The sequence below is a fragment of the Ruminococcus flavefaciens genome (genome assembly GCF_900116855.1).
GTDB lineage: Bacteria > Bacillota > Clostridia > Oscillospirales > Ruminococcaceae > Ruminococcus > Ruminococcus flavefaciens_R.
Genome location: NZ_UETD01000007.1, coordinates 1 through 57,671, shown reverse-complemented (window position 1 = coordinate 57,671; position 57,671 = coordinate 1). Strand labels below are relative to the sequence as shown.

General features: G+C 49.6%; 49 protein-coding genes (1 of these 49 running past the window's edge). 17 read left to right on the top strand and 32 right to left on the bottom strand.

Features of this window, described 5'->3' with window-relative positions; all coding sequences use genetic code 11:
* Positions 1–2,049, bottom strand: partial view of a cellulase family glycosylhydrolase gene (locus tag DSZ37_RS08285; protein WP_109726445.1) — the 5' portion only. 12 nt of this gene lie to the left of the window's left edge; only the first 2,049 of its 2,061 coding nucleotides appear in the window; it begins with the start codon at positions 2,047–2,049; its stop codon lies beyond the left edge, outside the window.
* Between the two features lie 353 nt (positions 2,050–2,402).
* Between DSZ37_RS08285 and DSZ37_RS08280 the strand changes: the two genes are divergently transcribed.
* Together DSZ37_RS08280 and cysK are read left to right on the top strand one after the other, a co-directional pair.
* Positions 2,403–3,326 (top strand): hypothetical protein, encoded by a 924-nt coding sequence (locus tag DSZ37_RS08280; RefSeq protein ID WP_109726444.1) that lies wholly within the window; start codon positions 2,403–2,405, stop codon positions 3,324–3,326.
* Between the two features lie 298 nt (positions 3,327–3,624).
* Complete coding sequence (gene cysK, locus DSZ37_RS08275) at positions 3,625–4,551, top strand: cysteine synthase A (protein ID WP_109726443.1); 927 nt, start codon at positions 3,625–3,627, stop codon at positions 4,549–4,551.
* A 116-nt stretch (positions 4,552–4,667) separates the two neighbouring features.
* Here the strand turns inward: cysK and DSZ37_RS08270 are convergent, their stop codons facing one another.
* A complete protein-coding gene (locus DSZ37_RS08270; RefSeq protein WP_109726442.1) occupies positions 4,668–5,102 on the bottom strand; it encodes an RrF2 family transcriptional regulator in 435 nt (144 codons plus the stop codon).
* Positions 5,103–5,292: 190 nt separating this feature from the next.
* On the opposite strand from DSZ37_RS08270, the gene DSZ37_RS08265 reads away from it, so the two are divergent.
* Positions 5,293–5,937: a DUF4352 domain-containing protein gene (locus DSZ37_RS08265; RefSeq protein ID WP_109726441.1), complete on the top strand. Its 645-nt coding sequence runs from the start codon at positions 5,293–5,295 to the stop codon at positions 5,935–5,937.
* A gap of 120 nt (positions 5,938–6,057) precedes the next feature.
* Here DSZ37_RS08265 and DSZ37_RS08260 read toward each other — a convergent pair whose 3' ends face one another.
* On the bottom strand, positions 6,058–7,701 hold the full coding sequence (locus tag DSZ37_RS08260) for a polysaccharide biosynthesis C-terminal domain-containing protein (protein ID WP_242978593.1): 1,644 nt from the start codon (positions 7,699–7,701) through the stop codon (positions 6,058–6,060).
* Between the two features lie 142 nt (positions 7,702–7,843).
* Here DSZ37_RS08260 and DSZ37_RS08255 point away from each other — a divergent pair, with 142 nt between their 5' ends.
* The 6 genes from DSZ37_RS08255 to DSZ37_RS08230 all read left to right on the top strand — a co-directional run bounded on the left by DSZ37_RS08255 (position 7,844) and on the right by DSZ37_RS08230 (position 12,213).
* Positions 7,844–9,037 (top strand): PLP-dependent aminotransferase family protein, encoded by a 1,194-nt coding sequence (locus DSZ37_RS08255; protein ID WP_109726439.1) that lies wholly within the window; start codon positions 7,844–7,846, stop codon positions 9,035–9,037.
* A gap of 35 nt (positions 9,038–9,072) precedes the next feature.
* Positions 9,073–9,597 (top strand): hypothetical protein, encoded by a 525-nt coding sequence (locus DSZ37_RS08250; RefSeq protein WP_109726438.1) that lies wholly within the window; start codon positions 9,073–9,075, stop codon positions 9,595–9,597.
* Between the two features lie 15 nt (positions 9,598–9,612).
* The gene (gene trpS, locus DSZ37_RS08245; protein WP_109726437.1) at positions 9,613–10,608 is read left to right on the top strand and encodes a tryptophan--tRNA ligase; all 996 of its coding nucleotides are present in this window, start codon (positions 9,613–9,615) and stop codon (positions 10,606–10,608) included.
* 188 nt (positions 10,609–10,796) lie between these two features.
* Positions 10,797–11,621: a nucleoside triphosphate pyrophosphohydrolase gene (gene mazG / locus DSZ37_RS08240; protein WP_109726436.1), complete on the top strand. Its 825-nt coding sequence runs from the start codon at positions 10,797–10,799 to the stop codon at positions 11,619–11,621.
* Positions 11,614–11,913: an HU family DNA-binding protein gene (locus DSZ37_RS08235; RefSeq protein ID WP_109726435.1), complete on the top strand. Its 300-nt coding sequence runs from the start codon at positions 11,614–11,616 to the stop codon at positions 11,911–11,913. The genes mazG and DSZ37_RS08235 overlap by 8 nt, the downstream gene beginning before the upstream one ends.
* A gap of 57 nt (positions 11,914–11,970) precedes the next feature.
* Positions 11,971–12,213 (top strand): RNA-binding S4 domain-containing protein, encoded by a 243-nt coding sequence (locus DSZ37_RS08230; protein WP_109726434.1) that lies wholly within the window; start codon positions 11,971–11,973, stop codon positions 12,211–12,213.
* A gap of 156 nt (positions 12,214–12,369) precedes the next feature.
* Here the strand turns inward: DSZ37_RS08230 and DSZ37_RS08225 are convergent, their stop codons facing one another.
* The 6 genes from DSZ37_RS08225 to DSZ37_RS08200 form a co-directional block, all read right to left on the bottom strand.
* Complete coding sequence (locus DSZ37_RS08225; RefSeq protein WP_242978592.1) at positions 12,370–13,332, bottom strand: NAD-dependent epimerase/dehydratase family protein; 963 nt, start codon at positions 13,330–13,332, stop codon at positions 12,370–12,372.
* A gap of 132 nt (positions 13,333–13,464) precedes the next feature.
* On the bottom strand, positions 13,465–14,868 hold the full coding sequence (locus DSZ37_RS08220; protein ID WP_109726432.1) for an ABC transporter substrate-binding protein: 1,404 nt from the start codon (positions 14,866–14,868) through the stop codon (positions 13,465–13,467).
* 175 nt (positions 14,869–15,043) lie between these two features.
* A complete protein-coding gene (locus DSZ37_RS08215; protein ID WP_242978591.1) occupies positions 15,044–15,676 on the bottom strand; it encodes a vitamin B12 dependent-methionine synthase activation domain-containing protein in 633 nt (210 codons plus the stop codon).
* 41 nt (positions 15,677–15,717) lie between these two features.
* Entirely contained in the window at positions 15,718–16,578 is an 861-nt protein-coding gene (gene metF / locus DSZ37_RS08210; protein ID WP_109726430.1) for a methylenetetrahydrofolate reductase [NAD(P)H], read from the bottom strand.
* An 11-nt stretch (positions 16,579–16,589) separates the two neighbouring features.
* Entirely contained in the window at positions 16,590–17,261 is a 672-nt protein-coding gene (locus tag DSZ37_RS08205; RefSeq protein ID WP_109726429.1) for a uracil-DNA glycosylase, read from the bottom strand.
* A gap of 48 nt (positions 17,262–17,309) precedes the next feature.
* Entirely contained in the window at positions 17,310–17,873 is a 564-nt protein-coding gene (locus DSZ37_RS08200) for a hypothetical protein (RefSeq protein ID WP_109726428.1), read from the bottom strand.
* Positions 17,874–18,006: 133 nt separating this feature from the next.
* Between DSZ37_RS08200 and DSZ37_RS08195 the strand changes: the two genes are divergently transcribed.
* On the top strand, positions 18,007–18,753 hold the full coding sequence (locus DSZ37_RS08195; RefSeq protein WP_109726427.1) for a tRNA 2-thiocytidine biosynthesis TtcA family protein: 747 nt from the start codon (positions 18,007–18,009) through the stop codon (positions 18,751–18,753).
* A gap of 61 nt (positions 18,754–18,814) precedes the next feature.
* Here the strand turns inward: DSZ37_RS08195 and DSZ37_RS17485 are convergent, their stop codons facing one another.
* The 9 genes from DSZ37_RS17485 to DSZ37_RS08150 all read right to left on the bottom strand — a co-directional run bounded on the left by DSZ37_RS17485 (position 18,815) and on the right by DSZ37_RS08150 (position 34,784).
* Positions 18,815–19,741: an NPXTG-anchored protein gene (locus DSZ37_RS17485; RefSeq protein ID WP_146198169.1), complete on the bottom strand. Its 927-nt coding sequence runs from the start codon at positions 19,739–19,741 to the stop codon at positions 18,815–18,817.
* Positions 19,742–19,832: 91 nt separating this feature from the next.
* Positions 19,833–21,980 carry a cellulose-binding protein CttA-related protein gene (locus tag DSZ37_RS17690; RefSeq protein ID WP_181380281.1) on the bottom strand — a complete coding sequence of 716 codons (2,148 nt, stop codon included), beginning with the start codon at positions 21,978–21,980 and terminating at the stop codon, positions 19,833–19,835.
* Positions 21,981–22,392: 412 nt separating this feature from the next.
* The gene (locus DSZ37_RS08180; protein ID WP_109726425.1) at positions 22,393–27,024 is read right to left on the bottom strand and encodes a cohesin domain-containing protein; all 4,632 of its coding nucleotides are present in this window, start codon (positions 27,022–27,024) and stop codon (positions 22,393–22,395) included.
* A gap of 59 nt (positions 27,025–27,083) precedes the next feature.
* Complete coding sequence (locus DSZ37_RS08175) at positions 27,084–29,267, bottom strand: dockerin type I repeat-containing protein (RefSeq protein ID WP_109726424.1); 2,184 nt, start codon at positions 29,265–29,267, stop codon at positions 27,084–27,086.
* A 97-nt stretch (positions 29,268–29,364) separates the two neighbouring features.
* Positions 29,365–30,216 (bottom strand): cohesin domain-containing protein, encoded by an 852-nt coding sequence (locus tag DSZ37_RS08170; protein ID WP_109726423.1) that lies wholly within the window; start codon positions 30,214–30,216, stop codon positions 29,365–29,367.
* Positions 30,217–30,755: 539 nt separating this feature from the next.
* Complete coding sequence (locus DSZ37_RS08165) at positions 30,756–32,021, bottom strand: CapA family protein (protein ID WP_109726422.1); 1,266 nt, start codon at positions 32,019–32,021, stop codon at positions 30,756–30,758.
* Between the two features lie 292 nt (positions 32,022–32,313).
* Positions 32,314–33,318 carry a tRNA dihydrouridine synthase DusB gene (dusB, locus tag DSZ37_RS08160; RefSeq protein WP_109726421.1) on the bottom strand — a complete coding sequence of 335 codons (1,005 nt, stop codon included), beginning with the start codon at positions 33,316–33,318 and terminating at the stop codon, positions 32,314–32,316.
* The gene (locus DSZ37_RS08155; RefSeq protein WP_242978590.1) at positions 33,311–33,880 is read right to left on the bottom strand and encodes a GtrA family protein; all 570 of its coding nucleotides are present in this window, start codon (positions 33,878–33,880) and stop codon (positions 33,311–33,313) included. The genes dusB and DSZ37_RS08155 overlap by 8 nt, the downstream gene beginning before the upstream one ends.
* A 430-nt stretch (positions 33,881–34,310) precedes the next feature.
* Positions 34,311–34,784, bottom strand: a complete 474-nt coding sequence (locus DSZ37_RS08150) for a pyridoxamine 5'-phosphate oxidase family protein (protein WP_109726598.1) — start codon at positions 34,782–34,784, stop codon at positions 34,311–34,313.
* A 154-nt stretch (positions 34,785–34,938) separates the two neighbouring features.
* Here DSZ37_RS08150 and DSZ37_RS08145 point away from each other — a divergent pair, with 154 nt between their 5' ends.
* Positions 34,939–35,631 carry a hypothetical protein gene (locus DSZ37_RS08145; protein WP_109726420.1) on the top strand — a complete coding sequence of 231 codons (693 nt, stop codon included), beginning with the start codon at positions 34,939–34,941 and terminating at the stop codon, positions 35,629–35,631.
* A gap of 51 nt (positions 35,632–35,682) precedes the next feature.
* Here DSZ37_RS08145 and DSZ37_RS08140 read toward each other — a convergent pair whose 3' ends face one another.
* Positions 35,683–37,500 carry a phosphoenolpyruvate carboxykinase (GTP) gene (locus DSZ37_RS08140; RefSeq protein WP_173369664.1) on the bottom strand — a complete coding sequence of 606 codons (1,818 nt, stop codon included), beginning with the start codon at positions 37,498–37,500 and terminating at the stop codon, positions 35,683–35,685.
* Positions 37,501–38,003: 503 nt separating this feature from the next.
* Between DSZ37_RS08140 and polA the strand changes: the two genes are divergently transcribed.
* The 4 genes from polA to DSZ37_RS08120 all read left to right on the top strand — a co-directional run bounded on the left by polA (position 38,004) and on the right by DSZ37_RS08120 (position 42,435).
* A complete protein-coding gene (polA, locus tag DSZ37_RS08135) occupies positions 38,004–40,541 on the top strand; it encodes a DNA polymerase I (RefSeq protein WP_109726419.1) in 2,538 nt (845 codons plus the stop codon).
* Between the two features lie 64 nt (positions 40,542–40,605).
* Positions 40,606–41,058 carry a ribosomal protein S18-alanine N-acetyltransferase gene (gene rimI, locus DSZ37_RS08130; RefSeq protein WP_109726418.1) on the top strand — a complete coding sequence of 151 codons (453 nt, stop codon included), beginning with the start codon at positions 40,606–40,608 and terminating at the stop codon, positions 41,056–41,058.
* Between the two features lie 154 nt (positions 41,059–41,212).
* Positions 41,213–42,223 (top strand): tRNA (adenosine(37)-N6)-threonylcarbamoyltransferase complex transferase subunit TsaD, encoded by a 1,011-nt coding sequence (gene tsaD / locus DSZ37_RS08125; RefSeq protein WP_109726417.1) that lies wholly within the window; start codon positions 41,213–41,215, stop codon positions 42,221–42,223.
* Positions 42,224–42,246: 23 nt separating this feature from the next.
* Entirely contained in the window at positions 42,247–42,435 is a 189-nt protein-coding gene (locus tag DSZ37_RS08120) for a DUF6472 family protein (RefSeq protein ID WP_109726416.1), read from the top strand.
* Here the strand turns inward: DSZ37_RS08120 and DSZ37_RS08115 are convergent.
* Positions 42,432–42,965 (bottom strand): hypothetical protein, encoded by a 534-nt coding sequence (locus DSZ37_RS08115; protein WP_146198168.1) that lies wholly within the window; start codon positions 42,963–42,965, stop codon positions 42,432–42,434. The two genes, DSZ37_RS08120 and DSZ37_RS08115, sit on opposite strands and share 4 nt — an antisense overlap.
* A gap of 121 nt (positions 42,966–43,086) precedes the next feature.
* On the opposite strand from DSZ37_RS08115, the gene DSZ37_RS08110 reads away from it, so the two are divergent.
* Complete coding sequence (locus DSZ37_RS08110) at positions 43,087–44,250, top strand: CPBP family intramembrane glutamic endopeptidase (protein ID WP_109726414.1); 1,164 nt, start codon at positions 43,087–43,089, stop codon at positions 44,248–44,250.
* An 8-nt stretch (positions 44,251–44,258) separates the two neighbouring features.
* Positions 44,259–44,726, top strand: coding sequence for a nucleoside deaminase (locus tag DSZ37_RS08105; RefSeq protein WP_109726413.1), 468 nt, complete (start codon positions 44,259–44,261; stop codon positions 44,724–44,726).
* 5 nt (positions 44,727–44,731) lie between these two features.
* Here the strand turns inward: DSZ37_RS08105 and DSZ37_RS08100 are convergent, their stop codons facing one another.
* The 12 genes from DSZ37_RS08100 to DSZ37_RS17680 all read right to left on the bottom strand — a co-directional run.
* Positions 44,732–45,721, bottom strand: a complete 990-nt coding sequence (locus tag DSZ37_RS08100) for a hypothetical protein (RefSeq protein WP_109726412.1) — start codon at positions 45,719–45,721, stop codon at positions 44,732–44,734.
* On the bottom strand, positions 45,714–47,156 hold the full coding sequence (locus tag DSZ37_RS08095) for a spore germination protein (protein ID WP_109726411.1): 1,443 nt from the start codon (positions 47,154–47,156) through the stop codon (positions 45,714–45,716). The genes DSZ37_RS08100 and DSZ37_RS08095 overlap by 8 nt, the downstream gene beginning before the upstream one ends.
* 159 nt (positions 47,157–47,315) lie before the next feature.
* Positions 47,316–47,726 (bottom strand): HIT family protein, encoded by a 411-nt coding sequence (locus DSZ37_RS08090; RefSeq protein ID WP_278298517.1) that lies wholly within the window; start codon positions 47,724–47,726, stop codon positions 47,316–47,318.
* Positions 47,727–47,743: 17 nt separating this feature from the next.
* Positions 47,744–48,526, bottom strand: coding sequence for an HAD family hydrolase (locus tag DSZ37_RS08085; RefSeq protein ID WP_109726409.1), 783 nt, complete (start codon positions 48,524–48,526; stop codon positions 47,744–47,746).
* 41 nt (positions 48,527–48,567) lie between these two features.
* Positions 48,568–49,407, bottom strand: a complete 840-nt coding sequence (gene nadC, locus DSZ37_RS08080; RefSeq protein ID WP_109726408.1) for a carboxylating nicotinate-nucleotide diphosphorylase — start codon at positions 49,405–49,407, stop codon at positions 48,568–48,570.
* 191 nt (positions 49,408–49,598) lie between these two features.
* The gene (locus DSZ37_RS17685; protein WP_181380280.1) at positions 49,599–50,939 is read right to left on the bottom strand and encodes a D-alanyl-D-alanine carboxypeptidase family protein; all 1,341 of its coding nucleotides are present in this window, start codon (positions 50,937–50,939) and stop codon (positions 49,599–49,601) included.
* Positions 50,940–51,056: 117 nt separating this feature from the next.
* The gene (locus DSZ37_RS08070) at positions 51,057–52,514 is read right to left on the bottom strand and encodes an L-aspartate oxidase (RefSeq protein ID WP_109726407.1); all 1,458 of its coding nucleotides are present in this window, start codon (positions 52,512–52,514) and stop codon (positions 51,057–51,059) included.
* 445 nt (positions 52,515–52,959) lie between these two features.
* Positions 52,960–53,472 carry a helix-turn-helix domain-containing protein gene (locus tag DSZ37_RS08065; protein ID WP_109726406.1) on the bottom strand — a complete coding sequence of 171 codons (513 nt, stop codon included), beginning with the start codon at positions 53,470–53,472 and terminating at the stop codon, positions 52,960–52,962.
* A gap of 186 nt (positions 53,473–53,658) precedes the next feature.
* Positions 53,659–54,591, bottom strand: a complete 933-nt coding sequence (locus tag DSZ37_RS08060) for a magnesium transporter CorA family protein (RefSeq protein WP_109726595.1) — start codon at positions 54,589–54,591, stop codon at positions 53,659–53,661.
* A 355-nt stretch (positions 54,592–54,946) separates the two neighbouring features.
* Positions 54,947–55,852 (bottom strand): hypothetical protein, encoded by a 906-nt coding sequence (locus tag DSZ37_RS08055; protein WP_109726405.1) that lies wholly within the window; start codon positions 55,850–55,852, stop codon positions 54,947–54,949.
* Positions 55,845–56,399: an RNA polymerase sigma factor gene (locus DSZ37_RS08050; protein WP_109726404.1), complete on the bottom strand. Its 555-nt coding sequence runs from the start codon at positions 56,397–56,399 to the stop codon at positions 55,845–55,847. Before DSZ37_RS08050 ends, DSZ37_RS08055 begins: the two co-directional genes overlap by 8 nt.
* A 162-nt stretch (positions 56,400–56,561) precedes the next feature.
* A partial coding sequence (locus DSZ37_RS17680; protein WP_207655908.1) for a SpaA isopeptide-forming pilin-related protein occupies positions 56,562–57,671 on the bottom strand: 1,110 nt, incomplete at its 5' end.

Below are 57,671 nucleotides of genomic sequence, written 5' to 3'. Positions count from 1 at the left end.
CTCCATGATAGCCTTCAGGAGTGTGTCGTTCCATGTGAGCTTGCTTCTGTTAAAGAGTCCGAAGCTGGAATCGCCGTTCATCTTGCCGTTGTCCCATACGAAGCACTTTATTCCCTGCTCCTTGGCATGGCTTATGTAATACTCATAATAAGCACTGCGCTCTGACTCTGCGGCTGAGTTGACACAGCCGAACTCGTCGATGATAACGGGTATCCTCTTGTCTATGAACTTGCGCTTGAGCTCCTTGAACTTCTCGTCTATCTCGCTCTTTCCGCTGTCGGTAAAGGTCTTTTCCGAGCCGTCAGAGAACTTCCACGGTGCATAGTAGTGAACGGAAAGAATGATATTTCCGCCTGCGGGAACTCCCATATCGTTAAGTGCAACGGTATCTGCGGAGGCTGCATAGGTGGTCACTATCAGCGTTCTTGCCGCATTTTTGCCGCCGCTCTCTCTTACTGTGGAAACAAAGTCCTGTGCATAGCGGTTTATAACAGCTCTCTCTGAGGCAGTTCCGCCCATCCACTCCATTGATGAACCTACTGTTCTGGGCTCGTTCATGCCCTCGAATATGAGCCTGTCGCCGTAGTCAGCAAAGCGTGCGGCTATCTGCTGCCATATGCTCTTGAGACGGGCACTGTCATCAGCGTAGGATGCGTCCTTGGGGTCGAACCAGATATAGTCGTCATGGTGCATATCGAGGATAACGAAAAGTCCCTCATTATACGCATAGTCAACGACCTCCTGCACGCGGTTCATCCATGCTGCCTGTATGGTTGTGTTGTCCATGTGCTCTGCCCACGTTACAGGTATTCTTACGGCATTGAAGCCTGCCTTCTTGACGTTCTGTATTATTTCCTTTGTGGTCTTTGGATTGCCCCAGCCTGTCTCGGTATCCGTTCCTGCTCTGCCTGTGTTGTAGCTGTCAAGGCTGTTGCCCAGATTCCAGCCCACCTTTATCTCTGAGACTATCTCCTGTGCGGAGCGGAAACCTGCACTTGCTGCGGCTGCAGTGGTAGTAGTCTCTGCGGCAGCGGCTGCGGCGGCTGTTGTAGTAACAGGCGGCACATAGCCAAGCTGCTGGCTGTACTTGACGCTTACCTTGTTGAGGGTGACTGTGGGGCGCTCGCTCCACCAGTAGCCGAGTATAAGCTCATTGTTCTGTGCCATGTAAGCCTTTGCGGCATTGGGCACGAACCATGTGAGCTCCAGCTCGGAGCTGTCGGTGAATACGGCTGTATCTATGGACTGATATGAGCCTGCCGATGAATTGATACCGAAGGCACCCGTGTACTTGCCGAAGCTGCCGTCTGAGCTGATGTTGAACGTTACCACCTCGGGGACTGTTCCCTCGGGTATGAAGTCAAGAGGCACGCTGATGATATTGTTCTCATCGGCATAGCTGACGCTCTTGCCAACATCGGCGTCTGCGGTGCCGTCAACGGGGACGTTCCTCGTCCTGTCAAAGCGGCATACCACATTCTCTATCCTGATCTTTTCGGCATTTCCCCACCAGTAGCCGAACAATACCTCGCCGTTGGCGCCGATATAGTCGGTGAGCTCCTCGGGGACGTTCCATGTTATCTCGCCGTAGCTTCCCTGTGTCGGGAAGGTCATATCCGGCGACTGATACCAGTAATCGTTTGTCTTTGCAGGGCATTCGTCCGCCACGGATATTCCGAAGCCGCCCTTGAATTCTCCGATATCCCCCCCGTTATCGGAATAAATGGTAAAGGTGAATGATCTTATCTTATCGCCTTCCTCAATGAGGTCGGCAAGCGGGAATTTTGTCGTATTACTGCCCGCTGCTTTTCCGATAGTCCTGTCCGCAGTCAGCTGTGAGCCAAGAGTCGCCGAAACGGTCTCAACTGGGCTAATATGCTCGGTCGCCATCTCTGTAGTTTCCTCCTCGGTTTTTGCAGTCGTGATGCTCGTGGCTGACGTTTCTTTTTCTTTTTCCGACACAGCCGAAGAACCACCCTTCTTCGCACATGACACCGCAGTCAGCAGCATTGCCGCCGCAGTGAAAAGCGCTATTGTTTTTTTCTTCATTTTTTATGTCCTTTCCTCATCGTCTGATCATAGGATCAGAAAAACATAATTCAAAACACTATTTATAATTATACCACGCCTGAGCAATATTTGCAATACATGATTTTTACCAATATAGGTGCCGTCCCTGCGATCATATTTATTAATATGCCGATAATACAGCCTATCGCACTGTAAAAATGACAGAACAGTGAAATTAGGTGGTGAAAATGTGTAGTTTTGTAAAAGAATTGATTACATTTCCCGCTTCTGCTTGACAAAACATTTCCGCTTGTGTATAATAAGTATAAGCTGAGCGAAGAGCACTGCTTCGCATTTTTATAAAATGGTTATATATGAAAGGACGCAAAACTATGAGCAATTTCAGAAAAAAAGCTATCGCGCTGGCTTCAGTAGCCTGTGTAGCGCTTACATCATTCGCATCATGTATGGATTCAAAGTCAAGCAGCAGCAGCAATGCAGGTTCAAAGGCTGACTCAAATGTCAGCGAGAATGCTACCGACGCTGACGGAAATACTGTTGCCAACGCCAACAACGGCAACGGCAGCAGCGGAAACGGCAGCAGCGGCGGCGATGTCGACTTTGAGAATATCGTAAACGATCAGGGTCAGGTAGTTGTTACCCCCTTCCAGTCAGGTTCATCCGATGATTTCGGTATACCTGCTCCCGAAGTTGACCTTGATTCCGATGACCCCGTTGCCAAGGAGCCTGCTACCGAGATAGTTGAGGTGACCGAGGCAAACGGTGAAAAAGCAACCGACAGCGCAGGCAATGTCGTTACTCAGATCGTTACAAAGCCTGCTGACAGTTCTTCCGAAAACTACAAGAGCAAGACCGAGAGCAAATACTGCTTCTGGATCGATATTTCCAAGGATTCGGACTATGTCTTCAATGATCAGTTCATCAAGGTAACATTCAACCTCAAGGACAATATCCCCAACAGAGATTACCCCGTAAGATTCAATCCCGATCTCTCCAGCGTTGCAGGAAAGACCATAACTCCCGATAAGGTAGTACAGGGTACTATCAGAGTCGGCGGCGATATCGACGCACAGAACGTTTCCTCCGAGTCAGGCTTCGTTGTATACGGCGACAATGTTTCCGCAAAGGCAGGAGATACCGTTGATTACTACCTGAATATCAAGAACAACCCCGGTCTGGCTGGCATCCTCGTCTGGGTATACTACGATGCAAACGCTATGGAGGTAGAGTCCATCAGACCCGCAGGCGAGTTCGCTAATTTCGCAAAGACAAAGGTAGGCTCCAAGCCCGAATAAGCCGGCAGCAGCCCTGCATAACAGAAACACCACCGAGCCCTTTTTACGGGCTCGGTTTTTTATGCCGCACGCAGCTCCCTTACGGGAGCTTTTTCGTTTTGCGGAGATTTTTTTCAAAAAGGGGTTGACAAATGTAAATATAGCTGATATAATATAATCATACCAAACATATAGGAAATATAGTAGAAACTTGAGAGGTGTCATTATGGACTATCTTTTCTCTAAACGATGTTGACTGCGGTCAGTATCATTTTTCAGTTTTTAAGAATATTATTTTTTCAGTAAAGGAGATATTATCATGAAAGTTTTTAAGAAGATCACAGACCTCATCGGAGGCACTCCCCTCCTCGAACTCACAAGCCTTGAGGAGAAGAACGAACTGGGCGCAAAGGTGCTCGCTAAACTTGAATACTTCAACCCCGCAGGAAGCGTAAAGGACAGGATCGCCAAGGCTATGATCGACGACGCCGAGGCTAAGGGCCTCCTCAAGGAAGGCAGCGTTATTATCGAGCCCACCAGCGGAAATACCGGTATCGGTCTGGCTTCCGTTGCTGCTGCAAGAGGATACAGACTTATCATCACCATGCCCGAGACCATGAGCATCGAGCGCCGCAACCTTATGAAGGCTTACGGTGCAGAGCTGGTACTCACCGAGGGCTCAAAGGGCATGAAGGGCGCTATCGCCAAGGCTGAGGAGCTGGCTCAGGAGATCAAGGGAAGCTTTATCCCCTCTCAGTTCACAAACCCTGCTAACCCTGCTGTTCACGAGAAGACCACAGGCGTCGAGATCTGGAACGATACCGACGGCAAGGTGGATATCTTCGTTGCAGGCGTAGGCACGGGCGGTACTCTCAGCGGTGTCGGAGCTTACCTCAAGTCTCAGAACCCCGATGTTAAGATCGTTGCTGTTGAGCCCAAGAGCTCTCCCGTTCTCTCAGAAGGAACAGCAGGTCCTCACAAGATACAGGGTATCGGTGCAGGCTTCGTTCCCGATACTCTCAATACAGATATCTATGACGAGATCATCCCCGTTACCAACGAGGACGCTTTCGAGACAGGCAGAGCCATCGTGAGAAACGAGGGCGTTCTGGTAGGTATCTCATCCGGCGCAGCTGTATGGGCTGCTATCCAGCTTGCTAAGCGTCCCGAGAACAAGGGCAAGACCATCGTTGCTCTCCTCCCCGACACAGGCGAGCGCTATCTGTCAACTCCTATGTTTGAATAATACCTCAATTATGCCATATACAACAACGGTCAGCCGCTGCACTTGCAGCGGCTGATTTGCGTAAGGACATGAAAAAAGGCGGCTGACGCCGCCGTTTCTGTAATGATGTGCTGCAATTATATGCAGTAATCGCCGCCCATTGACGAGTTTCTTTCGATGATATCCTGAATGGATATACCGTCAAGATAATCGGTAATGGCAGAGTAAAGCCCCTCCCACACAAAAAGTGTGGAGCAGTCACCTGCCCTCGGGCACTCGTTGGGCTCGAACTCCAGACAGGCTACGGGCGCAAGGCTGCCCTCGGTGGCTCTGAGTATGTCTCCCACCGATATCTCCGATGCCTTTCCAGCAAGCATATATCCGCCCTTGTTGCCGCGGTTGGTCCTCAGAAGCCCCGTCTTGTTAAGAAGCGGCACTATCTGCTCAAGATACTTCTTGGATATGTTCTGCCTCTCCGCAACGTCCTTCAGGGAAATATACCCCTCCTCCTGATGTATAGCAAGATCATATAACATTCTGAGCGCATACCTGCCCTTTGTTGATATCTTCATCATTTCACGTCCTTTCAAGCAGGTGATAGGTACTGACATTGAATATAATTATACCATAGGTTTAGTATGTTTTGCAAGTCTTTTCTGTTTTTTTATTGCATCTTGACATTTAGCCCCCATCTGTGCTATACTATATTTGCTTATATAAAAACGCCGTATATCGGCTTGAAATTATCCGGAGGATAGAAAAATGAAAACTTCTAAGCTTTTTGCATTCACTCTTGCGGCAGTCCTCACTGCTTCTGCCGCAGCAGGATGTCTCGATAAAAAATCAAGCAGCTCCAAAGACGTTAATATCAGCGTGGACGCTACCGAACCCGATAACGGTCCTGCTCTCCAGCCTCAGGAAAACGTGAAACACGGTCCTGTCGGTGAGAACAAGGTGGAAGCCGAGATCGGCAAGGAGGAGACCGCAAACGATACGGGCTTCACTCTCAATGCTGTTATCGACGGCGGTCACAGCGATGACGGTCAGAAGTTCCTTTTCTTCGATATCACACTGAAGAACGCTACTGCTGACGCTTATACCCTCAGCACTCTCAACAACTTCTATATCCTCACAAACGACGGCGAGGAGATATACTCCGATGTTCGTTCCCAGCTCTACGCAAACAAGTATTTCAACACCGAGAAATACTACGCAGACCCCTTTGATATCCCCTCAAACGGACAGTTCAGCGGCATTATCGGCGGCTATACCGTTGACGAAGACCTCAACGACTTCACGCTCTGCTTCTTCCCCACAGGCAGCGACCCGCTTGCAAAGGAGACTGTGTTCAACTACAAGATAACTGCCGACGATATCAAGGAGGCTGACAGCTCGCTCATGAAGTGAGAGATGTCACGAATATGAAGATAAATGCCCGAAAGCAGGCGCTGAAAGCTGCTTTCGGGCTTTTTTGTCCCTTTTCCTTCCGAAGCTCCTTGCCGGTGGGCTGCCGCAGCACCGTCCCTGCTATGCAGAGACGGTGTATCTCCGCCTCAGACGCAGCAAAAGTCCGCGTATAAAAAACACATATACTGCCCCTCCGCTTATCACTGAGGCGGAGAGGGCCGCGGCGGGCGAAGCTCCGCCGCGGTCTGCGGCAGCCCCGACAAGGTATGCGGCCCCGCCGCACATGGCTCCCGAGTAGAGTATCTTGCAAAAAGGCGCAAGTTGCAGACGAAGTCCCGTAACTTTCAGATAGGTGCGGACTGCAAAAAGAAGTATCAATGCATAGCAGAGCGAGGTAGACACCGCTGCACCCGAGACTCCCATAAAGGGGATCAGCAGAAGATTGCCAAGAAGCTTTACCGCTGTGCCGAGAAGCATTATCTTCAGCGGCGCAGAGGGCTTCCCCACTGCCTGAAGCATACTGAAAAGCGGATAGGATACGCAAAGGCACACCATTCCTGCCATGAGCCACCGCAGAGGCGCAATGCAGACCGTCACCTCGTCGGACTGGGCAGGATACAGCACCCCGAGCACCTCGGGCGCCATTACCCCAAGCCCTACGGCTGAGGGAACCGATATCGCCGCCGAGGTCAGCAGAGCCTGCATAGTGCCGCGCTCCATGGCAGCACGGTCTCCGCTCTCGCAGGCGGAGGTGATGCAGGTCAGGGCACCCTTGCCAAGCATATTCGTCACCGATGGCACAAGATTGAACACCGTAAGAGCTATGCCTGCAAATGATCCGTAAATGAAGCCCGGAAGCTCCGACGCGGATACTCCTGCGGGGGCTTTGCCCACATAGCCGAAAACAGCTATGCAGCCAATGACCGTCCACATATCGATGAGGGCAGTAAGGTTCGTCACAACGGCTCCTGCTCCCACAGGAAGTGCCGTAGATAAGAGCCGTTTCGCTATCTCGCGGCGGCTCTGAACACAGCGCTCGCCGCCCTTGGGAGCCCTGTCAAAAAGCCGCAGGAATGCAAAAAATACCGCCGCCCCCAGCGTGGACAGGGTAACTCCCGTAATGCCTGCGGCGGCAGCGGCTCCGCGGATATCGGTAATAAAGGGGAAAAGTCCCATCACTGTTCGCGGATGGCTTGTCACATAGCTGCACAGCATAAGTCCTGCCCCTGCCTTTACGGCTCCCTCCGCAAGCTGGGACAGCGCCGTGGGATACATATTGCTCATGCCCTCATAGTGACCGCGCTCCACAGCGGTAATGCAGCCGAACAGCACCGCAGGCGCTATCATCGCTACCGCTGCCGCTCCGTCGGTGTTTCCCACGGTGTATACACTGAAAGGCACCGCCATCAGCAGTATCAGCAGGCTCCCCACCAGTCCTGCCGCCGAAAACAAAAGCATAGCGGTCCGTCTTATCCTGCGGACATTCTCATACATCCCCAGTGCAGCGCTCTGAGCCGTCATCCTCGCCACCGCTGCACTCAGTCCCGTCACCGTCAGCGAGTAGACAGGCATGAATATGCTGTATGCACAGCTGAAATAGCTCATGCCCACACCGCCAAGCATATTTGTCAGCGGTATCTTGAATACCGCCCCCAGCACCTTTGCCGCAGCTGCCGATACCATAAGTATTATGGACCCTTTGATGAAGTTCTGCTTTTTCAGCTCTATCCCCTCCGACCTTATAATAAAAAATACCTTTTTCACAAAAATATATGTTGCGGAAATCATAATTATGTGTTATAATATATGATAGACTGATTATATACTCTGCACTGTATCCGCTTTGGTAAGGGCGGTGCAAAACAAAGTACAATAATATCAAACAGACGAAAGGCTGGTTTTTATCATGGATTATAAATTCTCAGACAAGGTAAGCAAGCTTCAGGCTTCTGCCATAAGAGAAATACTGAAATTTACTGCCGACCCCGAGGTCATCTCCTTCGCAGCAGGCAACCCTGCTCCCGAGGCTTTCCCCAAGGAGAGGATAGCCGAGATCTCTGCCGAGCTTCTCAGAGACGACCCCATCCTCGCTCTCCAGTACAGCGTTACCGAGGGCTATACTCCCCTCCGCGACCTGCTCAAGGGCTGGATGACTGAAAAGGGCTGCTTCCACAAGGAGTTCGATGACCTTATCATCACTTCCGGCGGTCAGCAGGCTAACGAGCTTTCATGCAAGGTGCTCCTCAACGAGGGCGATACACTTCTCTGTGAGTCACCCAGCTTCATCGGCTCACTCAACGCTTTCCGCTCTTACAATGTCCACCTCAAAGGCATCGAGATGGAGGAGGACGGCATCGACCTTGGCAAGCTTGAGAACGCTCTCAAGACCGAGAAGAACGTAAAGCTCCTCTATGTTATCCCCAACTTCCAGAACCCCACAGGAAAGACCATGTCTCTTGCAAAGCGCAAGGCTGTTTACGAGCTTGCCTGCAAGTACGACTTCATAATACTCGAGGATGACCCCTACGGCGAGCTCCGCTTCGCAGGCGAGAACGTTCCCTGCATCAAGAGCTTCGATACCGAGGGCAGAGTCATCTATTCCAGCACCTTCTCAAAGATAATCTCGTCGGGCTTCAGAACAGGCTACTGCTCCGCTCCCGCTCCCATTATCCAGAAAATGGTTGTCTGCAAGCAGGTTGCAGATGTTCACTCCAATATGTGGGCTCAGGTGGTTTCCTACAGATTCATGTCAACTGTTGACAGAGAGGCTCACTTCAAGAAGCTCCGCGCTATCTATAAGGAAAAGTGCGACCTCATGTGCGGCTATATCGACAATGAGTTCTCAAAGAAGATAAACTACACCAAGCCTCAGGGCGGTCTCTTCGTATGGTGCGACCTCCCCGAAAACTGCGATATGAACGACTTCTGCCGCAAGGCTGTTCAGGATTACAAGATCGCCGTAGTCCCCGGAAACTCGTTCAACATCGAGGAGGGAGAGGTAAGCCACTCCTTCAGACTCAATTACTCTACACCTACAAACGAGCAGATAAAGAAGGGCATGGATATCCTCGCCCGCATGACAAGAGAAATGCTCGATTGATATAAGAAAAAACTACTTTGAAAGGATAATTCATTATGCCAAACAGAATGACCGACAGATTCAATGTCACACAGAAATATCTCATGACCAGAGGACAGGCTTTAAACTTCCCCTATCAGCCTTTCGCTCAGTTCATCAAGAACAAGAACGACGTTTACGGCGTTGTCATCGACATCCCTATGTCCGCTGATGTGCTCACCACTATGGTCTGCTTCATCAACGGCGCTGCAAATATCTACTTCAACAACGGCGGCGAGTACACAGGCGCTGCTCAGAAGTACAGAAACTTAGTTCAGGCTTCACATACCCTCGTTGCCAACGCAGGTCAGCTCCTTCCCAAATGTAAGAAGACAAAGCAGTTCGACCTCCCCAAGGGCAGGACCAACAACATCTTCCTCCTGACAAGAAGCGGCGTTTACGCTGCTCAGATACAGGCAGGCGCTATCCCCGAGGAGGAGCAGGAGCTCAGAAGCATCTACGTTCTCTATCAGCGCGTTCTCAACGAGATCAGGACCTGCCAGCTCAAGGACGAGGCTGACAGAAGAAACGCTGCCAAGTAAGGAGTATACCGTACAATGGACGATAAAAAGCTTATTTTCAGCGCTATCCAGCCCACAGGCACTTTTACTCTCGGCAACTATATAGGCGCTGTCCGTAACTGGGCTCCCTTACAGGATGAGTATAACTGCATCTACTGTGTTGCCGATATGCACGCTATAACCGTAAAGCAGGAGCCTGCAAAGCTCAGACAGAATACCCTCAATTCATATGCCCTGCTTATGGCCTGCGGAATTGATCCTCAGAAATCTATCCTCTTTATCCAGAGCCATGCTCCTACACACGCGGAGCTCAACTGGATACTCTGCTGCAATACTCAGTTCGGTGAGCTCTCCCGTATGACTCAGTTCAAGGACAAGAGCCAGAAGCACCCCGACGATGTCAATGCAGGTCTGTTTACATATCCGTCACTTATGGCTGCGGATATCCTCGCATATAACGCTGATCTGGTGCCCGTGGGCGTTGACCAGAAGCAGCATCTGGAGCTGGCAAGAAATATCGCTCAGCGCTTCAATCAGCGCTACGGCGACTTCTTCACTCAGCCCGAGCCCTACATCATAGATGTGGGCGCTAAGGTAATGTCACTTCAGGACCCTACCAAGAAGATGTCAAAGTCCGACGAAAATCCCAACGCCTGCATCCTCATACTGGACGACAAGGATACCATCATCCGCAAGTTCAAGAGAGCTGTCACCGACAGCGAGGCTGAGGTCTGCTACCGCGAGGGCAAGGACGGCATAAATAACCTCATGACCATCTACTCCTGTGTTACAGGCAAGGACTTCAAGGCTATCGAGTCCGAGTTTGCAGGAAAGGGCTACGGCGACTTCAAGCTCGCTGTGGGCGAGGCAGTTGCCGATCATCTTGAGCCTGTCCGCACAGAGTTTGCAAGACTCAGCAGCGACAAGGCGTTCCTGAAACAGTGCTACACCGAGGGCGCTCAGAAGGCTCTGAGATACTCGGGCAGGATCGTTTCAAAAGCTTTTCATAAGGTCGGTTTCGTTGATAGGTAGTACCAATAGATGCCGAAAAACCGTTTGAGCAGTATAACCGATAGTAATTATATGGCAAAAATATACAAACCGTGAGTTTTACAAACTTAATATTCTACGATATTAACAAACTTGTCAAAAAACAGTTGCAATTTCTCGAAATTTAGGGTATTATATAACATAGCCCGTCTTTAAGGGAGTGTTTTCCAATGGTTGAATATCAGCAGAAGGAGTTCTATCGTATCGGCGATCTCGTCGATATAGTAAGACTTCTCAGAGGCGAGGGCGGCTGCCCGTGGGACAGAGAACAGACCCACAAATCCATTAAAAGCGATCTCATCGAGGAGACCTGCGAAGTCATCGAGGCCATCGATCTCGAGGACAAGGCTCTGCTTCGTGAGGAGCTGGGAGATGTTCTGCTCCAGGTGGTCTTTCATTGCAGGATCGAGGAGGAAACAGAGTCGTTCAATTTCGACGACGTCTGTGATGAGATCTGCAAGAAACTCATTATCCGCCACCCTCACGTTTTCGGCGACGTCACAGCCAATACCACCGATCAGGTGCTGAAAAACTGGGACGCCATAAAGATGGAGACCAAGGGTCAGGAAAAATATACAGACACCCTGACCAGCGTTGCAAAGTCCCTTCCCGCTCTTATGAGAGCACAGAAGGTCGGCAAAAGAGCTATGCGTGCAGGTATGGATTTCCGCTGTGCCGAGGACGCCGTGGCTTGTATCTCAAACGAGAAAGCCGAGCTTGATGCCGCTATTGCAAACGGAGACAAGGCTAATATCGAGGAGGAGATCGGTGATCTTCTGTTTTCCTGCGTCAATGCCGCCCGTCATTTAGGTGTGGACGCTGAGCAGGCTCTCAAGGACGCCACAGAGAAGTTTATCAAGCGCTTTTCTGTTACGGAGGAGCTTGTTTCCGCAGAAAAAATCGATATGAAGGAGCTCCCTATCGAAGAGCTTGACACATATTGGGACAAGGCAAAATCAATTATTTGTAAAACGGAGGAACGTAAAAATGACTAAGACCGAACTTATCAATTCTATTGCTGAAAAGGCTAATTGCACAAAGAAGGACGCTGCTGCAGCTCTGGAGGCTACACTTTCTTCTATCCAGGAGACTCTTGAGGGCGGCGAGAAGGTTTCTATCACTGGCTTCGGTACATTCGAGGTTCGTGAGAGAGGCGAAAAGACTTGCATCAACCCCAAGACAAAGACCAAGATGGTATGCCCTCCCTGCAAGGCTCCCGCTTTCAAGGCAGGCAGAGGTCTGAAGGAAGCTGTTAACGCTCCTAAGAAGAAGAGCAAGAAGAAGTAATTAATCAGGGGGGGGACAGGCTTCTGTCTCCCCCGTTTTGTTATAGAAGGAGATAATATGAGACTGGATAAGTACCTGAAGGTAACAAGGCTCATCAAGCGCCGCACCGTGGCTAATGAAGCCTGCGACGCCGAGAAGATTGTCGTCAACGGCAAGGCTCAGAGAGCTTCCTATGACGTCAAGGTGGGCGATATAATCGAGATAAATATGGGTACACGCCCTTTAAAAGTCAAGGTCCTCAGCGTGACGGAACACGCCACAAAGGAAAATGCTGCGGACAATTATACCGTTATAAGCTGAAAAACGCCGAAGTGGTCAATACTCACTTCGGCGTTTTTGTTATAGGGGGCGGCGTTCCGCCGTCCGTCAGGGAGTGTCCGACGTAATCAAGGGGCGGAGCCCCTTTGTGATCCCTTTCATAAAAAAGCGCCATAGCATTTGCTATGGCGCCTGTCTTTACTTGGTGTTGTGGATATCCCAGCGGAAGTTTACAAACTTCGCAGCCTTGGTATTGTCCAGCATATTGTTGTTTTCCATCTTGCTCAGGTCAAGATAGCGGTAATTGGTCTTTTCATCCTTGCTGACGCCGCCGAAAAGTCCCTTGAGCTTGGATATCGCTCCGCCCGAGGACCTCTGCACTACTGCGCCGAGACGATGCTTATCACGCATGAATGAGATTATATCCGCAGCCGTGGTAAGCAGCTTGTCGCTTACGTTGTAAATGCCCGAATTTGAAGGGCTCTCTGCTATCTTCAGGAAGCACAGTATGAAGTCCACAAGGTTATGAACGCAGCAGAACTGGAAACCGTACTGTCCCTGTCCGTAAACGAACAGTGTTCCGTCCTTTGGGTCTGTGATCTTCGATACAAGATTATCCGTAAAATTCAGTGTATATACAGGTGAGAAACGTGCGATGCAGGCGATGATCTCCTTGTGGTGCTGCATCTCGCTTACCATTGCCTTTTCCGACTTGTACTTCATGACAGCGTAGTTGCTGATGGGCTTCAGGTCACTGTCCTCACGGATAGGCTCACGGGTCTTTGGGAACTGATATACCTGATCCGTGCTGAGCATGACGAACTTCTTGATATTCTCCGTCATTGCGTATCTGAATATGAACTTATCCACCGATGCGCTGTCACTCATCTGCTTCTCGGTGACGATAGGTCCCATGTCGTTGTCAACGGTGCAGGCTGCGTGAATAACTATATCAAATTTATTCTGCTCAAACAGCTCTGCGATTGTGTTTTTATCTGTAGGTGAACATTCAACAGATGAATAATGAAGCTTTCCCACATTGTAGCCTGATTCCTCTATGTCGACAGCTATGACCTCATAGCCTTTTTTCAGGAGTCCGGAGCAGATGTGACGGCCTATAAGACCGCAGCCGCCTGTTACAAGAACCTTCTCCACGATCATAGCCTCCTTTCTAAAGCTTAAATAATATCAATATTATATCCTCTGATTTTTTTATTATAACATATGTTTTTCTTTTTTGCAACAGCTTTTCATCGTGTAAGCATACTGCAACCGGTGATCTCTATGGTAATTTTATTCTATGTCCGCTGACTTGGGGTCTGTATTTATCTTGTCAAGATATTTCTCTACTGCGGCACTCATAGCGTCATAGGTCTCGTTCCACGGAACACCTCTCGCTGTAAGGCGCAGGTCGTCGTTTATAAGGTCACCACAGTCCTTGGAAACGCCTCTGGATATGTCGATAACAGGATTCTCCTCTGCAAGCTCCTGCATACTGTCCTTCATATCTATCATTTCCTGAGTCCAGCCGTAGTCCTCCATGAACTGCTTGTCAGCCATTGCCTTTGTATCCTCGTCCAGACGGGCAAAGCGCTTGCAGTCAAGATACTTCGCAACGCCCTCGGGGTTTGAACCGCCGCTGACGAACATATATGACTCAAAGCCTGTGGGTATGTAGTACTCGTCAGCCTCGGGGTCTCTGGGCATGGGTACGAAGAATGCGTCCTCGCCGTATTTTGCCTGCCACTGAGACTTCTCGGTATAGAAGTCGTAGAGACCGATAGGATAGAACAGTGTCTTGCCCTCGCCCACATATGCCGGCTTTGTCTCCCAGCCGAAATCGCCTACACCGATGGCTATACAGCCCTTCTGATAGAGATCGTAAATCCAGTTCTGCACTCTTTCCATTGATGGGTCGGAGAGATTGCTGACCAGCTTGTTATTTTCAAGGCTTATCGCAGGAACTCCCGTGGTATTGATGAGTCCGAACTCGAACCACCAGCCGTCTATGCCGTACTTCTGGTTATCAGCGTCAACATAGCTCTCCAGCATTTCCTGGAAGGTATCCCATGTCCACTCGCCGTTCTCATAGAGCACAGCGGGATCCTCAAGACCTGCCTCGGCAACGGTCTTTCTGTTGTAGACCACTGCTACGGCGTCGCCTGTTGCCTGAACGCCTGCCATGTAGTGCTTGCCGTTCCAGATGAACTGGTCGTTTACGTCCTTTACGTCCTCCCAGAGCGGAGAATCGAAGTCGATATAATCATCTACGGGCACGAACATCTCCTTGATAGCTCCTCTTGGAAAGGCGTCAAGGTTGCCCCCGTAGAAAAAGTCTATGCCCTCATCGGAGCTGATATACTCGGTGAGCTTGTCATAGCGCTCGTTGTATGTGCATGGGTAGTACTTGACCGTACCGCCGTAGCGCTCCTGAAAGACCGCAAGGTCGGTGGGTACGTTCTTACCCGTACCGTCGGGATTGATATCCCAGTCAGACAGCCACTTTATCTCGCCGTTTTCCAGCTTATCCCCCGTAAGGAGGTCAGACTCGGCGGCATTCTGGTGTATTTCCTCTCTTACAGCGGAATCCAGCTCCTTGCCGGACACTGAACTCTTGTCCTTGCTGCTGCATGAAAGAAGTGACATTGACATTGCTGTAAGGAGCAATGCTGAAATAAAAGTTCTTGCTTTTTTCATCCTCAAACTCCTTTAATATCGCCCTATTGTCCGTATATTCGTATATCTGCGCTTTTCTTAATTATATCACGGGACTGCTATTTATGTCAATATAAATATTACATAGAATTTAGCTGGGTTTATGGTTAGTTTATTACATATAATGTGTTAATACTGTGATATAATTCGGACAAATTCACATATTTTTGCCGCATTTTGTGCCCGATGCCCTGAATGCACAGCTGTCCTTCATGTTACAGACCGCACAGCCTCGCGGACCTCGCTCCACAGGGGCGTCAGACACGCCGATTATCGCCGTCACAGACTTTGACGGTATAAGGAGACAGCTGTCTGTTACGGTGAGCCCTATGCGTCTCTGAGCGTTCAGAGCGAGAAGGAAGCTGCGCTGTAACGTTATAGGCAGGTCTCCGTAGCCGGGGCTGAACCGCCATGTTCTGTACTCGCAGGGGTGGGCTGTGAATATCTCCTCCTCGGCGCGGTCACAGACCTGTTCCACGGCAGCACTGCATATGCAGTCAAGGGCGAGGGACTGCGCCATATCGGTCACTGCTGCCTGACGGATGAGCTTGTCTGCTTCCTGTGACAGTGTTGCCGCAAGGAGCACAGCTCTTTTGCAGCCTTTCAGGTGGCGTTTTATGTCCTCCCCTGTCAGGGGCTCGGTCATAGCGTCGAGAAGAACTTCATCATCCGTAAAGGTGACATCGGTCTCAAGATAGACGTACTTCGGGCGGACTCTCTCCCTGACAAGGCGCTCGGCTTTGTCAAGAAGCTCCGCAACGGCAGAGTCGGGAGCACCTTTCACTCCCATGTACCGTGCAGCCTCCGACTTCGATACGGGAAGCAGCTCCATCACGCACCTATTATGCCGGAAACGGCTTCGCTTATCTTCCTTGCAACATAGGGATTATTCATGGTGTATAGATGTATTCCATCAACTCCGCTGGCTACAAGGTCCACTATCTGGTTCACGGCGTAGGCAATGCCTGCGTCGCGGAGAGCCTCGGGATTGTGCTCGTACTTGGTCATTATGCGGACAAACTTACTGGGCAGGCTGGCTCCGCAGGTAGTGACCATGCGCTCTATCTGGTTTTTGTTTACTACCGGCATTATTCCGGCTTCGATAGGCACATTTATGCCTGCGATGGCTGCCTTTTCGCGGAATTCGTAGAAATGGTCGTTGTCAAAGAAAAGCTGGGTGATGAGGTGGTCTGCACCTGCCTCTACCTTCTTGCGGAGGTTGATAATGTCCTCCACCATGTTTTCCGCGTCGGGATGGCATTCGGGATAGCAGGCGCCTGCTATATCGAAGCAGCCCTTTGTCTTTATGTAGGTAATGAGGTCGCTGGCGTGGCGGAAGTCCTCAACAGGCTCTATATCGGGATTTATATCGCCCCTGAGAGCCAGTATGTTCTCGATGCCGCGCTGCTGCGCCTCGGTAAGTGCTGCGTCTATCTCTGCCTTTGTGAAGTTGATACAGGGCAGGTGGAGCATGGGAATTATGCCGCTGTCCTTTATCCTCGAAGCGATGTCCAGCGCATAGCGGCTGTTACCGCTGCCGCCTGCACCGAATGTAACGCTGATAAAGTCGGGGTGAAGTCCCTGAAGCTCGTCAAGTGTACTGTAAATGACCTCAATGGGGCTGGTTTTCTTCGGAGGGAAAACCTCAAATGAAAAAACTGTCTTTTCTTTAAAAATATCCTTAATACGCATAGCTGCCTCCGTTAGTCTATTGACCAGTCTATTTCCTCCATGCCGTTGGCGCGGAGAAATGCATTTGCCTTCGAGAAGTGTCTGCACCCGAAGAAACCGTTGTACGCCGACAGCGGACTTGGATGTGCAGCCTTCAGTATAAGGTGCTTGGGATTGGTTATGAACTGCTGCTTCGCCTTTGCGTCACCTCCCCACAGCATGAATACCATGGGCTTTTCTCTTTCGTTGAGCAGTTTTATTACGTCGGTGGTGAAGTTCTCCCAGCCCAGACCGCGGTGGCTCCTCGCCTGATCTGCGCGGACGGTGAGAACGGAATTCAGCAGGAGCACTCCCTCCTGCGCCCACTTGGTAAGCTCACCATGCTTACCGAGATTGTCAATACCAACGTCGTCCCTTATCTCTTTGAAGATATTCACCAGAGAGGGCGGCGGAGCAATGCCCTTTCGCACGGAAAAGCTCAGTCCGTGAGCCTGTCCTGCGCCGTGATAGGGGTCCTGTCCGATGATAACGCACTTTACAGCGTCGTAGGAAGTGTACTTCATGGCGTTGTAGATATCGTACATATTGGGGTAAATGCGCTGTGTTCTGTACTCGTTTATGAGCTTCTGTCGGAGCTGCACATAATAATCCTTTTCAAACTCACCCTTGAGCAGCTCGTCCCAGTCGTTATTGAAGTTTACCATAATTCCTCCCGTATACAAAACAGGGACGACCTGCGCCGTCCCCCTCTGTTAATTGAAAACTGTATCCTCGTAGTACTTGAACTTGACAAGGGTATTTCTTCTGTATGTAAGCGAACCCTGCTGATTGAAAGGCACCTTTTCATATGCCTCCGCAGAGCATTCAATTTTCAGCTTCTGTCCCTTTCTGGTAACAAATACCAGCTCGTAATACTCGTCAACAAGCTTGACCTGTCCTGTGCTCTCTATAACTCTCAGTCGGTCGTCGCTCTTTCTTATAAGAGTTGCCATCTCAACTATGGGCTCGGAAGTACGCTTCTGAACAGGCTCATCGGGAGCGCTTCCCCCTCTGCGGTCCGCAAGTGACTTCTTGACGGGACCCGATCTGTCGGGAGCATCATCTTCATCGTCGCTTCTCTCCTCAAGGAATACCGAAAGCAATTTTCTGAAGGAGCTTTTTCCGCTGAACAGCAGCATGATCAGTATGAGTATTACAACGATAGCTCCGAGGAGAATGAGCAGGTTTCTTAATTGTTCTGTCATCTTATCCCAAGGCGCAATGCGCCGCTCCTTTCTGAATATATAAACGCCTTCCGCCGCTGCGAAAAGCTTCACTCTTATATTATAATATATTTTTTCATACTTTGCAAGTTATATTTGCATATTTTTTTAAAATATATGCTGTGCTCTTTGCTTGCATTTTTCCCTCATTCGTGCTATAATCATAAAAAAGTTATTGGAGGCAGTTATGCAGAAGGTTCTGGGATATATGAGAAAAGCCGTACAGCAGTACGGGCTTATCAGGGACGGTGACCGCATCATGGTGGGAGTTTCGGGAGGCAAGGACAGCCTTGTGCTCCTTTATGGGCTCACCCTGCTGAGACGGTTCATCGGCATAGAATATAAAGTTGTTGGTGTTACTCTCGATATGGGCTTTACGGGCGAAAAGATGGACTTCTCACCTGTTGAGAGGTTCTGCGCGGAGCACGATATCGAGTATCACATTATAAAGACTCAGATCGCGGAAATAGTTTTCGATGTCAGGAAGGAGCCAAGCCCTTGCAGTCTCTGTGCACGTATGCGCCGCGGTGCTCTCCATGATGCCGCTAATGAACTGGGCTGCAACAAGGTCGCTCTCGGTCACAACTACGACGACGCTGTTGAGACCTTTATCATGAACCTGTTCACAGAGGGACGTATCGGCTGCTTTTCGCCAAGCACCTACCTCACTCATAAGAATGTTACTGTAATTCGTCCGCTTGTGCTTGCTCCCGAAAAAGAGGTACGCAGAGCAGCGCGGAAGAACGAGCTTCCTGTGGTGAAGTCGGTATGTCCTGCGGACGGTCACACCAATCGCCAGAAAACCAAGGATTTCCTTGCTGATATGGAGCGAAACGATCACGGCTTCAAGGACAGGATATTCGGCGCTATGAAGCGGGCAAACGTTGACGGCTGGGGCGGTATCGACTGGACGCCGCCGAAAACTAAAGACTAAAATAAAAAGGCTCTCCTTTCGGAGAGCCTTGATTATTCACTTAGGAAAGTGTCAGACTAAATTAGTCTTCCTTCTTTCTGAGAGCGAATGCTGTAGCTACTGCTACTGCAAGACCTGCAGCTGCAACGCCGGCACCAGCAACACCTGTCTTAGGTGAATCCTTGCCCTTAGTTGTTGTTGTAGGCTTCTTGCCAGTTGTAGAGCTGCCAGTTACTCTGGATCTGCCGGTTGATGTAGTTGTTGAACCACCAGCTACAGCTGTTGATGTAGTAGTTGTGCCTGAAGTTGTTGTAGTTGTAGTTGTTGTTGTAGTAGTTGTTGTAGTTGTAGTAGTTGTTGTAGTTGTTGTAGTTGTAGATGAAGTTGTATCACCAACCTGAATGTAGCCCTGCTCGATACCATTCATGAATGTCCAAGCCTGCATGAGCTGACCCTCTGTGTCCTTCTTGAGGTTTGTGAAGAGATCCTCATTGTTTGATCTTGACTGGTAAGCGATCTCGATAGGATATCTGTCGCCAGCCTTTGCATCAGCAGGAACCTGAAGCTGGAATGACCAGAGAACGCCGTTCTTACCCTTATTGTCATCTCCGTCTGTTGTTACGAAGAATGAGTTAGCTGTATCAGCCTGTGAGATACCGCCGAGAAGTCTGCCTGCACGATCCTTTGTAGCAAGCTGATTGTCCTCATCGGGAATGAGCTTGAGTCTGCTGTCGTACTGGATGTGAAGACCTGTAGCACAGTACTTATCCTCTGCACCAGCAACAGTCAGATTGATTGTCTGGATGGAGTTGGGAGCTTCCTGAGCTGTAAGATTGATCTGTGAAAGTGAAAGTGTGGGCTTTACTGTTGATGAGTTAACATCAAGTGAGCCGGGATCATAAGCCTGACCAGCAGCGGGGCCTGCGAATGCAGATACAGCTGAAGCTGAAACAGCGAGTGCTGAAACAGCGAGTGCAGCAAATGCGCTCTTAAAAATGTTCTTCTTCATTGTTATTATTTCCTTTCAGATAGTTTTAGTTATATATGTTATCTGCCGCCGCTAAATGGCGGCAGATTGAACATGCTTTTATATTTCTTTTTTAACCGAGGAGTTCGTCCCAGATCTCCTTGTCGCTCTTACCATTGTACTGAGCACTTGATCTTCTTGAGTAGTATGCAAGGATGTTAGATGCATCGTTTGCATTGAGTACTCTTGCGTCCTTCTTACCGTCTCTGCCTACGATCATATTGGAGTCGTGGTGAACATCGCTGAGGAATGCTGCGAACTCTTCATAGAGACCGTCGGGTGTGGAAACGAGCTTGCTCTCAGAGAGGATAACGTCGTAAACGCCTCCGCCCTGAGTAGATGTCTTTGCGTAGAATGCAAGTACCTGTGAAGCGTCAACTGCGTTTGCAACGCTGTCAAGGTTTGTATCGCCCTTAACGCCGATGTAAACTGTTACTGTGAGGTTCTTGCCTTCATTGTCTGTGAGGACACCGTCAACGCCGTAAACGGGAACTGAATACTTGAATGTGGTGTTGTCCTGCTTGTATGTGTTGGAAGGTGTAGCGCTGCCAAAGTTGATGTCAGCTGTGATATCCTTGATATCCTCGCCTTCCTTAGTGATGATCGTCTGACCGTCAATTGTGTAGCCCTCTACATAAGATGTGTGGAGGATAACATTTGAAACCTGAGCCTTGTCGAACTCTTCCTCAGTGTTGAGGTAGAATGCGTAATCTGTATCAGCTGTTACATAAGACTTAACAACAGATGTTGTAACTGTAACATCAGCAGGCATTGAAGTTGTTGATGTAGTTGTTGTATCTGTAGATGTTGAAGTTGTATCAGTTGAAGTTGTTTCTGTGGAAGTTGTTGTTGTGTCTGTAGATGTTGTAGTCTCTGTAGATGTAGTAGTTGTATCTGTTGATGTTGTTGTTGTATCGGTTGATGTTGTAGTTGTTGTAGTTGTAGAAGTTGTAGTTGTGGAAGTTGTTGTAGTTGTCTCAGTTACGAGAACTCTCTCGATCTGAACGTCAACAGAACCTGCATCAACTGACTTGATTCCGCTGAAATCAACAGTAGCCTTGATCTGCTTGTAAGAATCCTTTACTGTGAAGCCCTTTGAGCCGTCAGCGTAGTAAGCGATAACTGCATCCTTCTCAGCATCATCGAATGTTCCTGTGCCTGTGCCAACGCCGCCTGCCAGTGAAGCTGTGATATCCTTGATGCTGTCAGCGAAAGCGCCGAGCTCAGCAGCAGTGATAGTGATCTCTCCGTTGGGAGCAGCGATCTTCAGTGCCTGATCGTATGCCTTAGCAACTGTTGCATTAGTAGCGATATCTGTTGCTGTTGCAGGGATCTGCTTCTTGAAGTTCTTTTCAGCGAGCTTTGCATTTGCCTCAGCGATGATAGCTGCAACATTTGCATAGTCACCTGACTGTGAATACTTGAGAGCGCTGTCGATCTTAGCGTCAGCCTTGTCAAGCTTATCTGTGATCTTCTTGATCTGTGCTTCGTAATCAGCGATAGCAGCGTCAACCTTGTCAGCTGCAACCTTTTCCTTGATAGCCTTCTCAGCTACTGCCTGGATCTCGAGGACCTTGCCCTTAGCCCATGCAGGAATCTGACCGATGCCGTAGGAACCGTCTGCTGTCTTGAATTCAACAGATACGGGAACAGTTGTTGAAGTATCAAGCTTGGAAGCCTTGATAGTAACTGTGATCTCACCTGAAACGTCAACATCTTCAAAGGTAACCTGATTGATGAGTCCCGGAACGCCGTACTTGTCGCCGACATTCTTGAGAGCCTCTCCGGGTGTGCCCTTGTATGCATCATACTGCTTGGGTGAAGTTACCTTACCCTTGAGGATGATGTCGTTTGAGCCTGTGATCTCATATGTAACACCGTTGGGGATTATATACTTTGTAAGTATAACCTTTACTGCGTCGCTGTAAGCGCCTGCCTTGCCTGCGATGTCTTCAACATAAGGTGTGATGTCAAGATCGCCTGTTCTATTCTGAACAGCTGCGAGGCTGTTTGAAACAGTCATGTTCCACTTTGAAACTGTCTGATCAGCAGGGATATAAAGCAGGCTCTCAAGAGTAAGAGCGTCGTTTTCAGCCTGAACTGCTGCGGGTGCTTCGATCATATCTGTTGATACAGCGCTTGCATAAGTGAGACACTGTGTGAGAGCGAGCGGAACAGCTGCTGCTGTAGCAATGGCTCTCTTGAATAATGAATTCTTCATTGTCCTATACCTCTCTAACATGTTTATTCCCCTTCAGCAAAGGGAGCGGTTTTTGTACAAGCCGTTCTTTGCATTAGGCTTAATTTCGGGGAGACGATCTGCGTTTGCATATAATTCACCCAGAAATTCATAACTACATTTTATCACACAAACGTCAATAAGTCAAGCAGAACAGTATATTTTTTTCAAAAATTATTGACGATTAATCATCTTCTTTTTTGTGCTTATTTCACAATATGAATATATATGAAAAGTAATATTTTCTCATAAATGAACTTTGAGTATTATTTCTCGGTATTACGCCGTTTCCTGCGTTCCCGACAATGACATTATAGCACTGTTCTTACCCTCTGTCAACAGGTAATTTTTGCAAAAAAAGCAGGTCTTGCGACCTGCTTTTTTATTGCTTGGATCAACCGCCGAATCTTGCGTCACCGAGGATCTCATTCCAAATATCAGAATTTGAAGTGTTATCGTACAGATGTGAAGTTCTCTTAGCGTAGTATGAAAGGATCTGTGATGCATCGTTAGCATCGATTACTCGTCCTTCCTTCCTTGTCTTCCAGTTGTCAGCGCTCCACTCGTTGGTGTTTACATCTCCGAGGAATGCTGCGAGCTGGTCGAGTTCTTCAACAGGTGAGCTTACCTTCAGTCCTTCGTCGTTATCCTGGAGGATAATGTTCTTCGGACCGTAGTCGTCAGGAAGATTTGCGGGAGTTGTAGATACCTTAGCATAGTAGCTCAGTGCTGCTGATGCATCACTTGCGTCTACCATATTGCTGAGTGTGATATCACCCTTAACGCCGATATACGCTGTTACACTAAGAGCGTTTCCGTTCTTGTCAACGAGAGGCATCGAACCGTAGTAAACAGGAATGTCATACTTGAAGTCGGTTATTGTTGTCTGCTTGTTGATGTGTGTGCGTGAGTTATAAGCGCTTTCAGGAGTCATACCATTGAAGTTGATGAGATCAAGATTTACATCTGTTCTCTCAACCTCTCTGCCGTCATCATAAACATCGATGATCTTGAGAGCTACTACCTGACCCTTATTGAAGCCGCCGGGCTGTCCGTTTGCACGAACTCCGTCATCGTGACTGAAGTAGTAGCCTACCTGAGTCTGGATGATAGCATAAGAGCTCTTGTAGCCGGGAAGTGTCGATGTGGTTACGGTTGATGTGCTGGTAGAGGTTGTGGTATCTGTTGATGTTGTGGTTGTGTCTGTTGATGTCGAAGTTGTATCTGTCGACGATGTTGTGATATCATTCGATGTTGTCGAAGTGGTATCAGTTGTCGATGTTGTGATATCATTCGATGTTGTCGAGGTTGTATCAGTTGTCGATGTTGTGATATCGCCCGATGTTGTCGATGTTGTATCGGTTGTCGAGGTTGTGATATCGCCCGATGTTGTCGAAGTGGTATCAGTTGTCGAGGTTGTGATATCGCCAGATGTAGTTGTTGTGATATCACCGGATGTTGTAGTAATACCACCTGATGTTGTTGTTGTGATATCACCGGATGTTGTAGTAATATCACCTGATGTTGTTGTAGTGATATCACCGGATGTTGTAGTATCAACTGTTGTTGTGTCAACAGTAGTTGTTGTAGTATCAGCTGTTGTAGTATCAGCTGTTGTTGTATCTACAGTTGTTGTTATTATAGGTGTAGTATCAGGAACAACGATAATAGCACCGTCAACGGGCATTACATACTTTGTAATGTTGTTGCCGTTCTCGTCAGATACAAAGAGATCCTTAATGCTTATAGGAATGATTGTACCGGGAGTTGCGTTCTCGTCAACCTTGTAAGTGAGCTCGATTACTACTGTTCCGTCGGGAGCAACGTGAGCAACACCTGCACCGTCTGCGAATACGAACTTATATCCGTCTGCGCTGGGTACGATGTCTGCACCGTAGCCTGACTTATCGCCAGCCTTAACGAGCTGAACCTGTCCGTCGGGAGTTACCTTGAACTGTGCGCCTGCGATTCCGAGGTTTGCACCGTTAGGATCCTTTACAGTGATCTTTACAGTTGCCTCTTCGCCGGGACGAGCTGTTACTGTATCAACTACCCAAGCAATAGAATCTCTGGGAACTACGATGGTAGTTGTTGTTATTGTAACATCTGTGCCTGCGGTTGTGTTAGCTGTTGTAACATCGCCGCCTGCTGTTGTTGTGCCGTTACCGCCTGTTGTAGTAACATCGCCGCCTGTAGTTGTGGTGTTGTTACCGCTTGTTGTGGTAACATCGCCGCCGCCTGCGGTTGTTGTGTTGTTACCGCCTGTTGTAGTAACATTACCGCCGCCTGCAGTTGTTGTGTTGTTACCGCCTGTTGTAGTAACATCGCCGCCGCCAGCAGTTGTGGTGTTGTTACCGCCTGTTGTAGTAACATTACCGCCTGTTGTGGTGTTGTTACCGCTTGTTGTAGTAACATTGCCGCCGGTTGTGGTGTTGTTACCGCTTGTTGTAGTAACATTACCGCCAGTCGTTGTGTTGTTACCGCTTGTTGTAGTAACATTGCCGCCAGTCGTTGTGTTGTTACCGCTTGTAGTTACGCCACCTGTTGAGGTGATCGGAGCTGTAGTTGTAACATCACTGCCGCCTGTTGTAGTAACGTCGCTGCCGCCTGTTGATGTTGTTGTATCAGCAGTTGTTGTTGTAGTATCAACAGTTGTTGTTGTTGAGTTGATAGTTGTTGATGTCTCAATGTCGGGCGGAACGATGATGATAGCACCGTCTACACCGATGAGCTTATCAGAAATATCATTACCGTCTGTATCGAAGATCTTGAGTGATCCCTTTACAAACTCAACAGGATATGTGCCGTATGCTGCCTGAGCAGGGATATTGAATGTAAGAATTGCTACATTATCGTCTGTCTCAGCAATTACAGCTGCACCTGTGCTTGTTGCGAAGTCGAACTTCTTCTTTGTAGGATTCTGTGTGATGTCAGCCTTATAAGCGTCTGAACCCTCAATTGTGAAGTAGTTGATGCCCTCGCGGTTTGTGATATCGAACTGAGCTCCTGCGATAGGAAGCTTAGCGTTATCCATGTCAACTACCTTGATAGGAAGCTTTACAGTCTCGCCGGGGAATGCATTTCTTGTGCCGATCTGCCAGATGATGCCGCCCTGAGGAGCTGTTACTGTTGTAGAAGTTGTAGATGAAGAAGATACTGTTGTTGTAGTAACAGTTGTTGTAGTTACTGAAGATGTTGTAGTAACCTTGTCAACTACTTCGATCCAACCGTCTACGAATGTCACCTTGTCGGTGATGTTGCCGCCGTTAGCGTCGCTTACGAACTGCTGTGACCAAGTTACGGGATACTTGTCGAAAGGACAATCAGCGGGAACCTGATAGTACAGTGTTGCGATAACATCCTGATCGGATGCTGTCTTGCCGAAGCCGCTGGGCTGTGCAAATGAATAGTGCTGCTTGGTGTCGTTCTTTACAAGATCAACGCCGTAAGGTGTACCTGAAGAAGTCTTGTATTCTGTAGGAGCTGTACCCTTGATGTCGAACTGTGCAGCAGCTACTGAAAGGTCGCTGTCGCCGTTTACATAAACATTAAGAGTAACGAGCTGGCCGCGCTCAGCCTGAACCTGAGGGATTACCCACTCAGCAGTGCCGTCAACGGGGCTGCCTACTGTGATGGAACCGTCAACGAAGATAACATTGCTTGTAATGTCTCTTCCGTCGGTATCACTTACGAACTGATCAGCCCACTTAACAGGATATGTTCCGTCGGGACAATCAGCAGGAATTGTGTAAGTGATGGAATAGATCTGTGAACCGTCAGCTGCAGCTACGCCTGAACCGCTTGCGTTGCCGAAAGCAAATGACTGCTTAGCATCGTTAGCTGTTATGGGTGCGCCGTAAGCTGTACCGTCAGCGATCTTTGCATACTGAACTGTTTCAGCATTTACCTTGAACTGTGCGCCTGCAACAGGAAGTGCAGACTTGCCTGAATCATCGACTGTTGCCTTGAGGGTAACTGTGTCGCCCTTTTCAGCTGTTACATTGTCGAGGACCCACTTTACCTTGCCATCAACGGGTTTGTTTTTAACAGTGATAGAACCGTCAACAAATTTTACATTTGCTGTGATGTCCTTACCGTTTGTATCACTTACGAAGCCCTGAGACCACTTTACAGGGTACGTGCCATCTGAAGTGCCTGAAGGAACCTTATAAGTAAATGTGGCAACAGTTGCACTATCAGCTGCAACTACTCCTGCACCTGTGCTGTTGCCGAATGCAAATGACTTCTTGGTATCATTTGCTACGATAGCTGAATTATAAGCTCCGCCATCTGTTACAGAATCATACTCAATGGGAAGATCTGCATCAACATGGAACTGAGCTCCGGCTACTGCTAATGCTGCGTTATTGGGAGCATCTACATAAGCCTTGAGTTTAACGATCTCTCCGGGAACTGCTGTGACATTGTCGAGAACCCAGGAAATGTTTCCGTTGGTCTTATTATCATCTATTATAATAGAACCATTGGTGAAAGTAACCTTTTCTGTTATGTCTGCGCCGTCTGTATCACTTACAAACTGGTCAGACCATTTAACGTCGTATATTGTACCTGCAGCAGCACTTTCGGGAACTGTGAAAGCAAGTGTAAGAACTACTGAATCATCAGCGGCAACTATACCTCTGCCTGCACCCTGTCCGAATGCGTACTTATTGTTCTTGTACAATACACTTGAACCGTAAGCGTCACCGTCTGTGACTGAGCTTAAGCTTACGGGAGATGCTGCTTCGATCTTGAACTGCGCACCCGCAACTGCGAGACTTGAACTCTTGACTACTACGGGCATTGTGACCGTCTGGCCTGGAGCTGCAGTTACTGTTGGGATGAGCCATTCTACTTTACCGTCAGCAGCGGTTCTATTAGCAGAAACATCCAGTACTTCGCCCATACTAACGTTAGGCTGCACAGCAGTATAACTGCCGGCAGCACTAACTGACGAAGCAAATGCACCTGCCATGAGCGATAAGCTCATGGCAACGGATGTAACTGCCGAAAGCAGTTTCTTCATCAGTGCATTTCCTTTCCGAGCGATTTGCTCTATTTAATTAGTACGTACCTGTACTCTCCTTACTGAGGAAGAGTTACAAGCTCAACGATAGACTTGAGGATTGTTTCTGAATCAGCAGCTGTGAGGCGAACGCCTGCGGGATCAACTGCTGCACCTGTCTTGTCCTGAGGATCAAGAACGTCACCGTTAACCTTACCCTGATCAGATACAGGATATGTAGGATTGTTGAGGTATCTGTTAAGAACTACAACGTCAGCAACATTAACTGAACCATCGCAGTTTACATCGCCCCATGTAGGAACGAGCTTTGTGCCGGGATTGGGGTTAGTTGTAGTTGTTGTAGGCTGAGGCTCAGTAACAGTTGTTGTAGTTGTTGTTACTGTTGTAGTTGTTGTTGTTACATTTGTTGTTGTAGATGTAACAGGAGCACCAACTGTAAGTGTGAGAGGTGTCCAAGCGCCTGTGTACTTGTCGCCTGAGCCGCCCTCCTTGAAGATCTTGAGCTCGCTTGCTACCATGTCGATCTTATATGTTGTACCAGCTGCTGCATCCTGAGGAATAGTTACATAGAACTGAACTGCTGCAGAACCGTTCTTTACTGCTACAGGATCACCTGTAACCTCATCTGTAGCGATGATGCTGATACGACCCTCTGCCTTGTTGTCCTTAACCTTTGCGTTGCCGAGAGCCTTTGACTTGTTTACAACAGTCTCCATGTCAAGACCGCCAAGGTCGAACTGAGCGTCCATACCTGCACAAGTGTTGCTGCCTGCGTTAACATTTACGTTAACGAGTACTTCCTGACCGGGATTTACATTTGCAGCGCTCTGACCGTTCTCATCAACGATAGAGAAGTTGAAGTCAGCGTTGGCAACAGATGTTGTAACTGTTGTGGTTGTTGTTGTGGGCTGAGGCTGATCCTGAGTTGTTACAGGCTCATCGCCGTTGTCAACTACAAGCTTGAGAGGTGTCCAAGCGCCTGTGTACTTGTCGCCTGAGCCGCCCTCCTTGAAGATCTTGAGCTCGCTGTTAACCATACCGATTTCGTATTCCTTGCCATTTGCTGCATCCTGAGGAATAGTTACATAGAACTGAACTGCTGCTGAGCCGTTCTTTACTGCTACAGGGTCACCTGTAACCTCATCTGTAGCGATGATGCTGATACGACCCTCTGTCTTGTTGTCCTTAACCTTTGCGTTGCCGAGAGCCTTTGACTTGTTTACAACAGTCGTCATGTCAAGACCGCCAAGGTCGAACTGAGCGTCCATACCTGCACAAGTGTTGCTGCCTGCATTAACATTTACGTTAACGAGTACTTCCTGACCGGCCTTTACCTTTGCAGTGCTCTGACCGTTCTCATCAACGATAGAGAAGTTGAAGTCTGCATTGCCAACAGGAGGTGTAACCTGTGTAGTGGTTGTTGTTGTGGGCTGAGGCTGAGCCTGAGTAGTAGTTGTTGTTGCAACAGGACCATCACCCTGAACCTCGATTGTCATCTTGTTGAGTGTGAGGTTGCTGTCCTCGATAGAGTACTTAGCAGCAGGATCAGAATCAGAAGCTCTGTATGCCTCTACGAGAGGAGTCATAACAGTAACGTCAGCTCTGTCGTCTGTATCATAGTGTAAGAAATCGATATCGTATGTGCCTGCGGGAGTTCCCTTAGGTACTGTTACATCGAATACATATACAGGGAAATCATCAGACTTTGTACCAGCCCACTTGTACTGCTCACCGTCGTTGTTCCATGCGAGACCGAGGAAGTAGTTGTCTGTACCAGCCTTTGACTGAGACTCATCTACGCCGAATACATAACGGCCTGCTGAATCGTATCCGTTTACCTTGTCATACTTACCACCGAAAGAGATGTAGCAGTCTGTCTTAGCCTCGCCTGAAGAAATTGTGAATGTCTTCTCCTCATCGAAATAAGACTGGTTAGGCGACTTAAGATTAAACTTGATGTCAGGCGAATTTGTGGACAGGTTTAATGAGAATGAACCTGTACCGCCGTTTGTAGCCTCTGTTAAATAAACAGCAGCGGGGAAAGTATAATCTCCGTTAGCAAGCTGATCCTTTGTGACAGTTACTTTAGAAGAGCCATCAGAAATACCGGGCTTGTCAGGATTATATGTTTTAATAGAAAATCCCTTGGTTGCATCTGCAGCGCCTACAGTTGCAGGAACTACTGCGCTAACCATTGTTGCAGCCATACACAGTGATGTGACTGCAGATATTAACTTTTTCATTTGTAATAATTCCTTTCTTTAGGTTTTTACGCCTATTAATAAAACATAAATTGGGTTTGTATTCCTTTGTAAGGGGGACAAATCAGATAATCTCGGATCAAAGATTTGAGATGATATGGAGCAAATACTTCTGGATCTTCAGAGCATCATTTGCTGTGAGTCCAACAACATCATCATCAACATCGCCGTTGAGCTTACCCTGATCTGTGATAGGCTTGTCAGCTTTTCCGCCAACGCCATACTTATCGGGGTTTGCAAGGCTCTGCATGATGAGAATAGCATCTGCAAGCTCTACAACTCCATCGCAGTTAGCATCGCCACGAACAATTGTGGGCTGTGTAGCAGGCTGACCGATGCTTACTTCTCCGTCAATGGTCTTTACCTCGAGCTTAACGGGCTTGCCGTTTGACTCGTAGCCGCATCCGATAGTTCCGTTTACCTTCTTAGAGCCGGAATATGTCTCACGATCGATAGGCTTGATCGAAAGAGGTGTTGTTGTACCGTTCTTTGCGCTGCTTGAAACAGTGCCCTTGATGGTACAGAATACTCCGTCACCCTTGAGCCAGTAAGAAGAATCCTCGGCAGCAGTTGACCAGATCAGGCTTACATAACCCTCATTCTTGTTGATAGAGCTCTCATAAAGATCGCTGAGTGAAGCAGAAGCATCACCTGACTGAGGGATCTTTGTTACGAGCGCACCTGCGTCAACAGATGTGATGGTAAGAACACTGCTGTCATATGTTACAGCAAAGTCGAGTGCCTGAATGCCGGAAGATGGAATATCAGCTAACGATACGTCCACTGAGAACTCCCCACCTACTGTTGCAGTTGTTTTGCCAGCGGATATCTGCACTGTTTCGCCAGCAGCAGCAACAGGCATAAGTGAGCAGACTGAAAGTGAAAGCATCGCAGCAGCGATAGCTCCGACGACTACCTTTTTTGTCTTCATTATTTTTTCCTCCTTCTTCAATAATGTTATATAACAAAGGAACGGGGTGCCCCTTTAATTATATCTTGTCTTGTTGCAGCGGATACTACTGTTCCGCCCTCCCTGCAAAACCGTATCACCGATAACGAATGAAAGCCATGCAAAGCGGCGGGCAATGGCAACTGCCGCTGCTCAGTCATACAGACGAGGCTTAAGCTGTCCGAGCTGCGGTTTTCGGCGGATCATCTTCCGATCCGGCGTATGTACACGCCGCTCTGAAGCTCCCCTCTGCCGTCAGCCTGCGACTGAAAACTACGCTCTGCAAGCAGTGGTTTCGCCATAAGACGCATCACACTGCCGTGATGAGATACTTAATCCCAAATCTATATTTATTCATGATTTCATTATATATCAGGTCTAAAAAAAAGTAAATAGGTTCATACTGTTTTTGGTATTTTACATAAACAGCAAAAGATATTTTTGCACGGTTTGCACAATGATATTTTTTCAGAAAAACCACTGTTTAACAGTAATTCTGAACCAAAAATGAATTTATCAAATTATTTGTCGAGTTCGCGGAATTCAGCAGGTATCTGCTCCTCGATTATGCGGTTGATAACGTCCCATCCGAACTCGGTGTAGGTACCCTGAGGTATAGCATAGGGAAGGCCGTGCCTCTCCGCCAGCTCAGGCGAATACTTGCTGTACGGATACACCTTCATATTCGAGAACTCGCTCTCATAATGAACGATGGTAGGTATGCATTTTACATTCTCGAGTCTCAGCTCATTTGTCTCGCCGTCGATGACGATGTCAAAGTCGGGAAGCTCTCCCACAACGTTGAAGTTGTCGGTCTGAGCACATATGAAGTTGCCCATGCAGTAATATACGAAGCCCTTGGTGCCGTCGTCGCGGGTTATCCATTCCATGGTCTCCGCCGTATGTGTATGGCAGCCGAGTATGACATCGGCGCCCCAGTTTACCATTTTATTTGCCAGCTCGATCCTGTCCTCGGTAACGACAGTCGTATCGTCCTGACCCCAGTGGGCGGAAACGATGACAACGTCTGCAATTTCCTTGGCTTCCTTGATCTGGCGCTCTATGACATCCTCCTCGTCATTCTTGATGACTCTCAGGGGAACATCGTCAAGCTGTGCGTCAAAGCCGTTGATATGATGACAATATGCAAGGAAGGCGATCTTCACGCCGTTGACCTCGCGGACGCGGATGTTGTTGGCGTCCTCCTCGTTGAGATAAGCTCCCAGCACTGTCAGGTTATTTTCCTTTGCCTTCTGATTCCAGAAGTTTATGGATTCCTCCAGTCCGTCGGTACCCATGTCAAGCAGATGGTTGTTCGCCATGGTGATGACATCGAAGCCGCAGTCGATGACCGCGTCTGCTACCTCGGGAGGAGAATTGAACAGCAGCACACCGCCCTCAGCTCCGCGTACAGGATTGCTCTGCGAGATGACTGTCTCCTGATTGATTATAGCAACGTCTGCCTCCTCAATGAGGTACTTGACCTCGGAATACATGGGCTTGAAGTCGTAGCCGTTACCTCCTGCGAGAGCCTCCGCATTCTTGAATACGGAATAGTGGATGAGGTTATCGCCTGCTGCGATCACATGGACCACCTTGTCAGGCGGGAGCGTTGTAGGCTCCTCTGTTGTTTCCTCGGGAAGTGCTGCTTCTGTGTTGCCTGATGATGTCTGCGCTTCTGTGTTTGCCTTTCCTACAGAGCGGCCCATAGCACATCCCACGCCGCATACGGCAAGAGCCATAACGACAGCGAGTGCGCCGAAAGCGCGTCCTTTTCTCAATTTCATAAATACTCCTTTGCGAAAAGGCATAAAATCCCTGAAAATATGCCCTTTCTAAAATCATTATAGCACATTATTTTTGATTTGGCAATTACAAATTGTATCAAACTTAAATGAATTTACAACGCGTTTTATTATCCGAAAGATTAAATTTCAGCCGCAAACAGCGTATCTACGGCGAATTTCAGCTCTCAACTTTATTCTGCTCAAATATTTGTTTATTCATACGAAGTTTTTGTGCATAAATTGTGCAAGCTGACGATTACAGCACTTTTTGTCCGCAATGTATACAGAATAATTACGCATTGTTTATTTCACGGCTTTTCTGGAGCTCAATGAACTCCGCTGCCAGTGCTTCGGCTTCCGCATAGCTTGACAGCTGATAACACCTGCCGCGGAACTTCGCCGAGCCGTAATAGCCGTTCATGTACCACGCGGCGTGCTTCCGCGCTTCATGCATTGCAAGCTCCTCGCATTTGCCGCTGAGCTCAATTATGAACCTTATGTGCTCCAGCATGACCCTCATCTTTTCTTCAAGGGTCGGAGGTATGTACTCCTCCCCCTTCAGTGCTGCTTCCGTCTCGCGGAAGATGAAAGGGTTGCCGTAGCTGCCCCTGCCTATCATGACAAGGTCGCAGCCCGTCTCCTCGTACATCGCCCTGCACGAGGCTCCGTCCGTAACGTCGCCGTTGCCTATAACGGGAATGCTGACAGCTCCCTTGACGGCTCTGATGACGCCGCTGTCGGACTCGCCGCTGTAAAACATATCCCTTGTGCGCCCGTGTACCGCAATTGCAGCCGCACCTGCTCCTTCAAGAGCCTTTGCCATCTCGGGAGCGTTGATACCATCGGCATTCCAGCCGCTGCGTATCTTCACGGTAACGGGAGTGTCCCCTGCCGCCCTGACCGCTGCCTCGGTAATGGAAGCTGCCAGCTTCACATCCTTCATCAGCGCCGAGCCTGCTCCCGTGCCGACTACTTTTGGAACGGGACAGCCCATGTTGATGTCGATGATATCGGGACGGTACTCAAGGACTATTTTCACAGCATCAGCCATAAAATCGGGCTCACTTCCGAAAAGCTGCACCGCCATGGGGCGCTCCTCATCGGTGACCGTGCACAGCTCCGCGGTCTTGCGGTCGCTGTAGCATATGCCCTTTGCGGAGACCATCTCGCTGACAACGTAGGCAGCTCCGTACCTCTTGCACATGAGCCTGTACGCCCTGTCCGCAACTCCTGCCATGGGAGCCAGTGCGGCAGTCCTCGGGATAGTCACCTTTCCTATTTTAATGGTATCACTCATCAGCCTGCTCCGCTGCCTTGCCCTTGAATACAAAGAGCTTGCTGATAACATAATTGAGTATGAGAACTATAACATTGGCGAATATCTTTACCAGCCAGTAGTTTAATCCTATCATGCCGAAGCCGATGTGCATTATCACCCATTCTACCACAAGGGTAAAGACTCTGCCGCCGTAGAACTTTCCGCCCTCGGCAACTATCGCCTTAAAGCCCTTTGCATTGGACTCGAACACCCAGAGCTTATTGGTGACGTATGCAAATGTGACCGCGCATACCCACGAGAATACCGTGCTGATATCGCCTACTGCCTTGTCGCCGAAGCCTCCTGCATTTTCAAGGAGAGTCTTTGCCAGCCATGCTGTCAGAAAGCTGACCGCGGTGGTAAGAACTCCGAAAACGAGGTAGAGCCATTTTTCCTCATACTTGTAGTATATCTTCTGAAGCGGCTTCGGAAGTATCGAAACGCACCACTTTATGAATTTTTCCATCTCATCTGTCCTTTCAAAAAATTCAATCGCCTTTATATAATAGCAGTTTACGGACAGAATTTCAAGTCTTTTCATGTGATTTTCATGGAATATGCCACTTTTTTCGTAAAAAACGCCTTACCGCTCCAATACTAACAATCGGAACAGGAAGCAAAAAGCAAACAAATTCCGCAAAGATTTTACATTTTGTAGTCCTATATCTCGATTTTACCGACGATTTTTGTGCAATTCAGCAACAGAAATCCACCACATATACTTGCGGTAAAATTATTTGTTTATATTACACTAAAAAACGAGCAGTTTTTTGTAGCAATGCCGTATTGTAAATAACAAAAAAATATGCTATAATACTTATCGGATCGTATTTTACAAAACGCGGATATGCTTTTCAGCAAGTCGTTTCCGCAGATACATCCGTAAGTGTGTTCAATTAAATAAAGCTCTGTTTTCATTCCACGGCTAACCCCTGCGGAATATGAAAAGCTCCCCTTATGGGGAGCTTTTTTTATTTTTCATGTACCAGCTTTCCTGTCATGTGTTCTATGGTGAGAGCTACCATCTGCACGCGGCTGAACGCCTTTTCTATCTCGGTGTCAACTTCCTCCACTGTGGGGAAATACTTCAGTCCCAGCCTTCTGGCGGCATCGAGAGCTGTCTCCCTGTCGGTAATGAGCTCAGCACGTCCGAAAACTATAACGCTGGTGATATACCACGACCAGTCCTCTTTCTGACAGCCGTCGTTCCATGTGGTGAAGCAGACCTTGCCGCAGGACTTTATGGCGTCCAGCTTGTGCCCCTCCTTGGCGCAGTGGAAGTATATCTTCCCGTCGGCGTCGTTGTATACGAAGTCCATAGGCACTCCGTAGGGATAGCCCTCATCGCCAATAACGGAAAGCACTCCCCTCTTTGCAAGGTGGAGTATGTCAAGACACTCCCTTTCGGAGACTGCCTGCTTATGTCTTCTCATGTCTCTGAACATATTATCAGCTCCTTTTACTTTAAAATAGTCGTTTTTCTTTGTGAAATCGCCCAATGTCTCCATATTTTTTTATAAAAATCTATCATTGTAAAATAACGACAAAAATGATATAATAATATAAAAAATAAATTCTGTTATGTATGGAGAGATTTTTATGAAAAAACTTTTTTTCTTTTCCGCCTATTTCATTTCTTTATTCTTTTCACTATCATCATGTGAAAATATATCTCTTGATAACCAATCTGATAATAGTATAGTCAGCACTGCTACGATAGATCAAGAATCATCCGATTCACTTGTCACTTCTCAGACTACTTTAAAAAGCGAAACCACTTTGTCAACGCAGACTTCTTCAATTGATGATAGTACGCCAGAAAACAGTGTTTCAGAAACAACAGTGAGAAAAAAAGCGGATATCCAAGATTTGCGCAATTATTATTATACTATTCCTCAATTAACTAACATGGATGAAATACTTGCACAAGCCAAAAATTCTAATCTTGAAAGCTATATTAACTATCGCTCTGAAACTGGAGATGGCGAAGATGCTTGGGATGCACATATCTATATCGCTCCTCAATCATATTCAAACAATTATGGGGACTTTTATGAGTTTTCATGTGATTATATCGATGTCTTTGTTGAACGAAGAGATAGAAGCCAACCTTTTCAACTAAGTAAAGCTCAGTATATTTTTTATGATTCTCTTTATAATGTTGAATACTCTGCTAAAGGTAATTTAGCAGGAAATCACATTCAAGTTTGTCAAGGAGTATATGCCGTTGATCCTACCGCAACTTTCTCTTCACTGGAAGAAGCACTTGAAAAAGCAATTTCTCTTTCATAAGAATTAAAAAGGCTGCATCGAAAAATGATGCAGCCTTTTATCTTACGATAATTACTTGTTGAGGTTAGCCTCGATAACGTCGAGCTCATCGTAGAGAGCCTGAGGAATGTTTCCGCCCTTAGCCTTGATGTCCTCGTCGTAGTATCTTCTCATCTCAGCGATCTCCTTCTTCCACTCTTCCTTATCAACTGTAAGGAGCATCTTGAGTGCGTCGGGAGTTACCTCGTCCTCGATTCCCTTGAGGTTGATGTCCTCAGCCTTGGGAAGGAATCCGATAGGAGTCTCAACAGCGTCAACCTCGCCCTCAACTCTCTTGATGATCCAGTCGAGAACTCTCATGTTGTCGCCGAAACCGGGCCAGAGGAAGTTGCCTTCGTCATCTGTTCTGAACCAGTTTACGTTGAAGATCTTAGGAGCCTTGCTGCCAAGTCTTGCGCCCATTTCGAGCCAGTGTGCCCAGTAGTCGCCTACGTTGTAGCCGATGAAGGGCTTCATAGCCATAGGATCGTGACGGAGCACGCCTACTGCACCTGTTGCAGCAGCAGTTGTCTCGGAAGAAACAGCTGATCCGATGTATGTACCATGTGTCCAGTCAAATGACTGATATACCAGAGGAGCAGTTGTTGCACGTCTGCCGCCGAAGATGATAGCGGAGATCGGAACGCCCTCGGGATTGTTGAACTCAGGTGAGATGCATGGGCAGTTCTTAGCAGGTGCTGTAAATCTTGAGTTGGGGTGAGCAAGCTTGTTGCCTGCTGCTGTATAAGCCTCGCCGTCTACCTTCTCGCCCTTCCACTCTGTAGCATCCTTGGGAGGATTCTCTGTGAGCTTCTCCCACCAAGGTGTATTGTCGCTGTTGTCGAGAGCTACGTTTGTGAAGATAGCGCCTTCCTTTGTACAAGCAAGAGCGTTGTAGTTGGACTTAGCGTTTGTTCCGGGAGCAACTCCGAAGAAGCCGTTCTCGGGGTTGATAGCGTAGAGTCTGCCGTCCTTGCCGGGCTTCATCCAAGCGATATCGTCGCCGACTGTGAATACCTCATAGCCTGCCTTCTTGTATCCCTCGGGGGGAATGAGCATTGCCAGATTGGTCTTGCCGCAGGCAGAGGGGAATGCAGCTGTGATGTACTTAACTTCGCCGTTGGGCTTCTTAACGCCCAGGATGAGCATATGCTCTGCCATCCAAGCCTCGTTCTTGCCCTGGAAGGAAGCGATACGGAGTGCGAAGCACTTCTTGCCGAGGAGTACGTTTCCGCCGTATGCGGAGTTGATGGACCAGATAGTGTTCTCCTCAGGGAACTGAACGATGTATCTCTTCTCGGGATCAACGTCAGCCTTGGAGTGGAGACCTCTTACAAAGTCATCGGAAGTATCACCGAGGTTCTCGAAAGCCTGCTTGCCCATTCTTGTCATGATGTTCATGTTGAGAACAACGTAGATAGAGTCTGTTACCTCTACACCTACCTTAGCAAGAGGAGAACCGATGGGTCCCATTGAATAAGGGATAACATACATTGTTCTGCCCTTCATAACGCCGTTGTACATAGGTGTAAGGAGAGCCTTCATCTCATCGGGAGCCATCCAGTTGTTTGTAGGACCTGCGCCCTTCTTTTCCTTTGAGCAGATGAATGTTCTGTCCTCAACACGGGCAACGTCGTTAGCGCGTGTTCTGTGGTAGAGACAGTTAGGATACTTCTCGGGGTTGAGCTTGTACATTTTGTCCCAGCTGTCATCGGGAAGAGAAGTTACCTCCTCGATAAGAGCGTCGATCTGCTCCTTGGAGCCGTCGATCCATACTACCTTATCAGGCTGACAGAGAGCTACCATCTCGTCTACCCACTTTAATACGTTAGGGTTCTTAGTCAATGACATTGTATAATACCTCCTAAAAATTTATCATGTCAGAGCGGTGAATACACACCGCAGCACGGGACGTCAGGCAAAAGCCAAACGTTCCTCTGATACTATTATATCTGTTTTTTGTCAATGTGTCAATAGACATATGTTATATTTTGACGGTATTTTTTCGGAATAGCAATATTACCGAAAAATATTGCATTTGTCGGGGTTAGCCCCCTGCAACCCCGCTGAAACCGCGATGATCCGTTGAGGTGATATATAAAAAAATGCACGTTGTTATATTTTTGTCAATGTTCTTTTCAAATGCCGCGGATATTGGTTTGCTATTTCATTATAAATGTGGTATAATAAATCTGAATGCCCCTGCAGATACGCTGATCACAGATCAGCTCCCTGCATATCGGGCGATCATATCATAACGCTTCGCTTTATGATATGATAAACGCAAGTCATTTCACATCAGCTCCCTATATGACGGGAGACTGAAAGCTATAGCCTATGAAAAGGAGCCTGCTATGAAACTTCTCGCTATCGACGGCAACAGTATCCTCAACCGTGCATTCTACGGCATCAAGCTGCTGACCAATAAAAAAGGTCAATTCACCAACGCCATTTTCGGCTTCATGAACATATATCTCCGCAATATCGGCGACATTAAGCCCGACGCTGTGGCAGTTGCCTTCGACCTGCGCTCCCCTACCTTCAGGCACAAGGCTGTGTCCTACTACAAGGCGAACCGCAAGGGTATGCCACCCGAGCTGGCAGAACAGCTCCCCAGAGTAAAGAAGCTCCTCGGACTCATGGGCGTAAAGGTGGTAGAGTGCGAGGGCTATGAGGCTGACGATATCCTCGGCACCCTCTCAAAGCTCTGCTCCGACAGCGGAAACGAATGCTATGTGCTGACGGGAGACCGCGACAGCCTTCAGCTCATTGACGATAAGGTCACAGTTGTCCTTGCCACCAACAAGGAGAACATTTACTATACTCCCGACAGATTTATGGAGGACTACGGCTTCGAGCCCATAAAGCTCATAGACCTGAAAGCCCTCATGGGCGACAGCTCCGACAATATCCCCGGCGTTGCAGGCATCGGCGAAAAGACCGCCTCATCTCTCATAAAGGAGTACGGCTCGGTGGAGGAACTCTACGAAAATTACGAGGACTCGTCACTCACCAAGGGCGTCAAGGCAAAGCTTGCCGCAGGCGCAGACTCCGCAAAGGAGAGCAAGTGGCTGGCGACCATAGTCCGCGACGCTCCCATAGACGCCGACCTTGAGGACTACAAATTAGGCACTCCCGACACGGCGGCAGTCAGTCTCATGCTCAGTGAGCTTGAGATGTTCAAGCTGCTGGACAAACTGGGCATAAGCGCCACAGAGGGCACCAATGCCGCTCCTGCGGCAAAGGAGGAGGAGGCTCCCGTTATCGATGCAAAGATAGCTGACCTCACTGCCGATGTTATCGAAAAGCTCACCGACTGCGAGTACCTTTTCCGTGACGGAAGTCTTTCCCTCCGCAGCGGCGACTGCGTTTACAATACAGATGATGAAAAGCTCATCTTACAGTTCTTCGCTTCGGACTGCTCCAAGGCGACCGACGATGCAAAGGCGCACTACCGCTGGGCTATGGCTCACGGCGGCGAGCTGAAAAATCTCCGCAGCGACGCGGCTATCTGCGGCTATCTGCTGAATACATCGGCTTCCGATTACGCTGTGGACAAGCTCTGCGCCGAGTACGGCGTTCACTATTACAGCGAGAACTTCGACCTTGCAGAGCTCCTTTCCCTCCGAGGACTTATAAAAAAGCTCCGCGCCGAGATAGAGTCCGAGGGCATGACTGAGCTCCTCGAAAAGGTGGAGCTGCCACTGACAGAGGTGCTCGCTTCCATGGAGGACAGCGGCGTTCTCATTGACCGCAAGGGCGTCGAGGACTTCGGAACATACCTCTCCGAGATGATAGAGGAGACCCAGCAGATGGTCTACGATGATGCAGGTCACGAGTTCAATATCTCCTCGCCAAAGCAGCTGGGTACTGTGCTCTTTGAAGAAATGGGTCTCCCTGCAAAGAAAAAGACCAAGAGCGGTTATTCCACCAATGCCGAGGTGCTGGAGGAGCTGAGAAGCTACGCTCCCATCGTGGACAACGTGCTGAAATACCGCCAGTACACCAAGCTCAACTCCACCTACGTCGTGGGACTTCTGGACAAGATAGCTCCCGACGGACGTATTCACACATGGTTCCGCCAGACCGAGACCAGAACGGGACGTATCAGCTCCACGGAGCCGAATATGCAGAATATCCCTGTCCGCACCGAGCTGGGCGCACAGATGAGAAAGTTCTTCACTGCCGCTGAGGGTAAAACTCTCATCGACGCCGACTACAGCCAGATCGAGCTGAGAGTAATGGCTCATCTCTGCGGCGACGAGAATATGATAGAAGCATTCAACTCCGGTGAGGATATCCACACCTCCACTGCTGCTCAGGTGTTCGATATGCCCCTGTTCATGGTGACTCCCGAGATGAGAAGCGCCGCAAAGGCGGTAAATTTCGGTATAATCTACGGTATCGGAGCCTTCTCACTCGCAAAGGATATCGGCACATCTGTTGCCAAGGCAAAGAAGTATATCGCGGACTACCTCGCCAAGTACCCCAAGGTAAATGAGTTCATGGAGACCACCGTGGACAATGCTTTCAAGGACGGCTACGTTACTACCATGTTCGGAAGAAAGCGCCGCATCCCCGAGCTCTCCTCCTCAAACAAGATGTTACAGGCGGCAGGCAAGCGTATCGCTATGAACACTCCCGTTCAGGGTACTGCCGCAGACCTTATAAAGATCGCCATGATAAACGTGTACAACCGTCTGAAAGCCGAAAAGCTTGACGCGAAGCTCATTCTTCAGGTACACGATGAGCTCATCATCGAGTCGGACCTCTCCTGTGCAGACCGCTGTGCAGAGCTCCTAAAAGAGGAGATGCAGGGCGTTTACGATATGAGAGTCCCCCTTGCGGTGGACGTTCATCAGGGCAGGTCATGGTACGACGCTAAAGGCTAATGTTTGATCGTAGGGCGGCGTTCCGCCGTCCGCATATTAACAATTATGTATTAAGGTGAGAACAATGAATAATTCTCAATTCTCAATTCTCAATTCTCAATTAGACTACGCGGCGTTGTCCGCTCTGGACAAGTCCTGCGTGGGCAGTGACGGCTGGTCCCCCGAGGACTTCCGCTCGGAAGCCGAAAAGCATGGAGGGATAGTCCTTGCCGCTTATGACGGGGAAAGTCTTGCAGGTCTCATTGCAGGCTTCACCGCCGCAGACACGGGCGAGATACTCACCGTGGCAACTGCTCCCCAGTACCGCAGGCAGGGCGCTGCAAAAGCTCTGCTGACAGAGTTCCTGCGGCTCGTCCCCAACGATGTTGAGACCATTGCCCTTGAGGTAAGGCAGTCCAACGCCGCCGCCATAGGGCTGTACAAGAGCTTCGGCTTTGAAAAGGCAGGGGTGCGGAAGCGGTTCTACCGCGACCCTGTGGAGGACGCCGATATAATGGTGCTCAATTGCAGGGGCTGATACTCTTATCAGTCCGTCAGCAAGACAATTGCCGTTATCTGCTGTCAGGCGGACGCCCTCCCGTGAGATGACAATATCATTGCCTTCGGGAGCCCGAGGGCGGGCTCCCCTACAGACCGCCATTCAGGTAAATATAAATGAAAGAAGATTTGATATGCTTATACTTGGAATTGAAAGCTCCTGCGACGAGACCGCCGCAAGCGTGGTAAAGGATCAGAGGACTATCCTCTCCTCCGTGGTGTCCACACAGATAGAGGAGCATAAAAAATACGGCGGAGTCGTTCCCGAAATAGCCTCACGCCGCCACTGCGAGAATATCCTCGGTGTTGTGCGTCAGGCACTGGACGAGGCACAGGTGAAGCTCAGTGACCTCGACGGTATCGCTGTCACCTACGCCCCCGGACTTATCGGCGCTCTCCTTGTGGGAGTAAGCTTCGCAAAGGCGCTGGCAATGTCCTCGGGAAAGCCACTTATACCCGTACATCACATCGCAGGTCACATCGCCACGAACTACCTCACCTTCCCCGATCTTGAACCGCCTTATCTCTGCCTTGTGGCAAGCGGCGGTCACAGCCACATCATCGAGGTGCTGAGCTATACAAAGTTCCGCGTTGTGGGAAGAACTCACGACGATGCCGCAGGAGAATGCTTCGACAAGTGCGCCCGTGCAATGGGCTTCCCGTACCCCGGCGGAGTACATATCGACAACGCCGCTAAGGAAGGCGACCCCAAGGCGTTCAGACTTCCCCACCCTGCTGTGGCGGGAAGCGAATTTGACTTCAGCTTCTCGGGACTCAAGACAAATGTCATCAATCTGCTCCACAATGCCGAGCAGAAAGGCACCGACATAAACAGAAACGACCTCGCGGCAAGTCTCCAGAGCACTATCGCGGAGATACTCACCGACAAGACTATCCTTGCGGCAGAAGCTCTCGGCTACAAAAAAGTTGCTCTCGCAGGCGGAGTTTCCGCAAACACGGGAGTCCGTGCGGCTCTCTCCGATGCCTGTGCAAAGCGCGGCTTCGAGTTCTATATGCCCGAGAAAAAGCTCTGCGGCGACAACGGCGCCATGATAGCCTGTCAGGGAAGCTACAACCTCCTCGCAGGCATAACTGCCGACGAGAGCCTCAACGCCATAGCTACCCTTTCCATGGAAGATATCTGACCATAACAAGCGGAGGTATGACAATGGAAAACAAAAAAGCCACCAACTGCGAGACCTGCACCAACTACGTCTACGATGAGGACTACGACTGCTATGTCTGTATGGTAAATCTGGACGAGGACGAGATGTACAGGTTCCTCCAAGGTACCAATTACGCCTGTCCCTACTACCGTCTCGACGACGAGTACGGCGTTGTAAGGCACCAGAATTAAGATATCACAGCACTGCTCACGGAGCCGTCTGCGGACAGCTCCGCCACCTCGGCACAGCCGCTGCTGCAAAGCTCGGTGAGTACGGTTATGACGTCACATTCGGGAGCTATCCCCTGCTTCACAGCCTGCTCTGTCATGCCCATGAGGAGCTCCGCGTCATTCTGCTCAAGGAGAGCTCTGCCGTCGCTGCTGCAAACCACCATGCAGGACGGCGACACCTTCCACTCATTGAGCATATGACCGAGGATATCACGGCAGTCCCTGCCGTCCACCACCAGCAGCTCGGTATAGCCCGTGAACATCGGCTCTCCCGTAAGCAGCTCAGCCCTGTTTTTCGCCTCGTCGATGCTGCTCCCCGAAGCGGTCACAGCCTCCTCGGCGGAGAACAGTCTCATGGTCAGTCCAATACCGTCTTTTTCCGAGACAGAAACAGCTCTCAGATAGCTCCTTTCATGTATCTTCCCGGCGGCACAGCCGGTAGTTCCAAGCAATATGGCTGATAAAGCCGCAAGACATAAACTCCTTCTCATAGCACACTCCCTATTCTTTTTAAGCAATTAACAATTTGTTCACATAAATGCTTTAAAATATCTACACTGTTTCCCCTGAAATATGGTAATATTATATTGAGAAATTGTAGGAGGTGAGCACATGGATCTCACTGACACCTCAGCTGAAACTATAATCAATGTGGTGGATCAGTTCGACTACTCTACCCAGAATGACAACTACAATGCAAAATTCAGAGCGTGGCGTAAGAATAAAGAGAATCCATACGCCTTCAACTTCAAGCTCAACAGAAAGGAAAGCGTCTTCGTCGAGGGCAAGGGCTTCGAGACAAAGTCTGCTTCCGCTACCGAGCAGAGCATTATCAGCAGGATAATGAACATCGCCGGTATCGCTATGCTCATATGGATATTCACCGACAATATCCTCAGCAAGCTTATTATTTCGGTATTCGACGCTCTCGGATTTGATATCCACACCTCATTTTTCAGCCCCGTCCCCTATGGCGGCAGCAACCAGATAATCACTTCCCTGATCGTTATAGGCATAGTAAGGATACTCCTTCCTGCCACCTATATCCACTTTAAACTCAGGATGCCGCGGCGTCTTGAGTTCATGACCTCGCTGAACCACGCCTCAGACCTGCTTGGCGCTATCTGTATGGCTATGGCAGTCAGCGCCGTGTTCAGTCTCCCCAATATCTACACCAACCGCACCCGTCAGGTGTTCGATTATTTCCGCAATATAAACGCGGATATTTCCGTCTGGGATCAGGAACAGTTCGTGGTGTATACCATCTTCGATATCGTTATCATATCCGTTTTGTCGGAGCTGTTCTTCCGCGGTGCCATCTTCGGCGCTCTCAGACAGTTCGGCGACGTTTTCGCCGTTATCATCACTTCTGTGATGTCCGCCCTCCTCACTCAGGACCTCCGCGAGCTGCCTGCCGCACTTATGATATCGGCAGTCGCCTCTGTTGGAATGCTCAGGAGCGGCTCTATATTCACGGCTATTTTCGTACAGATGATATTCAAGATGTACCGCCTTGCACTGGTGCTCCTTGAAGCTGCCTCTCCCGATAAGGTCTTTCTGAAGCGTAATACCTTCATTCTGGTATTCTTCATCATAGGTGCCGTGGGAATGATAGCGCTGTATCTGTTCAACAAGAAGAAAAAGCTCCACCGCATCGCGAAATACACCTCAGAGGTGACTATGCCCGAGAGACTGCTCATCGCATTCAAGAGCTTCCCTGTTCCTGCGGCGGTGTGCATATGCCTTCTTGCAGCCCTTATCAAGATAGTTCTTTAGGTGATACAATGGAAAAATATATGAAGCGCGCGCTGGAGCTTGCCCGCGAAGCCTTCGACGAGGGGGAAGTCCCCGTGGGAGCCGTGGTGGTGAAAAAGACCACGGGCGAAATAGTCGGCGAGGGCAGGAATATGCGCGAGGGAGCAAAAAACGCTCTTGCCCATGCAGAGCTCATGGCTATCGACAGCGCCTGCCGCAGACTCGGCGGCTGGAGGCTCCCCGAATGTGCCATTTATGTCACCCTTGAGCCCTGTCCCATGTGCTGCGGTGCCATAATCAACGCCCGTATCGACGACGTTATCTTCGGCGCATACGACCTTAAAAGCGGCTCTGCCGTGTCGGTGCAGAAGATGTTCGCTCTCCCCTACAACTACCGTCCCGAGGTAACGGGAGGAGTCATGGAGGAGGAGTGCGCAGGGATATTGTCGGAGTTCTTCCGACAGCTCCGCATAAAAAAGAGCGGCAACGCTCAGTAAGAATATTACCTATCCGCTGTCTGGACAGCGGATATTTTTTTGCCCGTAAACGCTGCAAAAATCAGTGCCACGGCTGCTCCCGCTCCGCGTAGAAGAAGAAGCTCCCGTCCCCATATCAGGCAGGCTGCTCCCACTGTGCATAGTATGACGGCAGTGCTTTTCCACCGCCTGAATGAGGGAAAAACGCGACTGAGCAAAAAAGCTCCGGTCATCACCTGAAGCGCTGCCGAGAATACGGCAAACACCGAGAATACCACCAGAAACAGCGAGTCTATGCGCTGCGCCTCGAAGGGCTGCGACAGCTGTGCCGCAGTTATGACGGGGAAGTCCGTCACGGGCATTATGCCCCCTGCCACCGCAAGTGCGGTCAGCAGCACAGCCGCGGATATCGCCGCCTTTGCCGCAAAATAACGGACCGTTGTCCTGACTCTGTCGCCGCGCACCTCCCCGAGAAATACCGCAAAGCTGCCAAGCCCTCCGCTTACCGCAAAGCCCCTTATGAGCTCCGCGAAAGTGCTTCTTCTCTCGGGACGCCACAGGTTCTGCCAGTCAGCGTTTACTGCTGCGCTGGCAAGGTCGATGGCAAGGCAGGATATCCCCACCGCCGCCGCTATAACAGCTGCCCTGCCTGCGGACTTCATACCCGTTGAGGAGATATAAAGGCAGACCGCCGCCACAAGTCCTGCGGTCATAAGCCGTCCCCAGACGCCGCGGCTGCTCTCGTAGGGGATATAGATGACGGCGCTGCTCTGCCAGAGCTCCGAGAACACCGTCCCTCCGCAGAATACAGCGTACAAAAGGAAGAACAACTCCGCCGCCCTTGAAAGTCCCCTGCCTTGTACCGCAAATGCAAGAGCTATGAGGAACTGTATCGCCGTACCGCCGAGAACTCCCCATAAAGTCGCTGTGGAAATGCTCCCCCTCATGCAGCACAGCCCGAACATATCCGTAATGAGCAGCAGGGCACAGAGCTGGTTCTTCGTCAGACTATTCATGATATTCCTCCACGGTGAAGCCACGGCTCTGGAGCTTCTTTATGCCGCTGCGGACAGCCGTGTCCCCCATGCCCCTGCCCTTGAACGGCGATATGGGCGCTGTGTATGGAAAGCCGTAGTCCTCGGTGGCGCAGATGTTCACCAGCACCGCGCAGGCAAGGAGGCTTATGCCGAAAAGTCCCAGCGCTCCCCCTGCAATGAGAAAGGCAAGACGCAGCACCGTTATCTGGGGCTCCAGCTCGGGAACTACCAGTCCCCCCAGTACCGCCAGCGCCGTCATAGTAAGAAGCGGCGTGCTCACCAGTCCCGAGTTCACTGCCGCGTCGCCGATGATCAGTCCGCTGATTATGCTGACAGCTCCCCCCGTGGGCTTGGGCAGCCGCACCCCTGCCTCCCGTATCATTTCATACATCAGCAGCGCAAAAAGCGACTCCGTTACTATTGATAGGGGCGCTTTCTTCTCAGCCTCCACAAGGAGCATGAAAAGGGTGCTGTTCAGCAGCTCGGGGTGATACATGACTATGGCTGCATAAAAAGCAGGCAGCAGCACTGCCGTCAGGAAGGCGGCGTACTTCAGCCAGCGTATGAATGTGGCGTAGTAGGGCTTATACGCATAATCGTCAAGGGTCTGGAAGCTCTCACAGAACAGCCGCGGTATGATGATGGCGTAGGGAACGCCGTCCACCAGTATGGCTGCCCTGCCCTCTATCAGCTTGGAGCACAGCACATCGGGGCGCTCGGTAGTGCCTGTAGAGCTGAACAGCTCGAAGCTGCCGTTCTCCACAAAGGGACGGATATAGCCCGTGGTGAGTATGGCTTCCAGCTCTATCCCCTCAAGGGAGCGGCGTATCTTCTCCGTCAGCGCCTTGGGGACCCTGTCCTTCATGTAGCACAGACACAGGTCGGTGCTGCTCTTTTCGCCCTTGACGAACAGTTCCATGACAAGCTCGGGAGTTTTCATCCTCCTGCGTATCTGGGACATATTGGTGCGTATGGTCTCGGTGAAGCCCTCGTGGGCACCCATGATGTTGCCCTCGCCCGACGGCTCCTGCACTCCCCTTGTGTTGTAGCCCTGAACGCCGAATGCAAGTCCCGTGGTCATGCCCTCGGCAATAAGCACCGCAAAGCCCGAATTCACCAGTCGGAAAAGTGTGGGGTAGTCCTCCACCTGCGGACGGTCGGTGGAGAGTAGCAGCTTCTCGTTTATATAGTGAAACAGCCCGTGGGAGTCCTTTTGCTGCGGTATATCCGTTATGGGCTCGAATATCAGCTCCGTGATGACAGATGTGGACACCATACCCTCACAGCACAGCAGCGCGCAGTGTATCCCCCCCGTGACAAAGCGGTTTATGAGTACGTCAGAGGAGTTCCCCGAAATGCGGCGAATCTCGTCGATACTGCGGTCAAGTGAGGGCAGCAGTTGTTTTTTCTCCATTATCTCACCTCAGCGGTATTATCTGCTGAAACTGCGAAATTATACCTGTAGAGGACGGAGTCCTCTACGTCCCGCAAAAAACGGGGCGATGTAAACATCGCCCGTTACACAATAAAAAACGCCTGCACTGTGAATGTTGTTCCACAATGCAGGCAGCTTTTAAAGCATGGTTAGCCTTTTGAAAACTTCTTCTGTTTTCTCTTTTGCTCCATCAAAGCGCGGCCATGCGTCAATTCCGTCGCCGCTTTTTCTCGGAATGATATGGATATGGAAATGTGGCACGGACTGACCTGCGCTCCCGCCGCTTGCATTGAGCAGGTTCACTCCCTCATAGTCGCATTTCTCCACAAGGTGCTCCGACACCTTTTTCACAATTCTCATAAGGCTTGTCAGCGTTTCTTCGTCACAGTCCAGAATATTCATGCAGTGCTTTTTCGGGACTGCAAGGATATGTCCGTCAACGTCCTTTGCTGTGTCCATGAATACAAGTGTATGCTCGTCTTCGTAAACCTTCATGGGCTGAAATTCACCGCTTATAAGCTTGCAGAAAATACAGTCGTTCATAGTTATCCTCTCTTGTTTTAGTTTCAGCCGAGCAGCTCGCCCTCAAGCCACACGGCTACTCCGTCCTCATCGTTTGAGCCTGTTACCTCATCGGCAATATCCAGCACCTCGCCTACTGCGTTGGACACTGCAACTCCCGTACCGCACATCTCCAGCATTTCCATATCATTCCTGTCATCACCGAATGCAGCGATCTCATGGAGCGCAATGCCGCACTTCTCCGCAAGAGCCCTTATGGCTGCGGTCTTGCCTGCGCCCTTCGGAAGAAATCCGTACCAGTTCTCACCGCGGTAGCACTGTAACTTGCAGCCGAAGCTCTCCGCTATGCTCCGCGCTATATCCTCAGATGCAAGTTCCGCAACTATCTTGTTGCCGCCCTCCTTTAAGGGCTTGTCGTACTCACAATAGACCGCCTTGTGCAGCTTTTCCGACTCCGCGATATGCCTGCTGTTCCAGTATACCGTCTTACCCTGTGCCACTGTGATCTCGGTATCGGGAGCTGCTTCAAGGAGCGCTTTTACGATGCCGTTGGTATCCTCAGCCGTAAAACAGCAGCTGTAAATACATTCGTCCCCCGAGTGTATGAGAGTGCCGTCGGTGGTTATCTCGTAATCTGGGGTGAGCAGCTCTATATAGCGCTCTGCACCTATCCAGTATCTCGCCGTGGCTATGACAAGGATACAGCCCTTTTCTCTGCACTTTTTCAGCGTTTCAAGTGTTCTTTCGGATATTGTCCCGTCTGTTTTCAGCAATGTGTGGTCGAGGTCGGTGAGTATCATTTTTATCATGGTGTAACCTGCTTTCATAAATGGCGCACATAGTCAGAATGCCATGTGCGCCCTAAGGTTTATTTCTTTATCTTCATGGATATGTCGAAGCACTTGACCGAGTGGGTAAGAGCTCCCAGAGAGATGATGTCAACGCCTGTTTCGGCAACAGAGCGGATGTTCTCGGAGGTCACATTTCCCGAAGCCTCCAGCAGTGCCTTTCCGCCTGCAATTGCAACAGCCTCCTTCATCTCGTCACAGCTCATATTGTCAAGCATGATTATCTCTACGCCTGTTGCAAGTGCCTCGCGGAGCTCGTCAAGTGTGCGAACTTCAACCTCGATCTTGACGGTATGTCCTATCTTCTCGCGGAGCGCGTTCACAGCCGCAGTTATTCCGCCGTAAGCGTCGATGTGGTTGTCCTTGAGCATTGCTGCGTCGGAGAGATTGAAGCGGTGGTTCTTTCCGCCGCCCACAGTTACCGCATACTTCTGCAATGCGCGGAGTCCCGGGAGAGTCTTTCTCGTATCGGTAACGGCTGCCTTTGTGCCCTTTACCAGCTCAACGCACTTGTTTGTGGCAGTTGCGATACCCGACATATGCTGCAAAAGGTTCAGTGCTGTTCTCTCGCCCTTGAGGAGAGTGAGAGTGCTTCCCTCAAGCTCTGCGATTATGTCGCCTTTTTTAACTTTTGTGCCGTCCTGAAGAAGTATCTTAAAGTCAACGTCGCCGCCTGCAAGGTCGAATACGCGCTTTGCCACCTCGATACCGCAGACAACTCCCGTATCCTTTGCAACGTAATAAGCGGAGCTCCTGTGGTCCGCAGGGATGAGATTATCCGCAGCGGCGTCAATGTAGTTTATGTCCTCCATAAGTGCGGTGGTGATTATATTGTCAACATAGCATTGTAAAAGCTTCATGGTAATCTTCCTTTCTGTTTTAAATCATAATTTAGCGCAAGCGCTAATAGTGATTAGTGCATAGTGGTTAGTGATTAGTTAATGTGTTCGCTGCGCTCACATTATTTAAATAACGTCGCCGAAGGCGACACCAAAACTAAACACTAACCACTAATAACTATTCACTCAAATCATAATTTTGCTCCGCAAAATTATAATTTATACTTCGAGTCTATGCACAGGAACTCCTCAAGGGTAAGTCCCGAATCATGGACCTCCTTTGCAAGCTCCTTGCCAAGGTAGCGGACATGCCAGGACTCATACTTGTATCCCGTTATGTCCTGCTTGCCCTGCGGATATCTCAGGATAAAGCCGTATTTATAGCAGTTCTCCGCTATCCACTTTGCCTCCTTGGTGTTGTTGAAGGAGTCGCTGGCGTTGTTTATATCCATTGCCAGTCCTGTCTGGTGCTCGGAGTGACCTGCTCTTGCGGAATAGGTGTCCGCCATTGCCTTGCCGTCACGGGCTGCATAGTTGTTGTAAAGTGTGTTCTGATAGGTGTATGAGCGGAAGCCCGAGCATATCCACAGGGACAGTCCTGCCTTCTTGGCGTCTGCCTGCATTGAGTTGAATGCGCTCTGGGCGTCGGGGAGAATCTTCCCCGGGTTGTAGTCGGAGGGCAGTCCGTAGGTCTTGTTGGCAATGAGTATTCCGTTGACGTAGGTTATGCCGCCGCGGACCTCTATCTCCTGACGGGTAAAGGTCTCGCTTGTGCCGTCTGCCCATGTCACTGCAAAGTGCATGGAGTCTGTATGAACAAGCCTGCCCTCGGTATTGTCCTCGGTGCTGCCGAAGTGGAACACCACATTCTCTCCCGAGGGAGCATACTCGAAACGGCTGACATATCCACTCCTGTCGGTGAGCTTTCCGCTGAGACCGTTTATGTCAAAGGTACGTCCCTGAGAGGTCACCCAGTGTCCCGTGAGAAGCTCCGATGAGCTTATGGGATATTCGCAGAAATACCTGAATGTCTCAGTCTCGCCGCTGTCCCATTTCAGCACGAAGGACTCGTCGTCCAGCCATGTGATGAAGGCAGAGAGCTCCGCACCCGACTTTTTCATTGAGAAAACAGCTATGTCCTCATCGGATGTGATGTCGAAGTCATCGGTGATGCCTGCCGACGGGTCAATAACAGTTCCGACGCCGTCGCCGAAGCTGAAGTATCTCTTGCCGCCCATGCAGTCTCCGATCCATGTGCCCGATGGCAGCCTGTTGATGCTGCTTATTATCATTTCCTGAAGGGCTGTCAGGTCAAGGGAGTCTGTTTCGCCGTCCTCATTGATGTCCGATGCGATGTACTGTGTCTCGTTGAGACCGTAGCGTCCCAGCAGGTAGTTCTTCATTATGACTATGTCGCTGATGTTTACTCTGTCGTCTCTGTTGAGGTCGCCTCTGATGAGCATGGGAACAGCCTTTGCGCCCATGCAGGTGAGCTGTGCCGAAGCGGCAGCTGCCGCAAGTGTTACAGCCATGAGTTTTTTCGCTTTTTTCATACATATCCCCCCTTTGCATATGTATGAGCGTCGGCGCGTCCCCCCGAACCTCACCGACACCTTTTCTGCGGTGAACTTTTCTTCTGTCTTGTGTTTTGATATATAGTATGCAGCTCCTTACTGCATTACCTCTCCGAGGATTATATATGCCACCGTAACGATGGACTTTGCCAGAACGAAGTCGGCGTCAACGAAATATCCGCCGCTGAGCAGGTCCTCTCTTATCTCCTTTACTCTCTTGAAGCCTGCCGCAGCTGCCTTTTTGTCGGGAATGACGAAATAGCAGTTCTGGAGTATCTTTCTTGTCTCTGTTCTTACTCCCTTTGGTATGCGGGGAGCTCCGATATGGGGATCGAATTCCGCCTCCTCAAAGTCCTTTGGAGCGTCTGCCAGTCTTGATGCTATGCTGTTTGCAGCGTGGCGTGAGAACACAAGAGCCTCCAGCAGTGAATTGCTGGCGAGACGGTTGCTGCCGTGAACTCCCGTGTGTGAGCACTCGCCGCAGGCATAGAGATTGGGCAGGCTGGTCTCGGAGTTGTTGTCAACGTCGATACCGCCCATGAGATAGTGCTGACAGGGGAATATGGGCACGGGCTCCTTGGTCATATCGTAGCCCTGCTCAAGCAGGTTCTGATAAATCATGGGGAAGCGCTTCTTCAGGAACTCGCTGTCCTTGTAGCTGATATCAAGGTAGAAGTCCGTGGAGTTCTGCTTGCGTGACTCAAGGATTATGGCGTGGGAAACTACATCTCTGGGAGCAAGCTCCAGACGCTCATCATAGTTGTGCATGAAGCGCTCCTTGTGGCAGTTCAGCAGGTAAGCTCCCTCGCCGCGCACTGCCTCTGAAATGAGGAAGCACTCTCTTGTAGCGCGGTTGTTGAAGGCTGTGGGGTGGAACTGGACATAGCTCAGGTTCTTTATCTTTGCGCCCATTTCGTAGGCAAAGGTTATGCCGTCGCCTGTTGCTATGGCGGAGTTTGTGGTGAACTGGTATACACGTCCGATACCGCCTGTTGCCATTATCATGAAGTGGCAGTTGCAGGTCTCATAGGAGTCATCAGCCAGCTTGAGCAGCGCGGAGTAGCCTGTCTTTGTCTGCTTGACGCTGCACATCATGGTGTTCTCCATGATAGTGACGTTGCTGAGCTGCTGTACGTTCTCCAGAAGTGTGGAGGTTATCTCCTTGCCCGTAGCGTCTGCGTGGTGGAAGATACGGTGGTGGCTGTGACCGCCCTCAAGTGTGCGGTGGTATGTGCCGTCGGGGTTCTTGTCAAAGTCAACTCCCAGCTCGATTATATGCTCGATATCCTGTGCAGCCTCGCTGACAAGAGTGTGGACAGCCTCAACGTTGTTCTTGAAGCTTCCTGCTATGAGGGTGTCGTTCTGGTGGTACTGGATATTGTCCGTGGGAGAGTTGTACACTCCTGCGATACCGCCCTGAGCAAGGGAAGAATTGCACAGCGGCAGGTCTCTCTTGCAGATGATGAGTATATTGAGCTCCTTGGGAAGATTGATAGCTGCATAGAGTCCTGCGGCTCCGCAGCCTGCTATAATAACATCATAATTTTTCGACATGATAAGGACCGTCCTTTACAAAAAGATCTTTACACCTATATTATATCATACAATTTTTTAAATAGCAAGATACGCGGAGAAAAAGCTGCTGTCGGGAAAGCTTGTCCGCGAAAAAGGCAGCGGGGGCTCCCCGCTTATATCATACAATTTTTTAAATAGCAGGATACGCGGAGAAAAAGCTGCTGTCGGGAAAGCTTGTCCGCGAAAAAGGCAGCGGGGGCTCTCCGCTTATATCATACTCTTTTTTAAATAGCAGGATGCGCGGAGAAAAAGCTGCTGTCGGGAAAGCCTGACCGCGAAAAAACCTGCGGGGGCTCCCCGCTTATATCATACAATTTTTAAATAGCAAGACGCGCGGAGAAAAAGCCGCTGTCGGGAAAGCCTGACCGCAAAAAAGCTTCGCCCCGAAGTGCCTTTCACTGCACATCGGGGCGTTTAATACTGTTTATCTTTTTCGCTTGCAGGTAAGAACTATACCGACTATTGAGCCTATGAGGACAAAGGGTGCGACTCTGACAAATACAAATTCCATGCCGTGGAGTATTGTCCCCGCAGCGGCAAGCTCGGGATCATTGTAGTCCCAGTCCTGATATGGGCTTCCTGCCGCAGCGGCTATGATAAATCCCACTACTATAAAAATACATACCAGAATGAAAAACCACCGCAGCCGCTTTCTGCCTGCGTCATTTTTCCGTGCAAGCTGTAGGTTTATCACCTCCAGCTTTTCGGCTATGGCTTTCAGGTCCTCCGCTTCCTTTTCCTGCACTGTCTCACCCAGTAGAACGCTGACGGGAGTTTGAAGCACCTCCGAAATGGATAGCAGCATATCCGAGTCGGGAACTGAGAGTCCCCTCTCCCATTTGGATACGGTCTGGCGAACCACGTTGAGCTTTATGGCAAACTCCTCCTGCGAAAGGCCTTTTTGTTTTCTAAGATTTTTTATGTTTTCGTTCAGCATTGCGAAAACCTCCTTTCGCATTTATCATACACCGATACCGCCGCTAAGGCAAGCAACGCATATTAACATTGCCGCAACGGCGCTGTTTTACGCGGTTCTGACATTACAAAGTGCCATAGTGTATCTGACAGCTCTATCAGAAACTCTATGGCACAAGGCTTCGTATGACACCGCTTCTGCGGCAGTTCACTTGTTCTTTTTCTTCCACTTCAGCAGAGCGAATGCAGTCACGCCTGTCAGCAGCGCCGTCAGACTGAGTGCCACCCATGTGTGATTGAAGGGGATGTCATTGGTATTGATACCGTAGAACGCGAACATGATATTGGGTATCTGCAATATGATAGTGACGATGGTCAGTCTCCACATAACGATACTCTGGTTATTGGAGATGATAGATGAAAAGCCGTCCATCATACTGGACAGGATGCCCGTGTAGATGCTCGCCATCTCGATAGCCTGCTTCATCTCGATGAACACGTCCTCAAGGAGGTCCTGATCCTCGTCGTAGAGCTTTATGACTCTGCCGCGGAATATCTTCTCGATGGTGGCTTCGTTGGCTTTCAGTGACGTTGAGAAATATACCAGTGACTTCTCCAATGCAAGGAGCTGCATGAGAAGCTCGTTCTTCATGGCGTCGTGGAGCTCCTGCTCGGCAGCCGATGATATCTTGTCTATCTGTTTCAGGTAGGTGAGGAACAGAGCCGATATCCTCAGCAGCAGCTGAAGTACGAATCTGGTCTTGAAGTCGGGGCGGAGGTTGCGTATGCCGCCTCTGGTCGCCTCGCTGATTATCTGTGTCTCGCGGATCGATATGGTGAACACATACTCGTCCGTGATGATTATGCCCATAGGCAGTGTGTAGAAGTTCTTGGTCTTGTCATCGTCGATGGCTGAGACAGGGGTGTCGATTATAACGAGGGTCTGATCGTCCTCGCGCTCAATACGGGAAGACTCCTCCTCATCGAGAGCGGACTTTACGAAACCGCTGTCCAGTCCGTAGTCCTCGATGAGCTCCCTTACCTCTTGAGGAGTGGGGTCCACCACCGATACCCAGCAGCCCACCGACGGAGCGTCGCACTGTGTCAGCACGCCGTTGATGTAGCCGTAAAAGTTTATCATATTTTCACCGCTGTCCGCAAGCACGGACAGCTCTCTCCTTTCGCCGAAATTCACTTCAGCAGGTGGGAGATGATGCCTTGATGTGCCGATCAGGTCTTGACCTCTGATAGCTTTCAGGATCTGATCGCCGCATCAAAGCTGCCCGCCGAAGCGTGGGATATTATCCGCGTTCCCATAAGGGTCAGGGTTCATTATTGCACCTCCTAATCACAATATATCTTTATTATAGCAAATTTCCACGGTGATTACAAGTATTTTTTGAAAAAGAATTTCTGCCCTCTGTTTTTTACCTGCATACAAAGGAAAGCCCTCAGTCCCGAAGGACAGAGGGCTTATTGTTTTCGTATATATCTGCTCAGCCTTTGAAGTAATTGTATATTTCATCAGGCATAGGAGCACGCTCCCTTCCGTTTCTGTTTACTGCTTTCAACGTGAAGTACAGCTCATATGAATTTCCGTCACTTCCTTTGATATAGCCCTCGGGAGGACGTCCGTCAACATGGAAGTCATATTCCCAGGGCGTATACGAAAGTCCGCTAAGAGTGCTCATGATCCATGCTCCGTCCTCGGGGTACCATGTGAGGTAGGGTATATATCCGGGGTCGTGTTCGGGAGTCGGGCGCTCGGTAACAGGCTCAGTAGGTTCATCTACAACAGGCGCCTTTGTAGTGACCGTTGTGGGCTTCTGGGTAGTCTGTGCCTTGGAGGTGGTAGCCTTATTCGGCTGTATGGGCTTGGCTGTGGTGGTCACATTTTCCCTGCCCTCGGGCTCGTTATTCTCCTCCTGCGGCTCACCGCTGTTCTCCTCCCGGGGAGCTTCCGTGCTTTCCTCTCGGGGAGCATCGGTCATGGGCTGTTTATCTTTCTCCGCAGCAGTTGTATTTTTGCTTTCTTTTGTATCTGTTTCTGTTTCAGCAGTCCTGCCATCGGAAGTCACCTCCGCGGTCTCACCGCTGCCCTTTGCCTTTGTGCCCATGTCCTCGGTAGTCTCCGTGACAGCCACATTGCTCACCTCATCAAGCAGGGGCGGACGGTTCTTCAGCATAAGGGCTCCGCCTGTGCCGACGCCTGCAATGAGCAGCACCGCCGAGGCAATGGCTGCGGTCCTCTGCCATGTTATCTTCCGATACTTTTCAACGCCCGAGACCGTCATGGCTTTTTCGTTTTCGGCGTCCGTCAGAGCTTCCGCTTTTATCTCGGCTTCTCTGACTATATCCTCGTCGATAAGGTCGATGACCTTGAAAAACTTCTGCTTATTCATATTGATAGCCCTCCTTCTTCAAAAATTCCTTCAGCTTTTTCCGCGTTCTGAAAAGATAGGTGGCGGCGGTGCGTTCCTTTATGCCGTAGTACTCCGCTATTTTTGCAAGGCTGTCGCCGTACCAGTAGCGCCTTACGAAAACCTTTCTGCGAAGCTCGTCCTGAGTCCTCAGAAATCGGCTTATCGCCTCCGCAAGAGCTTTCTCCTCGCCGCCTCCCTCTCTGAAGTCGGGTATGCACTCGGAAAGCTCATCCAGTGATACAGCAAAATTGCTGCTGCGCTTTTCTGCGGAGTTGTACTTGTACCTGTCAAGCGCCTTGTTCTTCACCGTGCGGCAGAGATAGGTCCTTATGTCACGCGGTTCATCGGGCGGTATCTTGTTCCACAGCTCGTAATAGGCGGAATTCACGCACTCCTCTATGTCCTCGCGGCAGGAAAGGATATTCCCTGCGATATAAAAGCATAGCTTGTCGTATTTCTTTTTAAGTTCCGCTATCGCCCTTTCGTCCCTTTTGCGAAAAAGCTCTGTTATCGAAGCGTCATCCATGGCTGAGCCTCCTTTCCAGAGGTAAGAGTTCCTCTTACCTATATATTTGATATATCTTCGGGAATATTTCACCTGCACAAAAATATTCTCAAAAAAAGAGCTGCCGGACTCTATGTCCGACAGCTCTGATAGACTTATGACCTGATCCTCTTTCGAGTTACCTTACTGGTCGTCACGCTTTCTTGAACGAGCTGCGAAGGCTGCTGCTGCTGCAAGTGTGAATACCGCAAATGCTGCGCTTATGCCCTTGACGCCCGTCTTAGGAGAATTCGTTGTTACCTTCTTGGTAGTTGTAGAGGTCTTAGCCTTTGTTGTAGAGGTCGATGTGCTCGATGCACCGCCTGTTGTTGTGGTGGTCGTGCTTGTCTCCTCCGCTGTGGTTGTGGTTGTTGCAGTAGTTGTTGTGGTAGTTGTTGTAGTTGTAGTAGTGGTCGTTGTAGTAGTTGTTGTGGTAGTTGTTGTTGAAGTTGTAGAAGTTGTTGTTCTATCAACTTCACCGCCACCCTCAGTAACTCTTGTGGTAGAAGTTGTTATCTCCTGACCCATCTGATCTACTGTTGTGGTGGTCACGATCCTCTCATCGATCATTACTACTGTGTCGCTGTCTGTTCTTACGTTGTCGATAGTAACCAGCTTGCCGTCAGCTACAGTGAATGTGATGCTTGTAGCAACTGCATATCCTGTAGGAGCTGCGATCTCCTCAAGAACGTACTTACCGTCCTCAAGAGTTACAGTTGTAGCAGAGTCGCCGGAGATCCAGATGAGTGAATTTCCTGAACCCTTTTCAACAGATGCACCATCGCCGATGACAATTCTGCCCTCTTCAAATTCGATGTCTCTGCCGTCCTTGTCTACGCCTGTGAGAGTCAGCTGAGCGCCGGGAACCTCTGCACCGTAAACATCCTGCTTATCGATCTTTACAACAGCCAGAGTTGTGGTCGTGGTCGTTGTTGTTGTGGTCGATGTAGTTGTGGTTGTCGATGTTGTAGTGGTCGTAGTTGTGGTTGTAGTTGTTGTAGTTGAAGTTGTTGTGGTCGTGGTCGATGTTGTCGTGGTAGTTGTCGTGCTTGTGGTTGTAGTAGTTGTGGTCGTTGTTGTTGTCGTAGTAGTTGTTGTTGTAACTATACGCTCATCGATCATTACTACTGTGTTCTCACTTGCAGGCTTACCATCGATAGTTGTGACCTTACCGCCTTCAACTGTGAATGTTATTGAGCTTGCCTTCTCGTATCCGTTAGGTGCTGCCAGCTCCTCGAGAGTGTAGGTACCATC

Bases quoted from the DNA above. Each gene is read 5' to 3' on its own strand.
- DSZ37_RS08280 (WP_109726444.1), top strand. From the start codon at position 2,403: ATGAGCAATTTCAGAAAAAAAGCTATCGCGCTGGCTTCAGTAGCCTGT.
- cysK (WP_109726443.1), top strand. From the start codon at position 3,625: ATGAAAGTTTTTAAGAAGATCACAGACCTCATCGGAGGCACTCCCCTC.
- DSZ37_RS08270 (WP_109726442.1), bottom strand. From the start codon at position 5,102: ATGAAGATATCAACAAAGGGCAGGTATGCGCTCAGAATGTTATATGAT.
- DSZ37_RS08265 (WP_109726441.1), top strand. From the start codon at position 5,293: ATGAAAACTTCTAAGCTTTTTGCATTCACTCTTGCGGCAGTCCTCACT.
- DSZ37_RS08255 (WP_109726439.1), top strand. From the start codon at position 7,844: ATGGATTATAAATTCTCAGACAAGGTAAGCAAGCTTCAGGCTTCTGCC.
- DSZ37_RS08250 (WP_109726438.1), top strand. From the start codon at position 9,073: ATGCCAAACAGAATGACCGACAGATTCAATGTCACACAGAAATATCTC.
- trpS (WP_109726437.1), top strand. From the start codon at position 9,613: ATGGACGATAAAAAGCTTATTTTCAGCGCTATCCAGCCCACAGGCACT.
- mazG (WP_109726436.1), top strand. From the start codon at position 10,797: ATGGTTGAATATCAGCAGAAGGAGTTCTATCGTATCGGCGATCTCGTC.
- DSZ37_RS08235 (WP_109726435.1), top strand. From the start codon at position 11,614: ATGACTAAGACCGAACTTATCAATTCTATTGCTGAAAAGGCTAATTGC.
- DSZ37_RS08230 (WP_109726434.1), top strand. From the start codon at position 11,971: ATGAGACTGGATAAGTACCTGAAGGTAACAAGGCTCATCAAGCGCCGC.
- DSZ37_RS08225 (WP_242978592.1), bottom strand. From the start codon at position 13,332: ATGATCGTGGAGAAGGTTCTTGTAACAGGCGGCTGCGGTCTTATAGGC.
- DSZ37_RS08220 (WP_109726432.1), bottom strand. From the start codon at position 14,868: ATGAAAAAAGCAAGAACTTTTATTTCAGCATTGCTCCTTACAGCAATG.
- DSZ37_RS08215 (WP_242978591.1), bottom strand. From the start codon at position 15,676: ATGGGAGTGAAAGGTGCTCCCGACTCTGCCGTTGCGGAGCTTCTTGAC.
- metF (WP_109726430.1), bottom strand. From the start codon at position 16,578: ATGCGTATTAAGGATATTTTTAAAGAAAAGACAGTTTTTTCATTTGAG.
- DSZ37_RS08205 (WP_109726429.1), bottom strand. From the start codon at position 17,261: ATGGTAAACTTCAATAACGACTGGGACGAGCTGCTCAAGGGTGAGTTT.
- DSZ37_RS08195 (WP_109726427.1), top strand. From the start codon at position 18,007: ATGCAGAAGGTTCTGGGATATATGAGAAAAGCCGTACAGCAGTACGGG.
- DSZ37_RS17485 (WP_146198169.1), bottom strand. From the start codon at position 19,741: ATGAAGAAGAACATTTTTAAGAGCGCATTTGCTGCACTCGCTGTTTCA.
- DSZ37_RS17690 (WP_181380281.1), bottom strand. From the start codon at position 21,980: ATGAAGAATTCATTATTCAAGAGAGCCATTGCTACAGCAGCAGCTGTT.
- DSZ37_RS08180 (WP_109726425.1), bottom strand. From the start codon at position 27,024: ATGAAGAAACTGCTTTCGGCAGTTACATCCGTTGCCATGAGCTTATCG.
- DSZ37_RS08175 (WP_109726424.1), bottom strand. From the start codon at position 29,267: ATGAAAAAGTTAATATCTGCAGTCACATCACTGTGTATGGCTGCAACA.
- DSZ37_RS08170 (WP_109726423.1), bottom strand. From the start codon at position 30,216: ATGAAGACAAAAAAGGTAGTCGTCGGAGCTATCGCTGCTGCGATGCTT.
- DSZ37_RS08165 (WP_109726422.1), bottom strand. From the start codon at position 32,021: ATGAAATTGAGAAAAGGACGCGCTTTCGGCGCACTCGCTGTCGTTATG.
- dusB (WP_109726421.1), bottom strand. From the start codon at position 33,318: ATGAGTGATACCATTAAAATAGGAAAGGTGACTATCCCGAGGACTGCC.
- DSZ37_RS08155 (WP_242978590.1), bottom strand. From the start codon at position 33,880: ATGAAAAGACTTGAAATTCTGTCCGTAAACTGCTATTATATAAAGGCG.
- DSZ37_RS08150 (WP_109726598.1), bottom strand. From the start codon at position 34,784: ATGTTCAGAGACATGAGAAGACATAAGCAGGCAGTCTCCGAAAGGGAG.
- DSZ37_RS08145 (WP_109726420.1), top strand. From the start codon at position 34,939: ATGAAAAAACTTTTTTTCTTTTCCGCCTATTTCATTTCTTTATTCTTT.
- DSZ37_RS08140 (WP_173369664.1), bottom strand. From the start codon at position 37,500: ATGTCATTGACTAAGAACCCTAACGTATTAAAGTGGGTAGACGAGATG.
- polA (WP_109726419.1), top strand. From the start codon at position 38,004: ATGAAACTTCTCGCTATCGACGGCAACAGTATCCTCAACCGTGCATTC.
- rimI (WP_109726418.1), top strand. From the start codon at position 40,606: ATGAATAATTCTCAATTCTCAATTCTCAATTCTCAATTAGACTACGCG.
- tsaD (WP_109726417.1), top strand. From the start codon at position 41,213: ATGCTTATACTTGGAATTGAAAGCTCCTGCGACGAGACCGCCGCAAGC.
- DSZ37_RS08120 (WP_109726416.1), top strand. From the start codon at position 42,247: ATGGAAAACAAAAAAGCCACCAACTGCGAGACCTGCACCAACTACGTC.
- DSZ37_RS08115 (WP_146198168.1), bottom strand. From the start codon at position 42,965: ATGAGAAGGAGTTTATGTCTTGCGGCTTTATCAGCCATATTGCTTGGA.
- DSZ37_RS08110 (WP_109726414.1), top strand. From the start codon at position 43,087: ATGGATCTCACTGACACCTCAGCTGAAACTATAATCAATGTGGTGGAT.
- DSZ37_RS08105 (WP_109726413.1), top strand. From the start codon at position 44,259: ATGGAAAAATATATGAAGCGCGCGCTGGAGCTTGCCCGCGAAGCCTTC.
- DSZ37_RS08100 (WP_109726412.1), bottom strand. From the start codon at position 45,721: ATGAATAGTCTGACGAAGAACCAGCTCTGTGCCCTGCTGCTCATTACG.
- DSZ37_RS08095 (WP_109726411.1), bottom strand. From the start codon at position 47,156: ATGGAGAAAAAACAACTGCTGCCCTCACTTGACCGCAGTATCGACGAG.
- DSZ37_RS08085 (WP_109726409.1), bottom strand. From the start codon at position 48,526: ATGAAAGCAGGTTACACCATGATAAAAATGATACTCACCGACCTCGAC.
- nadC (WP_109726408.1), bottom strand. From the start codon at position 49,407: ATGAAGCTTTTACAATGCTATGTTGACAATATAATCACCACCGCACTT.
- DSZ37_RS17685 (WP_181380280.1), bottom strand. From the start codon at position 50,939: ATGAAAAAAGCGAAAAAACTCATGGCTGTAACACTTGCGGCAGCTGCC.
- DSZ37_RS08070 (WP_109726407.1), bottom strand. From the start codon at position 52,514: ATGTCGAAAAATTATGATGTTATTATAGCAGGCTGCGGAGCCGCAGGA.
- DSZ37_RS08065 (WP_109726406.1), bottom strand. From the start codon at position 53,472: ATGCTGAACGAAAACATAAAAAATCTTAGAAAACAAAAAGGCCTTTCG.
- DSZ37_RS08060 (WP_109726595.1), bottom strand. From the start codon at position 54,591: ATGATAAACTTTTACGGCTACATCAACGGCGTGCTGACACAGTGCGAC.
- DSZ37_RS08055 (WP_109726405.1), bottom strand. From the start codon at position 55,852: ATGAATAAGCAGAAGTTTTTCAAGGTCATCGACCTTATCGACGAGGAT.
- DSZ37_RS08050 (WP_109726404.1), bottom strand. From the start codon at position 56,399: ATGGATGACGCTTCGATAACAGAGCTTTTTCGCAAAAGGGACGAAAGG.